This window comes from Acinetobacter sp. V116_7, assembly GCF_056735735.1.
Window position 1 is genome coordinate 1 of record NZ_JBWZIF010000015.1, and the last position, 57,671, is coordinate 57,671.

A 57,671-nucleotide genomic window follows, 5' to 3' on the forward strand; every position below is an offset into this window, starting at 1 on the left:
GTTTCCCATGTGAGAGTAAGTCATCGCCAGCTCATTATTCTAACACCCCCAACTTAACAGTTGGGGGTGTTTTTTTACATGCGGGTAATAAATATTGAGGGGTTTTAACTAAAAAAATTCATATTATTTTGATATTTGCTTATGATTTAAATAATTAAAATAGAGTTTCTGCCTATGCAGTTTAAAATCATCGCAGCTCATGACCTAAATAAGCAACAACAGCAACAAATTGCTGAGCTGTGTTTTGCTGCTTTTGATGAAGATCCCTGGAGTCAATATACCTTCATGCAAAATTCTGTACATATAATAGGCATATTGGGTGGTAATATTGTGTCACATGCTTTATGGACAGATCGAATTTTCACCTTAAAAGATGGAGTCACTGTAAAAACTGCTTATATAGAATATGTGACTACTGATTTCAATATGCGTGGGAAAGGACTCGCATCTAAATTATTAAGATATTTAACCAATGTTTTAACTACTTTAGGCTATGAACTCGCAGCATTACAGCCTGAAGATGATACATTCTATAAAAAATTAGATTGGATTTCGTGGTGGGGAGATTTATACATCAAACAAGATGCTTCCACTTATCTAACAGATGATTATCAAATTATGTTATTTCCGTTGAGCGCTCAGCTGAAAGAGCGACTAACTCATAATTTAGAAGACGATATTATTTGTGCCGATTGGAGAGAGGGTGAGCTTTGGTAACTCGCTATATAAAATTTTGGAAAACCTTACTTTAGTGTGTAACCAGAAAATTAGGGTAGTGTTAATAACGTAATATATGGATGAGAAAATAAACTTATTTAATCTAATAATTTGATTTTTAAAATAATTCTTAATTTTTTGTTTCTTAAAAAGAAATCTATGATAAGAGACACTCCTCATTTAAGAATTCAGGCATTACTTAGCTTTTCTACTTTCCTGTTTATTCTAGAAGCTTATAATGATTCAGAATCATTCCAAATCTAATAAGGATATAACATGTCTACTGATCAGCAATTTCCAACACCCAATAATTTAGGAATAGCAGTTTATCCAAATAATGCAGAAGCTATTGGCAATACTCCTTTAGTTCGCATTAATCGTTTGATTAAAACTGGTGCAACCGTATTAGCAAAAGTGGAAAGCCGTAACCCTGCATTTTCTGTGAAATGTCGTATCGGAGCGGCACTAATTGCCGATGCAGAAAAGCGTGGTGTGTTAAAAGAAGGCATGCATATTATTGAACCAACCAGTGGTAATACGGGTATTGCATTGGCTTTTGTTGCAGCTGCTAAGGGTTATCCAATTACTTTAACTATGCCTGCAAGTATGAGTCTTGAGCGTAGAAAAGTATTAAAAGCACTTGGTGCCAATTTAGTTTTAACTGAACCAGCGAAAGGGATGAAAGGTGCAGTTGATGAAGCCATACGATTAGCAGCTGAACAGCCAGATGTTTATTTCTTACCTCAGCAATTTGAAAATCCAGCGAATCCTCAAATTCATGTAGACACAACCGGTCCTGAAATTTGGCAAGCTACAGGTGGACAAGTTGATATTTTGGTTGCTGGCGTAGGTACTGGTGGCACAATTACTGGTATTTCTTGTTATTTCGAACAAGTTCAAAATAAACCTTTGTATTCTGTAGCCGTTGAACCTGCTGAGTCTCCAATTATTACTCAAACTAGAAATGGAGAGAACATTACACCTGCGCCGCATAAAATTCAGGGAATTGGTGCGAACTTTATTCCAAAGAATCTTGATTTGGATCTTGTGGATGAAGTCTTACCAGTGACTAGCGAAGAAGCAATTCAGTGGGCAAGAAACTGTGCAACCCAAGAAGGTATTTTAGTGGGTATTTCAAGTGGCGCAGCTTTGGCTGCGGCGGCAAAAATTGCAGAACGCCCTGAAAATGCTGGTAAAACTATTGTTGTTATTCTGCCAGATAGTGGGGAGCGTTATTTATCTTCTGTTCTGTTTGACGGTTTATTTGACGAATAAAATTAACTGTATAAAAAAGCCCATCTATTGATGGGCTTTTATTTAATCTTATTTATAAAGCACTTTTTAAAGCTTTTTGATGACGTTTAACAGATCGAGCATATTTTTTCGCTTTGTGACGGGTCCAGAAGCTTCGCTCATATCCAGTTGGTCCTACATTATAATAGGCCGTGGCTTTGAACCAACTATCCGCGGATTGATAATAATGATTTAAGATATAAGCACCACATTGAATATTTGTAGATTCATCATACAAATTACCAGCACAAGTTTGTTGCCAATAGCTGGGAATAATTTGAGTTAAACCTACTGCACCCGTAGGCGAGAGGGCATTAGTATTGTAACTTGATTCTTGTCTTATGACTGCGGCAAGTAAAAGAGGGGGCACGTTATATTGGTCAGCACTTTGAATAATTATTGGAGATAACCGATTCGCTGTGCTTTGTGGAACAGAATAAGCTTTTTGTAGACCAGACGAGAGCTTATTTGAACGCCATGAAAATGAACCACTATTCGGGCCTAAGCTGGTACACCCCGTCATTATTGTCATTAAAGCAATTACAAAAAATTTGAGACTCAAAATGTTTATTTGAGTTGGTTTAAAATAATTGTTAGATAAAGATGAGGTAAGCAAAATACAAAACCAATAATCAAATTTCAAATGAAATCATGGTATTCAGCTGTAACTACTCGATCAATATAAGTTCTGTTGCTCAGCACAAGCAAATAGTGAGAATTTTGTACAATTAAAATGAAAAAACCCCGACATCCTGTCGGGGTTTTTTCGTATTCAGCTTATGTAGCTAACTCCTGTCAACTACCGCTTCCTGCGTTCTTATTCTTCTTCAATGAGACATCCTGTCTCTCTATGTTTGATATATTATGAAAAAATACTAAAGATGAATATCCGCAAATCACCGCAAGTTTTGTACGTTTTAACTTACAGATCAACTTACTTAAATACGATGTCGACAAGTTTCTGGGCTATCGGCGCACAAATCAATACACTTAGAAAAGCCAATATCCATGCAATAATCCAAGCCGATACCCACAATGAAAGGAAATGATGATTTAGTCCCACTACTTTAAAAGTTGAAATACCTGAAACTATAAAAGACATCATTCCTGATAAAATTAAGAGAAATAAAAGCCTCTGTGCTTTCATGGTCTTATATTCCTTGATAAGCATTTAAGGTCAATGCAAAATTTTCTCCAAATTGTTGGGCAGTTTTAATATCTCCTTCATCAAACCTATCGGCATTACTGCCATGTTCAGCCTGAGCCATTAAGCCTGACCATGAGCCTAGACGATTGGCTGCTTGAGTATAAGGAATACCTTGGTGTTGCTCAGGCATAATCGGGTTGCCGACCCATAACATGCCGTGTTGCATACAAAAGGTAAAAATCGAAATTAATGTCGATTGTTTATCACCAGCGGGAAGAGAGGAAGCGGTAAAGCCAGCTGATAGCTTTCCTTTAAAGCTCTGTTTTTTCCATAATGGACCCGTTGCATCCATAAGTTGTTTTAACTTGGAAGATACACCACCTAAATAAGTAGGAGATCCCCAAATTAACCCGTCATATTGAATTAGAGTTTCTGGGCTTTCGACAAGATGTTCAGCATTGAGTAAATCTACTTCGATATTTTCTTGGCTCAAAATACCAGTTTGAATTTGCTGAGCAATAAATTGGGTGTGGCCTTGGTGGCTATGATAAATAATGGCAACGGTTTTCATGGGTAGTTTCCTCTTTATTTAAAGTTGAAATAGTTTTGCAGTGAGATATAAGCCACAACCAAAAACACTATGGTTCATCAAACTTTTTAGACAGTTCAGAAAAGGATGCGGGGTTTTTGACGAAGCAAAGCCACTACCCATCGCAGGTTGCATAATAAAAAAAGGAATGAGAACGGTGACTACACCAAACAGAAGTGCTGAATAAAACTGAGGATGGCTAAGCCAAGTTGAGCCAACAATTAAAAGAAAGCTAAATGAAAAGATTAGCCCGACACTATAGTGAGCAACCCAACCTAATAAATATTCACCCTTAATTTTAGGGCTTTGAGCTATAGATTGATGGATGATTTTTCCGTGGAATACCCAGCCGACCCAGCGACCGAGAAAGGCGAAATTTAAGGTTGGAATTTTGAATATCTTTAATGTTAACAGCCAGATATCCATCATAATTGTTGCGCCAATGCCGAGACATAAAGCCTGAAAGAACAATGTGGAGAGATTCATTTTGAAACCTTGCTTTTATACGTCTGAAACGTGATAAATTTATTGTGCAAGTTAAAGTTCACTTGAAGTCAAGAGGTTGTTATGGATATTGGTAAAGTCGCTAAAAGGGCAAAAGTCACAACAGCAACACTACGTTTTTATGAAGAGAAAGGATTAATTAAATCGATAGGACGGCAAGGTTTACGTCGGCAGTATGGTAAGCAGGTGCTTGATCAGCTAGCACTCATTGCTTTAGGTCGTGCCGCAGGTTTTTCTTTAAATGAAATCGCAACAATGTTTGGACAAGATGGTAAGCCAGAACTTGATCGGCAAAAACTAAAAGATAAAGCTGAACAGCTAGAACACATGGCAAAGCGATTACATTTTATCAGCCAAGGATTAGAGCATGCTGCTGTATGTCCTGCTGAAAATCATATGGAATGTTCAACCTTCCAGAACTTTTTAAAAGCAGCAATTGCTGGAGAATTTCAGCCAACGAAACTTTAATTCTTTTTGATGAAGTTATTTAGTTTGTGTTTGTATTGAACAGAGGAGTTTGTCATATTTTCGCCATAAAGATTTCATCTTTTTGAAGTAAAAACTTCATATAAGCTTGATTAAATTTGCTTAATTTTTTACCAACTGTATAAAACTATGAGCAAAAAAACATTAGTGGCATTATTATGCTGTGCCAGTTTAGGATTGACGGCATGTAATGATGATAACGATCAAGAACAAACTTCACCTACTGAAAAAGTTACCGAACCGACCTTAATTTCTTTTGCCAAATTACCTGTAGAAACTTATGCGGCTGGCCCAGACTCTGGGGCATATGTGAAAGGTGCAAATGGTATTTATCCTCCATTTAAAGGGCAACCTGTACAAGGCTTTTCTGCTGCATTAAAAAATGAAGATGGCAGCTATATGGCAATGGCCGATAACGGTTTTGGAACTCAAGATAATTCAGCAGACTTTTTACTTCGTATTTATAAATTAAAGCCTGATTTCAAAACTAAAGTTAAAGGCACTAGTCAAGTGACTGTGCAAAGCTTTATCCAGCTGCGTGATCCGAACAAATTAATTCCTTTTAATATCGTGAATGGTGATACAGCTGAGCGTTTATTAACGGGCGCTGATTTTGATCCAGAGTCTATGCAACGTACTAATGACGGGACTTACTGGATTGGCGATGAATTTGGACCTTATTTACTTCATTTTTCAGCGGATGGTGTATTACTAGATGCACCAATCGCTTTACCAAATCCATTAAATCCGACTCAAGAATTACGTTCACCACAAAATCAGTTTAATAAAGCGCAAATTAATTTTGTAGAGCCTTTGGTTCAGCAAAGTGGTGGTTTTGAAGGAATGGCAATTTCACCGGATGGGCAGTTTCTTTACCCTCTTATAGAAAAGCCAATTAAATCAATTCGAGAAACGGAACGACAATTATTGATTTCTCAATTTGATGTGAAGAAAAAAGCTTACACAGGAAAATATTATTGGTTCCAATTAGACAGTAAAGCAACCAATATTGGTGACTTCCAACTCTTTAATGATAAAGAAGGCATTATTATTGAGCGTGATGCGACCCAGAATAATTTAGGCGGCTATAAAAAATTAATTCGTATTAAATTAAATGAGTCAGGTCAACTTGTTAGCCGTGAAGATTTAGTCGATTTAATTAAAATTGCTAACCCAAATATGTTGTATGGCACAGCTAGAGCAGGGGATATTGGTACGGGACAGGTTTTTGCTTTCCCATTTGAAACCATTGAAGATGTGATTATTGAAAATGGTACAACACTTACCGTTTTCAATGATAATAATTTCCCTGGTTCGACAGGACGTAATGCAAAATTAGCTGACGATAACGAGATTATTCAGATTCGTTTGCCAAAAGCTTTGTTCTAAGCTCTATAAATAAAAAATTAAAACTGCGGCGGATTTTGTTCCGCCGTATTTATTCCAAGAATAAAATTTTGAGTAAAGTTTAATCAAATTAATTTCTATATTGTTGTTTTCGCATGTTTTATAAACAGGGAAAATGAATGAAATTCATGTTAAAATGATCGGCTTTCATCTTTAGATGTCTCTCCTCCATCTGCTAGCCGAGATTCGCAACCCATGTCTACTGCCTACACCATGCAAACTGCGCCCAAAGCGCTGTTTGATTACGACAAATATTGGGCGTCGTGTTTTGAACCCGCACCATTTTTGCCGATGTCACGAGAAGAAATGGACCAACTCGGCTGGGATGCATGTGACTTTATTTTAGTCTGTGGCGATGCTTATATTGATCATCCATCGTTTGTATCAGGTGTCATTGGGCGTGTTCTTGAAGCACAAGGTTTCCGTGTTGGAATTATTGCGCAGCCAGACTGGACCAATGTTGAAAGCTTCCGCGTTTTAGGTAAGCCAACAATTGCTTGGGGTGTGACCGCAGGTAATATGGATTCGATGATTAACCGTTATACGGCAGATCGTAAAATCCGTTCTGATGATGCATATTCACCAAACAATGAACCAAATAAACGTCCTGACCGTGCAGCAACAGTATATTGTCAACGTTGTCGTGAAGCTTTCCCAGATGTACCAGTGTTATTAGGTGGTATTGAAGGTAGTTTACGTCGTATTGCTCACTACGATTATTGGTCAGATAAAGTCCGTCGTTCGATTTTGATGGATTCAAAAGCCGATTTGCTCATGTATGGTAATGGTGAGCGTGCCATTATTGATGTGATGCATCGTTTGGCGAAAGGTGAAAAAATCCACGAGATTACTGATGTTCGTGGTACAGCATTTATTATTAATAAACATAACAAAGCATCAAAAGCAAAGTTTGTTGAAGTTGCGAGTAATGATGTAGATACGATTGGGCGTGTTGATCCAATTATTAACCCATATGTCATGACTGAAGATATTGATGGCTGTGAGGTTGAAAAAGAAAAAGGCAACTCATTAGCTCAGTATCAAGATTTCCAGAAAGAGATTGTTGCAAACCCGATTGTGCGTGAAGGCGACAAACTAGATGACGACACTCAAATCGTTCAATTAAAGCCGACACCGTCAAAAGCAATTAAACACAAGTTACCTCCACGCGAGTTAGCGGTAATTCGTTTACCTTCTTTTGAAGAAGTGTCAAATGATCACGTACTTTACGCGCATGCAAACCGTATTTTGCACCTTGAAACTAATCCGGGTAATGCCCGTGCTTTGGTTCAACGCCATGGTGAACGTGATGTTTGGATCAATCCTCCACCAATTCCTCTAACCACTGAGGAAATGGATTATGTGTTTGATCTTCCATATGCGCGTTTGCCCCATCCTACTTATGGCGATGCTCGTTTCCCTGCATTTGATATGATCAAATTCTCGGTCAACATTATGCGTGGCTGTTTTGGTGGCTGTACATTCTGTTCGATTACAGAGCATGAAGGTCGTATTATTCAAAACCGTTCGGAAGATTCGATCTTACGTGAAATTGAAAAAATCCGTGATACAGCGCCAAACTTCACCGGCATTATTTCAGATTTAGGTGGTCCAACGGCAAACATGTACCGTTTGCACTGTAAAGACCCAGAAATTGAGAAGAACTGTCGTAAACCTTCTTGTGTTTATCCGGGTGTTTGTCAAAACTTGCATACCGATCATGCACCTTTAGTACAGCTTTATCGTAAAGCACGTGCGATTAAAGGTGTGAAGAAGATTCTGATTGGTTCAGGTTTACGTTATGACCTTGCCGTACTCAACCCTGAATATGTAAAAGAACTAGTACAACACCACGTTGGCGGTTATTTAAAAATTGCTCCTGAACATACCGAAAATGGTCCTTTATCTAAGATGATGAAACCGGGAATTGGTACGTATGATCGTTTCAAGCAAATGTTTGACCGTTTCAGTAAAGAAGCAGGAAAAGAGCAATATTTAATTCCTTACTTTATTGCAGCACATCCGGGTACTTCAGATTATGACATGATGCACCTTGCAATTTGGTTGAAAAAGAATGGTTTCCGTGCTGATCAGGTACAGACGTTCTATCCATCACCAATGGCAACTGCAACAACCATGTATTATTCGGGCAAAAACCCGCTTGCTAAAGTCGCTCGTTATACTGAAAAAGTTGATATTGTAAAAGGTGAAAAACGCCGTCGTCTGCATAAAGCATTCCTACGTTACCATGATCCAAATAACTGGCCATTACTTCGTGAAGCTTTAAAAGAAATGGGCCGTGCCGATTTGATTGGTAATTCAAAGCAGCACTTGATCCCGACCTATCAGCCACAAGGCACTGCGGAAGGTGAATATAAGTCGGCACGTAAGAAGAACTCTTCTGTAGCGGGTGATTCAGCAAAACGTGGTCAGGGGCAATCTCGTTCAGCAGCAGGGCAAAAACGTCCACAAAAAGGACAGGTTTTAACCCAGCACACTGGTTTGCCTCCTCGTGAAACAGGTGAGAAAAGACCATTTGGTGGAAAAAGTAAACCTAAAAGCAAGGTTCGTGGATAGTGATAAAACAGGCTCTTAAATAGAGCCTGTTTTGTTCTTAAAGTATTTATTTAAATCGTATAGTGAGATTTTTGAAGATTAAAAGTACAAAAAACGTAACGAATAATGATAAATAGCAAAAATCTGACGAGCTGCACTTGATTGTTGTAGACTCTATGATTATAAATAATGTGAGGGTGGCTAAATTTAAGCCAAGCTTGATAACTACAAGTGAAATTACTAAGTGAACCTTTTAAAAAACGGCTGTGTCGTTATCAATTAAAACAAAGTGTGATCTAGCAAAATCATTATAAAAAACCTAAAGGATTGGACCCATGTACTATTTAATCACGATCTTATTATTATTTTTGGCTGTTGTAATGGCAGTGAAAAGTCTTTCGCGAAGGCATCAACATGATAGTGCCTTGAAGCGCCGTGCAGTATTAACTAGCCATGAGCAAATGACATTAACCAGACTACAAACAGTTTTACCTAAATTTACCGTGTTGGCACATGTATCCTTTGATGCCTTATTAACTACAAAATATGCGCATACACGTCGAAAATATCAAAATATGGCAGCTGATTTTGTTGTACTTGATCAAAATTATCAGGTTGTTGTCATTGTGGTTCTTGGCGAAAATGGTTTACGCCGTGCGCATCAACAATATGAACGTCGTCTATTACAATTGGCCGGCTATCGTGTACTGCATTACAGTGAGGTGCCTGATTATCACGATCTAAGAAGGGACTTATTGACACCAGAAACAGAGATGGCAACTTTACATGCAACGCCGCAACTAGAAAGAATGTCAAATGCGTTTGTGAAGTCTTAAAAATTAGAGATTATAGCAATTGATTAGAGAACTCATTAAAGAAGATCTTAATAACATGCTGACATTAAAAATGTTAAAACTACTAAAAAATTGAGCAATATAACTAGGGATATTGCTCAATTTAGTGTCATTTTATATTTATAAAAATTATGGAAGTACTGCAACAACCGTCATTTCTACAAGCACGTCCGGCGCATAAAGTTTAGATTCTACACAAGTACGTGCTGGTGGATGTCCTTCACTAATCCATGCATCCCAAACAGCATTCATTGCTGCATAATCTTTGTCGATATCTTTTAGAAAAATCATAACAGAAAGAATATGGGTTTTATCTGTTCCAGCTTCTGCCAATAGACGATCAATATTATCTAAAGTTTGTTGAGTCTGTGCTGTAACATCTACGCTTGTATCATCTGCGAGTTGGCCAGCTAAATGTACCAAATTACCTGAAATCGCAACTTCGCAGTAGCGTGAAGTCACGTGTAAACGCTTTACCGTCATAAAAATGCTCTAGGGTGGTTTTATTTAATAGTTTTGATTTTATGAAGAGTTACTGGGTTGGTGCAAGCAAGCAGAAAGGAATTTCAGTAGATTATTGTGATGAAGGGATATCTAAGCCATGTATCAGAAGAGCCCTGTAATATTCGGATTTGGTCGTCACGCCAATCACAGGACGATATGCCGAAAGTAAAGGTTGCTTTGGCATGTTGCAAATACATGGGTAATGAATATGCGTTGATTAGGTTACTCTAAAGTCTCAGTAAAAGGGAGTCTATTTTGTTTAAAAGTTGCTCTTTTGGGTGAAAATTAATCAATCACCAAAGGTTAAGTTGGAAGTCATCCGCTTGGGTCTGTAATTGATAAACTCCTATACCAATTAAGCGGAACTGAAAATGTTCAGGAATCTGCATTTCATTTAATAATAAAAATAAAACTTGGATTAAGTCCTGTAGCGACTGGATCGGTCTTTTAAAGCTTTTACTATGTTGTAAAGTCTGAAAATTCTTGAGTTTAAGCTTAATATTCACACCACGTGCATTGAGCTGTTTTTTCTCTAAGCTTTGCCAGACTTTCTCGGCTAGTCCCTGCCAATAGGGCTGACATTGAACCAAAGTAAAGTCACTATCGAAAGTTGTCTCTTTCGAAATTTGTTGGCGAGCTCTTTCAGCTTGAACAGGTCTATGGTCAATTCCTTGTGCATATAGATAGAGCTGTTGCCCATATTTACCAAAGTGGTGAACTAAAACAGCCTCTTCAATTTTCTGTAAATCGCCCAAAGTATGTAGTTGAAGTTGCTGTAATTTTTCCTGAGTGACTTTACCGACGCCAGGAATTTTTTTAAGGGGCAGGTCTTGAATAAAACTAGCGACTTGCGAAGGTTTGATTACACATAAACCATTAGGTTTGTTCCAGTCCGAAGCAATTTTTGCCAAAAATTTATTGGGGGCTACACCTGCTGATGCAGTCAGTCCAGTTAACCTAAAAATATCTTCCCGAATATGCATCGCAACCTCGGTTGCACTCGCAATCTGTTTTAGATTTTCTGTGACATCCAAATAGGCTTCATCGAGCGATAAAGGCTCAATAAGCAGAGTATATTGCTGAAAAATAGAGTGAATTTGAGCGGAAACTGTGCGGTATTTTTCAAAATTTGGCTCAATAATAACGACTTGAGGGCATAGTTTTCTTGCCTGAGTCATCGACATGGCTGAACGCAGACCAAATTCACGGGCAGGATAGGATGCAGCAGCAATGACAGCTCGCGGATGATGCGAAGAAATAACCACAGGGAGATGCTTTAGATCAGGACGCTCTCGCAATTCGACTGATGCATAAAAGGCATCCATATCGATATGAATGATTTTGCGCATATTATTGTGCTTTTACGATGCCTTGCTGCTGTAAGAATTGGTGCCATTCTTTGACTGAACCCTCATAAACATTTAAGTCTACGGGCTTTGTTATCCCTTCAATTTTACCCTGATTACTATGCTGCCAAAAGAGCCATTTTCTCTTGTCTTTAAGTTCAGGTTTTCCTTCATAATCACGAACCCAAAGTGGTGTATTAGGAAAGCTACCGATTAACACAATGTGATAAAAAGTTTTAGAAATATAAAAGATAGGCTGTTTGCCATAATGCTGTTTTAGGCGATCATGCATGATGCCTATTTCTTTAAGTAATTGTTCTTTGGTATGCGAATTAATACAGTTGCTGTCGTATTCCAGATCAATGACAGGGGGGAGCGTATCTGCTTTTTTTGGAACTGTTGCAATAAAATTATCTGCTTGTGTTTTACCATCACGACATAGACGATAAAAGTGGTAAGCCCCTACATGAAGCCCATGTTCACGAGCTTTGAGCCAGTTTTCTTGAAATTTTGAATCTTTGTAATCACCACCTTCGGTTGCTTTCAAATAAACGAATTGGAATTTTTCCGGCGATATTTTTTTCCAGTCAATATCACCTTGATGATGAGAAATATCAAAGCCTTGAACTGGATAATCTTGAGCAATTGCTTTTTGTTGGTAAAACAGACCAAAGTAAGTGAGAACCCCCATAACACAAGCTAGAACAATCCCGATTAGGGTGTTATAGCGTGGTGCAGAAAAGGTTTTAGCCAGTTTGGTCATGCAAAACTCATTACAGATTTGAAGCCGACATCATAACGTGATTCAAGAGGGAGAAACCACGCTAAAAATGCAACGGCTTATACGGGGGTATTTTTTGGAATTTGCCAGAAAATAAGCGCTGTAATGACATTTATGCACCCGAGGCAAATTAAAGTGACATGGAATGCAGTGGTCACATGGTCAGCTCCATAATAATTAGTAAAGATATTAATGAGCGTGCCAGCGAGTGCCACGCCAATACTCATTGATAGCATCATGATCATCGATAAGAAACTATTACCGCTGCTTGCATCTTGTTGAGGCAGATCTTTTAAGGTCAATGTGTTCATACCCACAAATTGCAGTGAGTTTAATGTGCCAAATAAGAAAAAGTGCAAGGCTCTAAACCAAGTTGGAGTGTCAACTGTCATGATGGCGAAAGAGGCGATACATAACCCGACCAGCGTTGTGTTGATGAGTAAAAAACGTCGATAGCCAATCTTTTGAATAATGGGTCTGACAATTGGCTTTGAAAATAATGAGCCTAGGACCAAAGGAATCATCATTAAACCGGCAATAAAGGGTTCAAAGCCAAAAGCGACTTGTAGCATGAGCGGTAAAACAAAAGGTAAGGCATTACCACCAAAGCGAGCAAAGAAATTACCTAAAATACCAATCGCATAAATTTTGTTTCTAAAAAGTCGGCTACGGAACAACGCATTTTGATGAGTATGAGAGTGATAGGCATACCAAAGCGTTGCAATTATGCCGACGACTAAAAGTGAAATGCTGAACCATTTTGAATATTCAGGTGAGGCTAAATGTTCGATACCCAAAGACCATCCAATCATGGCCACCACTAATAAGATGAAGCCGCCTAAATCAAATGTTTTGACTGAAGGTTCTTTTAAATTAGGCATGACTTTTAATGTCATTAAGATGCCTAAGATACCCATGGGAATATTGATGAGGAAAATCCAGTGCCAAGTTGCAACTTCAACTAACCAGCCACCTAAAGTTGGACCAGCCAACGGCCCGAGTAAACCTGCAAGACTCATTAAGCTCATTGCAGCTAAGAACTGAGTTCGTGGAATAATCTTTAAAAGTGATAGTCGACCAACAGGAAGTAGTAAGGCTCCACCTACGCCTTGGATGACTCGGAAAAATAAGAGTTCATTGAGACTCTGAGAAAGACCACAACCTAAAGAGGCTAAAGTAAAAATAACGATTGCCGATAAGAAAATATTTCTAACACCAAAGCGGTCTGCTAACCATCCACTTAAAGGAATGCATGCAGCTACTGATAAAACATAGGCCACAACTACGCTATGCATGCGTAGAGGGTCTTCATTTAAATGGTGAGCCATTGCAGGAATAGCTGTATTTACAATTGTTGTGTCCAAAGCCTGCATAAAAAAGCCAATGGAAACCAAAAGTACGAGTAAGCGATATTCAGGTTGCAAGGCTTGGTGAGTCGGCGTGGCATTCATAACATTTGAAAGTTAACGTTTTGGTCTAGTGTAAAACAAATTGAAAGTAAAAAAAGTAAGACAATGTTGATTACCCCTTTAATAAATCTAAGTGCTTTTGAAGGTAGCGGTGAAAATAGTTAAAACAAAAAAAGCGGCAGAACCGCTTTTTTATGGAGAGTAGGTGAGTAACTAAACAACAAATCTTTTCGGCATTTTTAAATTTTTAATGACGTTATAAATTTGATCGACATCATCACATACAATTAATTTAGCTCGGTGCTGAAGGGGAAGAAAACCTTCTTGAACCGCATGGTCTAGTTGGGCAATCAATGCATTATAAAAGCCATTTACGTTATACAAAATCATGGGTTTTTGGTGTTGGTTAAGTTGGCCCCAAGTGGCTATTTCCAATATTTCTTCGAATGTTCCTAAACCGCCGGGTAATGCAATAAATGCACTTGCACGCTCTGCCATCATGGCTTTGCGCTCGTGCATGGTTTCTACGATATGTAATTCGGTTAAGCCAGCATGGGCTACTTCATAGTCGAGCATAAATTCAGGAATGACACCGACAGCTTCTCCGCCGTTTGCGAGAACGCTTTCAGCAACTTGTCCCATTAAACCAATACTGGCACCACCGTAGACTAAACCGAAACCTTGGTCAGCAATTCCATGAGCGAGTTCAATCGCCTTTTCTCGGTAGATCGGGTTATTTCCCGCACGTGAACCACAATATAATGCAATAAGAGGTTGTTTTGTTTTTACAGCTGTTATTGGTGAATCATTTACTGCCATTGTTAATACGCTATTCATTGTTTTATTTTCACCTTATCACGTTCATATTTCTTGTCTACACTAAGCAAAAAATATGACAACTTTATAAGCAGATTTATAGTAAAGACTAACGTTTTGTATGGGTTTAGTGAATGCCTGTCATGAACAAATAAAAATGATGAATTTATGTTAAATCTTGCCTATACTAAAAATTCGTTTAACAACATATGAACAAATATGGGTAGTGGTTGTAGTCGCTCCGTTTTAATTTCTTGTCCTAAAAAAACATTTTCCCTCTTTTGTATGGGCATGCCTGCTGTGTTGCCAAATAAAGATAAAATCCAATCAGCACAGGAGCAGGATCGATGATCTTTGAATGGATGTCTGATCCATCTGCTTGGGTGGGCTTAGCAACTTTAATCGTTCTTGAAATTGTATTGGGGATCGATAACCTCGTTTTCATCGCTATTTTGGCCGAAAAACTGCCGCCAGAGCAGCGAGCTAAAGCACGTATAATTGGTTTAATACTCGCCTTAGGAATGCGGCTAATACTTTTAGCCTCGATTGCTTGGGTCGTGACACTGACAGAACCACTCTTCCATATTTTTAATCACCCATTCTCTGGCCGTGATTTGATCTTGTTGTTCGGTGGTGTGTTCTTGCTCTTTAAAGGCACCATGGAATTGCATGAGCGCATGGAAGGTAATCAACTTCATAAAGAAGATAACCCTGTTCATGCTGCGTTCTGGATGGTTATTGTTCAGATTGTTGTGCTTGATGCTGTGTTCTCGTTAGATAGTGTGATTACCGCTGTAGGTATGGTGAAAGAGCTGTCAATCATGATGGTTGCAGTTGTAATTGCTGTCGGAATCATGTTGTGGGCATCGAAACCGCTCATGGACTTTGTGAATAAGCATCCAACGGTCGTTATTCTGTGTCTTGGTTTCTTGATGATGATTGGTTTCTCTTTGGTGGTGGAAGGTTTTGGTTTCCATATTCCGAAGGGCTACTTATATGCTGCAATTGGCTTCTCGGTTTTGGTGGAAATTATCAACCAAAGCATGCGTCGCAATCAGGAAAAACTGGTTACAACCACCGACTTACGTTATCGCACTGCTTCAGCCGTGTTACGTATGCTAGGAAGTAAAAGCAGTGGTTCTAGCTCAGATACGCAATCTTCTGATAAAGAAGACGTATTGGCTACACAAGCTTTTGCAGATGAAGTATTTGATGAAGAAAATGGCGCTTATCATAGTGTGCTTGTGCAAGGTGTTCTTAGTTTATCAGAACGTCCTGTAAAGTCTGTTATGACTCCACGACCTGAACTTGAGTGGATTGATTTAGACGACGAGCCAGAAGTTTTAAAAGAACGTTTAATGTCAATGACACACTCTCGTTTGATTGTTGCACGTGGTGAGCTTGATAATATTGAAGGTATTGCACTTACTCATAAAGTTCTAAATGGCTTTATTGAAACAGGTGTGGTCGATTTCCAAAAGCATTTACGTGAACCTGTCATTGTGCATGAAAATGCTCAAGTACTTATGGTGATGGAGCAATTACGTCAAGCACCGTTACAAATGGCAATCGTTTTAAATGAATATGGTTCAATTGAAGGTATTGCAACGCCAATTGATATTTTAGAAGCCATTGCGGGTGAATTCCCTGATGAAGATGAGCTAGATGCAGCAGCTGAGAGCTTGGCAGATGGTTCATTAATACTTGAAGGTTCAACGGACATTCGTCACGTATCGCTTTTATTAGGCCGTGATTTGGTTGATGAGAGTGAACAGTATTCAACTTTGTCGGGTTACTTGCTATTCCATTTAGGCCGTTTACCAGAAAATGGTGAAGCTGTTGAAGCAGATGGTTATCGCTTTGAAGTGATTACGATGGAAGGTCATAAAATTGAGAAAGTTCATATTGTTTCTATCGAACAAGATGAATCAAAAGATTAAATGACATTTTAAGTCTAGAAACATCATAAAATAGCTCAACTCTGAGCTATTTTTTTATTTGAGAAACACATAATGACTCAACACACTTGTCCATGTGGAAAAGGCAGCTATGCAGAATGTTGTGAGCCTTTACATTTAGGCACAGCAAAGGCCCTGACAGCAGAGCAGCTGATGCGTTCGCGTTATAGTGCTTTTGCATTACAGCAAATTGATTATATTGTTCAAACAACCGCTTTAGGCCAGCAAACTGCACTTGATAAAGATGCCATTGCAGACTGGAGTAAACAAAATCAATGGTTGGGTTTAGAGGTCGTTAACACCAAAGAAAAACTCGATAAAACCCATGCACAGGTTGAATTCAAGGCACATTATCATGATGGACAAAAAGCTCAGGTTCACCATGAGGTTTCACATTTTGTATATCATCAACAACAATGGTTTTTTCTTGATCCCACGGTAGATATGCATGTCACCATGAAACAGCCTTGTATATGTGGCTCTGGAAAAAAATTTAAACAATGCTGTGCACAATTCCTATAACTTTATCTTAAAATACGCGCACCGTTTGGCCTGAGGGAAAGGGCAATGTTACTCACCGTTATTTATATTATTGCGATTACTGCCGAAGCCATGACAGGCGCACTGTCTGCTGGGCGACGGAGTATGGACTGGTTCGGTGTCGTACTGATTGCCTGTGTGACTGCTTTAGGTGGTGGGTCTGTACGTGATGTATTACTTGGTCACTATCCTTTAACTTGGGTAAAACATCCTGAATATTTAGTTCTGACTTGTTGTGCTGCATTTGTCACAATCATTATTGCCAAATGGATGCGTCACTTACATAACATCTTTTTGGTGCTCGATGCTTTAGGTCTAATTGGATTTACCATTATTGGTTGTCAGATTGCCTTACAAATGGGGCATGGTTTTGTCGTATCGGCAGTAGCAGGGGTATTAACTGGAGTTTCTGGCGGTATTTTGCGTGACATTTTATGTAACGATGTTCCGTTCGTTTTCCGTCGTGAACTTTATGCGAGTATTTCTTTTGTAGCAGTCATTTGCTATTGGGTATGCTTAGATTTGGGATTCAGTTTAGAGTTAACTGTTATTTCAACCTTAATTTTCGGTTTTACTCTGCGTTTGATTGCGATCTATTTCGGCTTAGAAATGCCTAAGTTTATTTATAAAGATGACGATGCAGAATCAGCTTCATCAACCGATGAACATTAATCATGCAAAATACGATGTGAGCATGCTATAACAATTAAATATTGTATTGCTCACTTATTCTTTCCAGTAGAGTTTTCTTATGGATCTGGTTTCACGTATACAAAATCTTCCAATTGGCAAATTCCACTACACTTTATTGTGGGTAGTTGGTTTAGGTTGGATGTTTGATGCGATGGACACCGGTATCATTGCTTTTATCATGACAACGCTTGTTAAAGACTGGGCATTAACACCAGCCGAAAGCGGTTGGATTGTCAGTATTGGCTTTGTAGGAATGGCGATTGGAGCAGTTTGCTCGGGAGCTTTAGCCGATCGTTTTGGTCGAAAGACAATATTTGCCACAACCATGGCAATTTACAGTATTGCGACTGCCTTATGTGCTTTTGCTCCAGATTTAAAATGGTTACTGATTTTCCGTTTTATTGTTGGCCTTGGACTTGGCGGGCAGCTACCTGTTGCGGTGACATTGGTGAGTGAATATATACCCTCACATGTGCGTGGTCGTTTTATTGTATTACTTGAAAGTTTTTGGGGTTTAGGCTGGTTAGTTGCAGCGTTAATTTCTTATTTTATTATTCCTAAATTTGGCTGGCACATCGCATTTCTGATGGGCGGCCTACCACTAATTTATATTTTAGTAATTTGGAAAAAACTCCCCGAGTCGATACCGTACCTGATTAACCGTGGACGTATCGAAGAAGCGCATGCTTTAGTACAAAAACTAGAAGCTCAGGCGGGTGTTCAAATTGTTCATCACATTGAAGTTGTGCCTGTCGCCATACAACAAAAAGTCTCTTTTAAACAACTTTGGAGTGGCCCTTTTGCACGCCGTAGTTTAATGCTTTGGCTCATTTGGTTTGGAATCGTCTATTCCTACTACGGTATCTTTACGTGGTTGCCAAGTTTATTGGTAAAACAGGGCTATGACATTGTTAAATCTTTTGAATATGTTTTGCTGATGATTTTGGCGCAACTGCCGGGGTACTTGGCGGCGGCGTGGTTTGTAGAACGATTGGGTAGAAAAATTACTCTTGCTTCATTTATCGGGTTTTGTGCACTGTCTGCATATTTCTTTGGACAAGCCGATAGCGTAAATAGCATTATGTTTTGGGGCTGCCTCATGTCGTTCTTCAATTTAGGGGCATGGGGCGTGTTATACACCTATACGCCAGAACAATATCCAGCCAATATTAGGGCTTTCGGTTCGGGCTGGGCATCGGCAATGGGGCGATTAGGCGGAATTTTGGCGCCGATTGTGGTTACCCATATGATGGTTGCAAAGCATGGGTTTAGCCATGTTTTTATGATGTTTACCGTTGTTTTACTTTTGGTCGCGGCTGTAATTTTAATATTAGGTGAAGAAACCCAAGGGAAAAGACTAGAGTCGATAGGCCTGTAGTTTTGCCTAACTTTATAGCAAGTAACTAAAAATATAGAGAGATGAGACATAATTTGACGCTCAGGTGACAGACTCCCTCTTGTGTCTGTAACATAGCCCACTTAGCATAAGACTCATTTAAAATAACGACTGATTTGGAAGATAAGCTGACTATGACCAGCCTTGCGCATCAAGCGACAGAAAACCGCTCTGTAGCCGAATTTACTGAACAGGCTTACTTGAATTATGCCATGTACGTCATTATGGACCGTGCATTGCCGCATATCAGTGATGGCTTAAAGCCTGTACAGCGCCGTATTGTCTATGCCATGAGCGAGCTAGGCTTAAAAAATAGCGGCAAGCCAAAAAAATCAGCGCGTACAGTAGGTGATGTGCTCGGTAAATACCATCCTCATGGTGACTCGGCATGTTATGAAGCGATGGTATTGATGGCTCAGCCATTTAGTTATCGTTATCCTTTAATTGAAGGACAAGGTAACTGGGGGGCGCCAGATGATCCTAAGTCATTTGCTGCGATGCGTTATACCGAAGCAAAGCTTTCTGCTTACAGTGAGTTATTGTTAAATGAGTTAGGTCAGGGTACAACTGACTGGCAAGATAACTTTGATGGTTCATTAAAAGAACCTATTACGTTGCCAGCGCGTATTCCTAATATTCTACTCAACGGCACAACCGGTATTGCCGTTGGTATGGCGACGGATATTCCTCCACATAATTTACGTGAAGTGATTAAAGGAACGATTGCATTAATTCGTAACCCGCAAACTTCAGATGAAAAATTGGCTGAATATATTCCAGGGCCAGATTTACCAACAAAAGCTGAAATTATTACTCCGCCAGAAGAATTACTAAAAATCCAGACCACTGGTCGTGGCAGTTACCGCATGCGAGCGGTTTATACCATCGAAAAAAATGAAATCGTGATTACTGAACTGCCTTATCAAGTATCGGGCTCTAAGGTGATTACTCAAATTGCCGACCAAATGCAGGCCAAAAAGCTGCCATTAGTCGTTGATATTCGTGACGAGTCGGATCATGCAAACCCAACACGATTAGTGATTGTACTTCGCTCTAACCGTATTGATGCAGAAGCGGTAATGAGCCACTTATTTGCAACCACCGATCTAGAGTCGAGCTACCGTGTTAATTTAAATATGATTGGTGAGGATGGTCGTCCTCAGGTTAAATCGATTCGTCGTATCTTGCTTGAATGGATTGAGATCCGTAAAAAAACGGTAACTCGCCGTTTAGAATATCATTTAAACCGAATTGAGAAACGCCTGCATATTTTGGCAGGTCTTTTAATTGCTTATCTTGATATTGATACAGTGATTCGTATTATTCGTGAAGAAGATCAGCCTAAACCTGTATTGATGGAACATTTCAATATTGATGAGATACAGGCAGAAGCAATTTTAGAACTCAAGTTGCGTCATTTAGCAAAACTTGAAGAGATGGAAATCCGTCATGAACAAGATGAGCTTGCTGCAAAGGCTGCCATTATTCGTGAGCAATTAGAAAATCCAGAATCTTTAAAAAATCTGATTATTGGTGAGTTAAAAGAAGACGCGAAAAAGTTTGGTGACGAACGCCGTTCTCCAATCGTGGTGCGTGCTGAAGCTGTTCAGATTAAAGAACAGGATTTAATGCCAGCTGAAGCAGTAACGGTGGTTTTATCTGAAGCGGGATGGATTCGTGCTGCAAAAGGTGCGGATGTTGATGCAGAGAATTTAAACTATCGTGCGGGTGACCAATATTTAAGCCATGCTGTGGGTAAAACCAATCAACGGATCTATTTCCTTGATGAGACAGGGCGTAGTTATGCCTTGCCTATTAGCAGTTTGCCATCAGCAAGAGGTTTGGGCGAACCTTTAAGTTCTAAACTTGCTCCTGCAAGTGGCGTGTCATTTATTCAGGTTTATCTAGAAGATGAAGAGTCTGAACTTATCGCTGCGAGTACTTCTGGTTACGGGTTTAAAACTCAAACCAAACAGTTAGATACTAATGCCAAGGCAGGTAAGACATTCTTGTCTGTTCCTGAAAAATCAAAAGCTTTACCATTGATATCTGCTCAAAATATGACGCACTTAGCGGTGCTCAGCTCAGCAGGTCGACTCTTGATTATTGATTTGGCAGAACTACCAAATCTAAATAAGGGTAAAGGTAATAAGTTGATACAACTTGATGCGAAAGAGCAAATTTTATCCATGACAACCCTGAACTTAGATGAAATAATTCAGGTGGTTGCAGGTCAGCAACATCTAAAATTAAAAGGTGATGATCTACAAAAATATATGGGTAAACGAGCTTCAAAAGGTCAGCTCTTACCACGTGGATATCAAAAAGCAAATAAACTGTTGATTCAGAGATAAAGCTAGCGTCTGGCAACATAAATACGCTATATATGGCAACATGTTCAAGCAATGAACTGAACTTGTTGGTATTGAATAACGATTAAAAGGACAGCAATTTGGAGTACGTAATTTGTACTCCATGCAAAAAATTTGGCAGGGTTAAATTGTCAAAACTTCTGTCTCATAATCTTGTTCGAAGTGTCATGAATGTGCCAATAAGTTTTAAATATGTTCTGGCACCAAGAAGCTAAAGAATAGCTGGGGCATTGAATAACAGTTATTACTAAGGATTACGAATCGGAGATAATGGCATTATGGAAAAAATTTGGTTTGCAGAATACCAAAAAACAGGGATTCCAGAAACAGTAGCATTGCCTGCGGAAAATACCTCACTTGTTGATATTTTTGAGAGTAATTTCCAAAAATTTGGTTCTCGCGATGCCTTTATCTTTATGGATAAAGCGATGTCATTTAATGAGTTAGAACTTGCAAGCCGTAAGTTCGCGACCTATTTGCAAAATTTGGGGTTAGCAAAAGGAACTCGTGTGGCAGTGATGATGCCGAATGTATTGCAGTATCCTGTAGTTGCATTAGCTGTGTTACGTGCAGGTTTAGTGTTAGTAAACGTTAACCCACTTTATACTGCGCGTGAACTTGAGCATCAATTAAATGACTCAGGTGCAGAAGTACTCGTGATTATCGAAAACTTTGCCAGTGTTTACCAAAGCATTTTGGGTAAAACTCCAGTAAAGCATGTTGTAGTTGCATCAGTCGGAGATATGCTCGGTACACTCAAAGGTACTCTGGTGAATTTTGTATTACGTAAAGTACGTAAACAAATTCCAGCTTGGAATATTCCAGGACACGTTAAATTTAACTCAGCATTAAATAAAGAAAATGCGAGTAATTATAAGCGTCCGACTTTAACTTTAAGTGACACGGCTGTACTTCAATACACTGGTGGTACAACAGGCGTTTCAAAAGGTGCAGAGCTTACTCATCGTAATCTTGTAGCAAACCTACTTCAGTGTGACGGTATCTTCCAAAGTAAATTTGGAGCAAACGATGGCGCTAAAGGCGACCGTATTGTTTGTGCATTACCGCTTTATCATATTTTTGCGTTCATGGTTTGCGCGATGTACGGTATGTATAAAGGTCAGGCAAATATCTTGATTCCGAACCCTCGTGATTTACCAGCTGTTATTAACGAATTACGTAAATATCAACCATCATTCTTCCCAGCAGTAAACACATTGTTTAATGCTTTAGTGAACAATGAAGAATTCAAACAACTTGACCATAGCAATTTAAAAATGGCGATGGGCGGTGGTATGGCCGTTTTACCTTCTACAGCAGAAGCGTGGAAGAAAATTACTGGTACAACCATTATTGAAGGCTATGGTTTGTCAGAAACTTCACCGGTAGCAACTGCAAATCCACCTGCTTCTACTGAATTTAGCGGCACTATTGGTATTCCGTTACCTTTAACTGAAGTTGCTATTTTAGATGATGACGGTAAAGAAGTTGCTTTAGGTGAGCAAGGCGAAATCTCGATTCGTGGTCCTCAAGTGATGAAGGGTTACTGGAACCGCCCTGATGAGACAGCTAAAGTCATGACAGCAGATGGTTTCTTCCGTACGGGCGACATCGGCGTGATGGATAGCCGTGGATATACAAAAATTGTAGATCGTAAAAAAGATATGATTTTGGTTTCTGGCTTTAATGTTTACCCAAGTGAAATCGAAGAAGTTATTGCTAAACATCCAAAAGTATTGGAAGTTGCAGCGATTGGTGTTCCAGATGAAAAATCAGGTGAAGTGCCAAAACTCTTTATCGTGAAAAAAGATCAAAGCTTAACGACTGAAGAAGTTTTGAGCTTTGCTAAAGAGAACTTAACAGGCTATAAGCGCCCTCGTTATGTTGAGTTTATGGATGAATTACCAAAATCAAATGTAGGCAAAATTTTACGTAAAGACTTACGTAAACCAGCTTAATCGGTTAATAAAAAAGCGCCTTAGGGCGCTTTTTTTATTTTAGTTTTTATGGCTTTTTATAAACCAGCGGTCTATATAAGGACGTCCAATTCCAACCATCCCCACAAAAACAAGCATTGTGCCGAGTTGCAGGCGTAGGTGAGTTAAATCAAGCTGACCATAACTTAAATAATTATCTGCTAAGCAATATAGTGTAATCACAATGAGCCAGTGCCACAAAGGAAGACGTTTAATACCGACTGCAACAAAGGTAATTGTTAAAATAACAAAGGTGCCAAGTGTAGATTGCCAATTCAAATTTGCACAAATCACACTCAGTAAAAAAGCGACAATAGGGAGTACGATCTTTAATATGCGATCTATCTGAAGTTGATTCTGTTTTTGCTTATCCAAGACTTCAAACAGTTCTTTTTGATCAGGTTGTTGCATACATGGCCCTATTCATCAGTGTTGACAAGTGATTGCATAAAATTTCAGGTAAAAACGCAATGTTATGATAGCATGATCAACAGTATTTTCAGTGATGGATGGCACTATGCAGGGCATCAGCGGCATTATCTATATTATTTTAGTGGCATGTTTACTGCCATACGCATTTACCGCAATTGCAAAAATTACAGGTGGTTTTCAGCCTGCCGATAATCAAAACCCGAGAGCTTTTTTTGCCAAAACAACTGGTCTGGCTGCTCGCGCTAATGCCGTACAACAAAATAGTTTTGAAAGCTTACCTTTATTCTTAACGGCTATTTTAATGGCCGAATATATGGTTGTTCCAGAATATTTTATTCTTAGATTAGGTTGGGCATATATTATTTTAAGAGTTATTTATGGGATCTGCTATTTAAGTAATTGGGCAACTTTACGCTCGATTGTCTGGTTCTTATCTATATTGTGCCCAATCTTCTTATTAGTGGTCACGATTAAACTGACTTGAGTGTCATTCTGTCATCATTCATATCAACTTTCGCGTGTGCGCATTGTATAATCGGCATCATTTTGATGATATCCACGCTATAATCGAGTGGATTTTACATCTGACTTCATAACGAAAGAGTATTGATATGAGTTACAGCAATATCCCAGCAGGTAAAGATGCCCCAAATGACATCTATGTCATCATTGAAATTCCTGCAAATGCAGCACCAATTAAATATGAAATCGACAAAGATTCTGATGCATTGTTTGTAGACCGTTTCATGGGCACAGCAATGTTCTATCCAGCGAACTATGGTTATGTTCCAAATACTTTGTCTGAAGATGGTGACCCGTTAGACGTACTTGTTGTAACTCCACATCCTGTTGCTGCTGGTTCAGTCATTCGTTGCCGTCCAGTGGGCAAATTAAAAATGGAAGATGATGGTGGTATCGATGCGAAATTAATCGCTGTTCCACACGAAAAATTGTCTCCATTATATAAAGACGTTAAGGAATATACAGATCTTCCTCCGTTATTAATTAGCCAAATTGAGCATTTCTTCAGTCACTATAAAGATTTAGAACCAGGTAAGTGGGTAAAAATCAGTGGTTGGGAAGGTGCTGATGTTGCTAAAGCTGAAGTATTAAAAGCAATTGAAGCTGCTAAATAAGCTTTAATTGATAAGGCTCAGAATACCTCAATTGATATTCTGAGCTTAATAAAAAACCTACATCTGTTGCCAGACGTAGGTTTTTTTATGCTCGATAAGTTTGTGAATTAGAATAATTTCACAGGAATATCAAGGAAGATACGCCATTCATTAGTGTCACCAATGTAAGCACCTTGGTATGAGTCACTTGCACGATAGTACGAGTTACGAATACGAAGGCTTGCATCTTTAGCAAAACCGCTTTGAACTGTATATTTCACTTGGTTAAAGAACTCACGTTCTTGAGCACTGTCAGTTACATTTCTAACTTTGATGTCCCAACCATATACAAATGCAGTTGTCCAGTTTAGACCTGGCAATACGCCTAACTTACCGAAATCAACGTTGTACTGAATTTGTGCAGATTTTTCATCGTTACCGATGAAGTCAGACATGTAAGAGTTCGGTAAATAGATACTTTGGAAACCATCAGCATTTTGACCATAGTCATAACCAACATTACCACTGTTTTGTTGGTATGCTAACATCACACTATGTGGGCCAGTTGCATAAGTTCCTGAAATCGCCCAAATATTATTTGTCTTTTCTTCGCCTGCGATACCATCATTACCATAATTTGGTGCTACAGCCCCAGTTGCTGAGTAAGTATGTGCACTTGCATCGAATTTAGTGTGATAACCACTAAAATCGTAAGTTAATGAACTGTCATTAGCCAAAGGCTGTTTAAAGTTTACATTTACATAATGGCGTTCAAGAGCATTTTTGCTGTCTAAGCCATAATAAGATGCATTTAAATTATCATCAAACTTGTATTTCGCACCCCAAACAATGGCACGATCAAGACCTCTGCCAGAAGCATCAGCATCGGTATTAATTTGATCAGACATTTGGTCTTTAGTAAATTTACCAGCAACCAATTCAAGGTTCTTGATTTCATGGCTAGTTAATAAAGTACCTGTAAAGTATTCAGGAACCATACGTCCAGTATTACTTGCAAGAACAGGTAAATCGAGTACTTGAGTACCGTAACGTACTGTTGTATTCGAGAAACGTGCTTTAACGCTACCGCCACCACGAGCCCAGTGATCGTAAGCCGAACCGTCATTATGCTTAGGAATCATTTGGTTTCCGGCATTTTTATTTTCACCGATCTTAAATGAACCATCGCCAACAACGCCAACACCGAAGCCAACAATACCAGGGGTAAAGCCTGAATCGATACTTACAATTGCTGATTGAGCAAATGAGCTAGTATCTTTTGCGCCCTGTTTTTTATCACGGCTGATGTAACCTGTACGGAAGAGAATAGAACCGTTCGCATCTTCAACAAATCCTTTTGCCTCACTTTGCTCGCTTGCCTGAGCTGAGGAAATTATTGCCGCAGAAATGAGAACTGCTAATGTAAGTTTTTGTGCATTTAGCATATTTAAAGAACCTCATAAAAACGATAAATCCTGTGCCTTGTTATTGTTCAGGGCCTAGGATTTGAATCAATTGTATAAGTAATCTATAAAAAAGATATATTTTTGTTGATTTTATTTTATATATGCTATGCAGAAATTGATTAATGTGCTACTGCTTGTTGACTAAATTTACTATTAACCTTTTATACTTAATGTATTGTTTAAAATAAAAAAAGTAATTTATTTTTTAGTGTATTTTTACCATTTATTTTATATTCCAAGCTCAAAAAATAGTTGATTCTTCTGTTTGTTTTTTGATCTTTTTTGGTGGATATGTTTACTTTTTGATCTTATCTTGAGTTGATTTTTTCGACGATTTATTTTTTAATATTTTTTAAAGTGTTACTTTATAACATTATTTTAAAGAGTGATGTGCAAAAATAGATCACTGTAGAAGACCAATAGAATTTAGTTTAATTGGTCAAATTTAGTGCGATATTCTGCGTAAATTTTGTGCATTACTCTTTTTACTCATATTACTGATTAAAAAAGACCCAAAATGGTTCATAAGTTTAAAAATAGAAAAAATAAAGAAATCTAATTAAATGAAATGCCCATTTACAGACCATTAAAAGTCCAGCTTTAAGAAATTTACGTAATTTTTATATTTCCTAATCAAGGTTAAATAGAAAGTTTACATTGAGTAAATGAATACTTCCCATCTCGGTTACTAGTTTCCGATAAGGGGTTTTCATATGTTTATTATTTCTAAATGCACAAGAGTTTTATTTTATTTTATTGTTTTTTATGAATTTATATTTATACAAAACAAGCAGGGGTTTCAGTATAAAACAAGTTTGATCTCAAAATTAATGAAGTGCGTTGATAGCAAATATGGAATTGGCACAGCAATTGCTAAAGCTTAAGTAACACAATGTGTTTTATATACATAAATCGTGCATTCATTATGGGGGAGATCAGAATGATGAAATTTGCACTTAAGGCCTTAGGTCTTGGTATCTTTGCAGCAGGTTCAACCATGGCTATGGCTGAAGATGCACCATCTTTTTATGGTATCACCGCAACAGGGAGCGTCGCAGCAACCACAGACTACCGCTTCCGCGGAGTTACCCAATCATCAAATAATCCAGCCATTCAAGGTGGTTTTACTTTTTCTCATAAGTCGGGTGCTTATGTTGCGCTTTGGGGTTCAAGCGTTGACTTTAATACACCAGGTGTTTCAACTGAAACTGATATCTCATTAGGTTATACCAATACCTTAAAACTGTCAGATAAGCTGGCACCAACCTATGACGTGGGTGTAATTCATTACGGCTATATTGGTTCTGACTCAAAATTTACTAACCCATACAATGGGGATACTGGTTTTGACTTTAACGAATTTTACGGAAAATTAACTTTTGCTGATTCTTTATTTAAAGGTGATGCACTTAGTGTGGGCGTAAGCTACTCAGATGATTATTGGGGCCACTCTGACGAGTTCTGGTACTTCAACGTCGGCTATTCAGCGCCAATTGCAGATACAGGATTTACAGGCCTTGCTTCAGTTGGTTATAACAAGCTCAAAAATAAAGACTCTTTACTTGTAGTTGCGGGTGGACCAGGTGAAGATGATAGCTATATCGATTATAAAGTCGGCGTAAACTATAACATCTTGGGTATTGTTGCTGAGCTAGATGTTGTTGGTACAGACATTAGTACTTCTGGCATGACTGATGCTCAGAAAAAACCTTATGACACAGGTTTAGTATTTAGTTTAACTAAAACATTCTAAGTTTATGCTGTAAAAAAGCGGGTTTATTGACCCGCTTTTTTATTAGTTTTCTATTTCAGAAAGTAGCTGTTTTAACTGGTTAAGCTCAATATCTGTGGCTTTGAACAGTGGCTTACGTGGTGAACCCGCAGCAACACCTTTTAGCTGCAAACCTGCTTTAATCGTTTTGGGTAAACCACCAGTTACGATAAAGCGTAGTAGAGGAAGTTGCTGATAAAATGATTTCTGGGCCTGTTCTAATTCACCATTTTTTACATGTTCGATAAGTTGTTGAGGTTGTTGACCTAACAGATTTGGTGCAGCTGTACACCAACCACTTGCTCCAGCACATAAAGCTTCTAACGCTAGAGGGTTGCAGCCGTTATAAAACGGAAGTTCTCCTTTTGAGAGCTCATAAATTTTATGCATGCGCTGAATATCACCGCTACTTTCTTTTACCATCGTGATGTTTGCAATGTTGTTAAACATGCGCACGATTAATTCTGGAGACATATCAACACCGCTAGTTGCAGGGTTGTTATAAATCATAATCGGTAAAGTCGTTGCTTGTGCAATCGATTGATAATATTCAAAAATCTCTTGATCTGTTAGCTTCCAATAAGATACAGGAATCACCATAAGTGCATCTGCACCATAGCTTTGAGCGATCTGCGCTTTTTTGATGGCTTGATCCGTCGTGAGTTCTGAAATCCCAATAATGACAGGTAAGCGTTTATTAATGCTTTCAATTGAAGTTTTAGCGACTAAACACCATTCATCCCATTCAAGATAAGCACTTTCACCAGTACTACCCAAAGGTGCAATCGCATCACAGCCATTTTCAATAAGCAAATCCAGCATCTGTTTTAAAACAGGAAGATTAATGGTGTTGTCATCAGAAAAAGGAGTAACAGGGTAGCCAATAATGCCGTTTAGTTTCATGGTCGAGATCTCTTTTTAAATACAGTCAGAATGTTTTTTCAAAGCTTTACGTGCGTAGTAAGCAAAGTTCACCTTGTTGCGTTTATCGGTAGATACCCAGTCATGAGCTTCTGTAGCTAAATCGTGTGGGATCGGCTGAATTTGCCCGGCCGACATGGCTAAAAGTTGGAGTTGAGCTGCGCGTTCAATTAAAAGCGCCAAGTTGCAGGCTTCTTCAATGGTTTTTCCTGTGACCAGTTGACCATGGTGAGATAACAAAACAGCACGGTTTTTACCCAAAGCAGAAGAGATCAAAATACCTTCTTCATTGCCCACAGGAACACCTGGCCAATGGCCTACAAATGAGCAATCTTCGTAGAGTGCGCAGACATCCATTTGAGAAATCATGAGCGGAATTTGAAGCATGGAAAGAGCCGCTACATGAGTCGGATGCGTATGGATAATGCAGTTCACCTCTGGGTGTTCTTTATAAATCCATGTATGAAAACGGTTGGCTGGGTTTGCCATACCTTCTTGATTAATGGGTTCTAGGTCTTGATTCACCTCAAGCAAGTTTGAGGCAGTAATTTCATCAAAACCTAAACCAAAACGTTGGGTAATAAAGGATTCTTTACTTTCACTACGACAAGTAATTTGGCCTGCTAAACCAGCATCATGGCCATGATCAAATAAAATACGACAAGTGAGTGCAAGCTTTTGGCGGTCAGTTAAATCTGAGTCACTAATCCAATTTTGCATGTCTTGGTGTGCATGTTGCATCAGGTCTTGTTTGTTTACAGAAGCAGTCTTCATCTCTTCTCCAGTCCAGTTGACCAAATTAAGTAGGTGAAGGCAGAATAGAAAACAACTGGATGAATCAATACATCCAGTTTTAATAAGTTATATGGTCCAGATGGGGCAAATATGCTAAGACCTTGGCAAGTACATTTTCGTATCGATGAAAGAGAAGAAAAGACGGTTTTTCTAAAACTGACCAACTTGATTAGTCAGGAAATTTTAAGTGGCCGATTGGCTCAAGGGACTATGTTGCCGGGGTCTCGTAGCCTATCAAAAGAATTAGGAGTTAATCGGAAAACGGTACAAGCGGTTTATGAAGAATTAGAAGCACAAGGATGGCTTGTGACTCGTCCACGAAAAGGCACATTTGTGGCAGATGTTTTGCCAGAAAAACAACTCCAAATAGAGTCGATATCTGAGCGAAAAGTGAATGAGAAGCCAATTATTCAAGAAGTTGCTTTATATCCACATAACGATGGTGTACCAGATCCGAGGCTTATTCCCTACGAACTATTTTCACGCGCCTATCGGCATGCACTGATTAAAATTACTCAAAACCAGTACATGGGATATGGTGACCCACGAGGTATGATTGAGTTAAGACAAGCCTTACAACAAATGTTGTCGATGGAACGTTTTATGAATGTTGCCGAAGATGAAATTTGTATTGTACGTGGTAGCCAGATGGGCATTTTTCTTGCATCTCGGGCATTACCTAATCGGCAGGGTGTTATCGTTGTTGAAGAGCTTTACTATCCATCTGCTTTTAAAGCGTTCCAATCAAATGGTTTTCAGGTCGTTTCTGCCAAATTAGATGAACAAGGTATTGTCATTGAAGATTTAGAACGGATTTTAAAAGAACATTCGGTTGCTGCCATTTATACAACTCCGCATCATCAATATCCCACAACTGTCACGATGCCAATGAGTCGCCGTCTTCAACTCTTAGAGCTTTCAAAAAAATGGGGCTTTTATATTATTGAAGATGACTATGATCATGAATTCCATTATGACAGTCGGCCTATGCCACCCTTAGCGAGTTTGCCTCATTCTGAATTGGTTATTCATGTTGGCTCATTGTCTAAAGTTTTTGCACCAGGGATCCGTTTAGGCTACATCGTGGCATCACCATCAATCATTCAATCGATTACTGAAGATATTTTACTGATTGATCGTCAAGGTAATAATATTACTGAACTTGCCTTAGCAGATTTAATGCAACGGGGTGAAATTAAAAGGCACATCCGTAAAATGAAAAAAATATATCAACTACGCCGCGACCATGCGTTAGCTGAGTTCCACCGAATTTTTGCAGAGCATGTTCATATACAACCACCCGCGGGTGGAATGGCGTTATGGGTGAAATTCAAGAAATCATTTACTCGAGATCAGCTTATAAAATTAAAAGAACTCAACATTGATACAGAGCATAAGTTTAAACAAAACGAGTCTTCTAATCGTTGTATTCGCTTGGGTTTTGCTGCTTTATCAGAGAAAGAAATTACTTCTTTAATCGAGACCTTAAATCAAGTTCTTAACTAAAGAACAGCGGACTCATCATCCGCTGCTTCATTTTAAGAATGATTGCCTCGATAGGAGAGTGCTTCTGTAAGATGAATGCTTTGAATCATCTCACTTTGAGCCAAATCGGCAATGGTCCGCGCTACTCGTAAAACACGATGATAAGCACGAGCCGATAGATTTAAACGTTGCTGTGCCATTTCAATCATTCGCTGGGAAGTACTATCAAGGACAGCATATTGTTCTAGTTGCTTCGGCGAAAGCGCTTGATTTAAACAATTTTGTCTTTGCATTTGTTGTTCATAAGCAGAAATCACGCGCTGTCTTACAGCCGTAGAACCTTCAACAGGTGTTGAATCTTGCAGTTCCTGAGCTTTTAAAGGCGGTACATCAATATGTAAATCGATACGGTCAAGTAAAGGTCCTGATATACGGTTTTGATAGCGCTTAATGCTCTCAGGTGAACATTGGCAACGGCTGTCTTGATTAAACGCATAACCACATGGGCAGGGATTCATCGCAGCAATCAGTTGAAAGTTAGCCGGATAAGTAATTTGCCGAGCTGCTCGTGAAATAATGATTTCTTTTGACTCAAGCGGCTGACGTAAAACTTCTAGCACCTTTCTATCAAACTCTGGAAGTTCATCTAAAAAGAGCACACCTAAGTGAGATAAGGTTATTTCACCCGGTTTAGGGTGGGATCCGCCCCCAACGAGTGCAATGGCAGATGCCGTATGGTGGGGTGCACGAAAAGGACGCTGTCCAAACGTATGCGGTGTATTGGAAATTGAATAAATACTCGCAACTTCAAGTGTTTCTTGATTAGAAAGAGGTGGCAAAATTGAAGGAAGACGTGAAGCGAGTAAAGTCTTACCTGTGCCCGGTGGTCCTTTAAAGAGCAGAGAATGTCCGCCTGCTGCGGCTATTTCTAGTGCACGACGTGGGCGTAGCTGACCTTTTACATCTGCCAAATCAAATTTATAAGGCATTTGATTTGATGTTGTTGAAGGTTCAATCGAAGATAGAGATTTCGTGCCCAGAAAGTGTTCACAGACTTCTTTTAAATGGCTCACCGGATAACACTCAAGGTCCGGTAAATGGTTAATATCTTGACTATTATCGAGAGGTAAAAGCATTTTATGCTTGGCCTGTTGACACGGCATGGCCAAAGTTAAAGTACCTGACACTGATCTTACATGCCCATCCAGCGCTAATTCACCAATTAATTCAAAATCTTCGGCACAGTTTTCGGGAAGCTGACCAGAGGCAATTAAAATGCCTACAGCAATTGGTAAATCCAGACGTGACCCATCTTTGGGCAAATCTGCTGGTGCAAGATTAATGGTCAGCCGTTTAGTTGGAAATTGAAATCCACTATTAATAATGGCTGAGCGAACTCGGTCTTTACTTTCTCTTACTGCCGCTTCTGCTAGTCCGACAATAGTAAGAGAAGGTAAGCCTTGACTCACATGTACCTCAACTTCAATTAGAGGTGCATGTAAACCCAAAAGTCCCCGTGTATAAATTTTAGAAAAAGACATCTTATTGTTCCATTATGGTGCTTCATTTTTAATCGTTGTAAAGTATAAGTGCGCTACGTTGGTGCTTATTTTTTATTCTTTAAAGTTTCTTCTAACAGACTTACTTGTTTTTGTAGCTCTTCTAAACGTTGAGTGGCCGATTGAAGTGCAGTCTTTTGACGGTCAATTTCTTGTTTGGACACAAGATCCAACTTTTCGACTGCTTCATTTAATAATGCACGTAAATTTTTTTCCAAATCTTTTTTAGGCTCATCAATTTGTTCCAAAATGGCCTGTAGTAATGTTTCTAGCATAAAATATCCAAAGTGTTGTATTACCTTATGGTTTACAGTTTAACACTGCTTGAACTTGGGATATAGGTTTCAATTCTTTTAGTACAAATAGAACATTAAATAAGCACTCAACGATACTTAAAATTCATTTTATTTTTAATAGCTCATCTACATCTTGATCACTAAATAGGTTATAAAGAAAGTTCATGCAATAGATTCATTTCCCTCAACCTTTGAAATATTGGCATGAAAATTGAACATAAAACCTTACTGGTGAAAAGAAGCCGAAGGAAACAAACATGAAGCTTGTAACTGCAATTGTAAAACCGTTTAAATTGGATGATGTGCGTGAAGCGCTCTCTGACATTGGTGTACAAGGGATTACCGTAACTGAAGTTAAAGGTTTTGGTCGTCAAAAAGGACATACAGAACTCTACCGTGGCGCAGAGTATGTGGTTGATTTCTTACCTAAAGTAAAAATCGAAATTGCGATTAGTGATGAAATGGTTGATGCGGTAATTGAATCAATTACTCGTGTAGCAAGCACTGGAAAAATCGGCGATGGTAAGATTTTTGTGACTAACCTGGAACAAGTTATCCGTATCCGTACGGGTGAAACTGGACCAGATGCTGTCTAATTGGCACAAAGCTTGCTGAGTAGAAAATAACTCGCAAATGAGGTTGGGGGACACGAATGAAAAAAATGCTTATGGCGCTGAGTCTATCAGGCGCTCTTTTGGGTGGTACTGCCGTTTGGGCAGAAGATGCTGTAACAACGCCTACATCGGAAGTTGCAGCTACATCAACATCTCCAGCTACTGCAACCACTGCAGAAGCACCAGTTGCTGAAACTCCAGCAGCTCCAGCACCAACACCAAAACTTGATACAGGCGATACATCTTGGATTTTAGTTTCAACAGCTTTGGTTCTATTAATGACCATTCCTGGTTTGGCACTATTCTACGGCGGTATGGTACGTAAGAAAAATGTATTAAGTACTATGATGTTCAGCCTTTCTGCTGCAATTTTAGTAAGTTTGCTGTGGGTGATTGCAGGGTATTCAATCGCGTTCTCTGGCACAGGTGCATTTTTTGGTGATTTGTCTAAAGCCATGCTCAACGGAGTCGCGTTTGATGCATTGAGCGGGACAATTCCTGAAAGTCTCTTTGTTATTTTCCAAATGACTTTTGCCATCATTACAGTTGCAATCCTGAGTGGTTCTATTGCAGACCGTATGAAATATTCAGCTTTCATGGCATTCATTGCAATTTGGGTACTTGTTGTTTATGCACCAATTACTCACTGGGTTTGGGCAACAGATGGCTGGTTATTTAAAGCAGGCGCATTAGATTTTGCTGGTGGTACAGTTGTACACATCAACTCAGGTGTTGCAGGTCTCGTTGCTGCTTACATGCTTGGAAAACGTATTGGCCTTGGCCGTGAATCTATGGCTCCTCATAACCTGACTCTAACTGTTGTTGGTGCAAGCTTACTTTGGGTGGGTTGGTTCGGCTTCAACGGTGGTAGTGCCTTAGGCGCGGGTGCTCGTGCAAGTATGGCAATTTTAGTGACTCAAGTTGCTGCCGCTGCTGCTGCATTCTCTTGGTTAGTTGTTGAACGTATGATCCGTGGCAAAGCATCTGTATTAGGTGGTGCTTCTGGTGCTGTAGCTGGTTTGGTTGTGATTACACCAGCAGCAGGTTTTGTCGGTGTAGGCGGTGCTTTAGTCATGGGCCTTATCGGTGGCGTAGTGTGCTTCTGGGGTATTACTGCACTTAAACGCTTACTTAAAGCAGATGATGCTTTGGATGCGTTTGGTTTACATGCTGTAGGTGGTATTGTCGGTGCGATTTTAACTGGCGTATTCTACAGTGACGAAATTATTAAAGCAGCTAACGTTACCTTAGCTCCAACATTCGCTGGCCAATTATGGGTACAAGTTGAAGGCGTATTGGCAACCATGGTTTACAGTGGTATCGCGACTTTCGTTATTCTTAAAGTGATTGATCTTGTAATCGGTATCCGTGTGAACGCTGATGATGAGCGCATGGGTCTGGATTTAAGCCAACATGGCGAACGTATTGAATAATCATCATTAATATATCTGCTGTCTTAAAAGAACAGTCTTGCGCTGTGATCAAAGCGATGCTTTGATCTTGCTCAGGGCTGTTTTTTTGTCTTATAGAATGCTGGTTCTGTAAGTGTAGAAATTTTGCTACACTAGGTCAAAGTAATCGACCCTATAAATCCGCTATGCATTGTCCATTTTGCAACGCCGCAGATAGTAAAGTCATCGATTCACGTTTAGCCGCCGAAGGCTGTCAGATTCGTCGACGTCGTGAGTGTGTAAGTTGCGGTGAACGTTTTACCACTTTTGAAAGCTATGAAGTGGTAATGCCCCGTGTGATCAAATCGAATGGAAAAAATGAACCTTTCGATGAGGCCAAATTACGTCGTTCGTTAATGCATGCTCTGCAAAAACGTCCGGTCACACAAGAGCAGATCGAAACAGTTTTAAGTGATATTCAGTTACAGATTCGCCGTTTAGGTGAGCGTGACGTAAAATCTAGAACAATTGGTGAAATCGTCATGCAATCTCTATTTGCCCTTGACCATGTCGCTTATGTCCGATTTGCTTCTGTATATCAAGATTTTCAGGATGTTGAGGCGTTTCGTCGTCAAATTGAGCAAATGCAACAACGTGAACAATAACTATTTGAGATTTTTATGTCTGAGTTGAAACAAGATCAATATTGGATGCAGCAAGCCATTGAACTTGCCAAACGAGGTCTATATTCGACTAAGCCTAATCCAAATGTTGGTTGTGTCATTGTCAAAGATGATCAGTTAATTGGTGAAGGCTTCCATCCTAAAGCGGGTCAACCACACGCAGAAGTCTTTGCTTTACGTCAGGCAGCTGAACAAGCACAAGGTGCAACAGCCTATGTCACACTTGAGCCATGTGCGCATTATGGAAGAACTCCTCCTTGTGCTGAAGCACTGGTTAAGGCACAGGTTAAAAGGGTGGTTGTGGCATGTTCTGATCCAAATCCTCTCGTTGCAGGTAAGGGCGTTCAGATTTTGAAAAATGCCGGAATTGAAGTAGACGTTGGCATTTGTGAAGATTTAGCAGAAAAATTAAATCAAGGTTTCTTAAAGGCGATGTCTACGGGCATGCCTTATGTACGCTTAAAAGTAGCTTCAAGTCTAGATGGACGTACGGCAATGGCATCTGGTGAATCGAAGTGGATTACTGGTTCTGCTGCCCGTCAAGATGTCCAGCATTGGCGTGCCATTTCAGGAGCGGTGATTACAGGTATTGAAACTGTGATTGCAGATGATTGTCAGCTTAATGTGCGTTCACTCGGTCATATTGATATTGAGACAGTTGCTCAACCAAAACGGGTTGTTTTAGATCGTCAGGGGCGTTTGCCACTTAATGCTAAAATTTTAGAAAACCCTGAAACTGTGCTGGTGATGGGGCCATATCGTCAAGAACTTGCCGATTTAGGCGTGATACAATTAGAAATTCAGCCTTTAAAAATACTGTTACAGACCCTATCTAAGCAACATCAAATTTATGATGTATTGGTGGAAGCCGGTGCGACATTATCTACTGCCTTTTTACAAGAAGGGTTGGTAGATGAGTTGATCAGTTATATTGCCCCAACATTTTTGGGGAAAAGTGCAAGAGCCATGTTCAATGCAGAGTTTGAATATATGGCACAACAACTTCGTTTTACACTTCTTGATGTGACACAACTTGATCAAGATATACGCTTAAGGTTAATCCCTACGCAAGAGAAAGTATGAATTCAGAGCCTTCGGTTTATCACAAACGTCGTCATGCGGCCCGCACGACAGACGAATATCTTTTCCATCAGCTTGTTCCTTACCTAGGTAACAAGCGCCGATTGCTCCATCTAATTTTAGAAGCCCTTGAAATTACAGGGACACTGAATAGCAAGAAAAAGAATCCTCCGATTTTTGCCGATTTCTTTGCCGGCAGTGGTGTCGTGTCTCGTTTAGCACGTCAAAATGGTTACCGTGTGATTGCAAATGACTGGGAACCTTATAGCCATGCTTTAAATCATGCGATTTTAGCTTGTACCGATGCACCTGCATTTAAAGAGTTGGGTGGCTATCAGAAGGCAATCGACTATTTAAATCGCTTACCTGAAGTTAAAGGTTGGGTAACGCATAACCTTTGCCCACGTAACGATGATGTATACGATCCAACTCGTGACCGTTTATTCTTTAAACGCCGTAATGGTATGCGTATTGATGCGATTCGCCAGCAGATTGCAACATGGCAGGCACAAGGTGCAATTAATGATGTAGAGATGAGTGCTTTGCTAGCACCATTACTCTATTCAGCAAGTTTTGTGAGTAACACCAGCGGCGTATTTAAAAGCTTTCACCAAGGGTGGGGCGGACGTACACAAACTGCATTGGAACGAATTGAGTCATTGCTTTGGTTAACACCAAGCCGTTTTTGCGAGATTGGTGACCGTAAGCGCCCTGCTGCTGAAATGTGGTGTGTAGATTCACAGCATCTAGCAAATCAAATGAGTGGCTTTGAAGTAGACGTTGCTTATCTCGATCCACCCTATAACCAGCACGCATATAGTAGTAATTATCATGTTTTGAATGCATTAACTTTATGGGATCAGGTCGATTTACCATCACCAGATACTAAAGGTTATAAGAGTGGAATTGATAGAGCTTGGCGTAAAGAGCGTCCAAGTCCATATAACTCTTCTAAATATGCGAAAGATGCGTATGAAAAGTTACTTTCAACCATCAATGCCCGCTATATTCTGACCAGTTATTCAACTGATGGTAATATCGAGCCCAAAGATTTGCTTATGGCTAATCTGGAGCGCGGCAAAGTGACCCTGTTAACACAAGATGTTCCACGCTATCGAGTAAGTAAACAGCGACAGTCTGAGCGTGCACGTGTGCTTGAGTTTATTGTAATTACTGATACTCATGCTAAGTCAGGACCACCATTACGTCAGTTATTAGGCCAGCTTTACCACTTCGCCGAGCTAGGTGGTGTAGATACCTCAGGTAATAGTACACAGCTCGCACTTTGGTAAGCGCTGCAATTTAAGCAGTGTAAAAAGATTTGGAGATTGAGCCATGTTTACAGGCATTATTGAAAGTTTAGGAAAAGTCGAAAGCCTGCAAAGCGTAGGTGGTGATGTGCGTTTACGTATTCAGACTGATCTGGATATGTCCGATGTACATTTGGGAGACTCAATTGCGACCAATGGAATCTGTCTCACTGTGATTGAATGGGGCGATAACTGGTACGCAGCGGATGTTTCTCGTGAAAGCTTGAATCGTACGACTTTAGGTAACTGGAAAGTTGGGCAACGTGTCAATGTTGAAAAGGCAATGTTACCGACAACACGCTTTGGTGGACACATTGTGAGTGGCCATGTTGATGGTGTGGGTGAAATTACTGTAGTACGTGAAGATGCTCGCTCAATCTATTATGAAGTTACAGCACCGACAGAACTTGCTAAATATTTAGCCGAAAAAGGTTCTGTGACTGTTGACGGAATTAGCTTAACGATTAACCACTTACGTGGAAATATTTTAAGTTTAAACTTAATTCCGCATACAGCAGAGCGTACTAACATTGGAACATGGCAAGTTGGTAGCAAAGTAAACCTTGAAGTCGATGTTTTGGCGCGCTATATCGAGCGTTTATTGCTAGGTGACAAGGCTGCTGAACAAAAAACAGAGTCAAATATTAGTATGGCTTTTTTAGCTGAGAATGGTTTTTTAAAATAAAAAGCTGAATTGTTAAAATAAAAAACCGGACACTTGTTCCGGTTTTTTTATTTTGAAAACTTATTGCTTGGTTAGCGTAACCGAGTTTGTGCCGACCCATGGTTTATTATGTTGGGTGCGTGTAATTGAAAATTCGCCTTTTTCTGACTCTCGTGTGAGTAAGATAGATAAAGAGTTAAAGTCGTTATGACTCATATAAAGTTCTTGTGCTGAAAATGTCCATTGTTCACCCTGATTAAGCTGCTCAAGTTGCATTGAAATCTGATGCGGAATGTCCATTTTTACCCTCATTAATTTTCATAAATAACCATGCGGTATTCTAATAATTATTTGAACTAAAAGAATATTGTGCATGACTATTCTGTGACAATTAAATGTCATTTTTATGACAAAGAGAGTCTTAAAAACTTTACTTTTCTATTTTTTCATCAGAAAACTTAGAATTCTTTAAAATGTATTCAATTTCTTCTTGAGCTGCCGAATTTAGCTTGGCTCGGAAAGCTGTTACAGACTGTTCAATTAAGCTCTCAGCTTCAAGTTCTAAACGAATGCGTAAACTTTCAAGCTCAGATAAGATTTGATCATCGGTAATACTAAGTTTTACGCCAGCAGAGTAATTGACTGCTGGTGTTTCAGGGTTTTTCTGATAACGCGCAGTTTGCTCTGCAACCTCTTGTTCTAAATGGCTACGTAATGTGTGTAATGTTTCAGTCTGTTCATTAAATTTACGAATTTCGTCTGCTTGCAACTCCGCAGCATAAGCAGCTTCTGATGCACGTTTGTCAGCAAGCGATTTTTCTAAAGCGAGTTGACGACGAATACGTGCTTGCTCAATCAGCTCTGCTTTAAGATCTGCGTAGGCTTGTTCAATTTTTTGCTGTGATTCTAACTGCGCTTTTTCATCATTTAAAACCCAAAGCTGAATAGGCGTTTGAGGCTCTAGTAAGTCACAAATACGTGCCAGATCCTGTTGATAGGTATGACGGACAGCTTCAGGCGCATTTAACCATCTTTTTTTAAAATCTTGCCCGACATTTAATGCCACCATGTTTCTCCTTGATCAACAGTATTTACATTTTAGCGCGTTATAATTTAAAGGTCCGCGGTTCTATACCCAAACGGCGATACATTTTAAATTTTTCTCGACCAATTTGCTTGGCTGTTTCATTATTTTCAACAATTTCTATAATGTGGCTAAAATGATCAACTTGTTCAAGTGCATGATTGTTAAAATTAAATACTAACAGGCCTTGTTCAAGTGGTTGTTTAGCCGAAATACATACAGCAGCATCAGTTTGGTCAATGCCATGCGCAATGAAACTGACAGGGTCGAAATCCCATAATCTTTCATCGAGCATCTGTTGTAGCTGCACATCTGGGCAATACCACCAGATTTTAGGATGCTTCTGTAATATTTTTCGACATAAACGGCAAGCACTATCGACTTGCCGTTCTTCGCTGGTTTCAAACAAATAAAAACTAACTTTAGCCATTCGTATTTACACGATTCGCTAGAAATTGCATGAGTAATGGTACTGGACGACCCGTTGCACCTTTAGCTGGACCAGATAACCATGCTGTTCCTGCTACATCTAAATGAGCCCAACGATATTCACGTGTAAAGCGCTCAAGGAAGCACGCAGCTGTAATCGCGCCGCCATATGGTCCACCGATGTTTGCAATATCTGCAAATGGTGAATCAAGTAATTCTTGATAATCATCAATCACTGGCATACGCCATACACGGTCAAATGATTGTTCGCCAGCTTGTTGGAGCTCTGCTGCCAAAGCATCATCTGGTGAGAATAACCCACTGAGTACTTTGCCTAAAGCAACTACACACGCACCTGTTAAGGTCGCAATATCAACCACGACTGCTGGATTAAAGCGTTTAATATAGGTCAATGTGTCACAGAGTACTAAACGGCCTTCAGCATCTGTATTTAGAATTTCAACAGTTTGACCGCTCATGGTGGTCACAATGTCACCTGGACGAGTTGCTTTACCAGAAGGCATATTTTCTGCTGCTGCAATTGCACCAACTACATGAATAGGAAGTTTTGCTTCGCATAGGGCACGAATGGTACCAAGTACAGATGCTGCACCGCACATATCGAATTTCATTTCATCCATGCCAAGGCCTGGTTTTAATGAAATACCACCTGTATCAAAAGTTACGCCTTTACCAACGAGAACAACCGGAGCTTGATCAATTTGTGCTTGATATTCGAGCGTTACAATACGGCCCGGACGTTCAGATCCTTTACTGACTGCAAGAAAAGCATACATGCCTAAATCAGCCATTTGTTGCTCATTTAAAACAGTTACTTTAAGTAAGTCAGGGAATTCTGCGGCTAAAGCTAGAGCTTGTTCTGCCAAATATTCTGGGAAACAAATATTACCCGGACGGTTGCCAAGATCACGTGCATAAGACTGACCAGACTGTACTGCATGTACTAAAGCCAGTTGTTTTTCATCTAGGCTAGTTGTTGAACTAATTAAATCAACCTGTTGTAACACAAATTCATTTTTTTTCGATTTAAACTCATCATAACCATAAGCTGCTTGAGTTAAGCTTAAAGCAAATAAATAATGGTGCTCGACAGGTAAAGCAGCAATATCAATTGCGATATGCTTAAATTTATTTTGTGTCGATTTGATAATCGTTTGGGCAAGTTTAGCGAGCTTGACTGCCTGAAGTTCAGCTGTTTTTCCTAAGCCAAGTAATTGGCTGTGAGGCTGATTTGAAATCTGACCAAATAAAGGCAGAGTTTCATTGAAGTTGCCTTTAAATTGGGTAGCGTTCAGAACGCTTTCTAGGTTATTGATTTGATATGTGTTGACGTTGCTTTGTAGCTGTTCTGAATCAACTAAAACCCACAAAGATTCATTAGATGTCTGTTCGGGAAAAGTTGTATAAGTTGTAAATTTCATGGCTGTCGTGATTGCCTATAGAAAGTTATGATGAATTAAAACATTGAAACACTTTCAAGCATAGCGTTGCAATGTGCGGTTTTATATTTTTAACATTCGGGTAAACTAGCAGTCGTCCCGATTAGCCTTTTGGAAGTATTACTTTGATTATTCGGCGTTATCTCGTCAAGCAAGTTGTCTCTACCTCATTGGTGGTCATTTCTTTATTGACCTTAATCATGATGGGTGGTCGTCTGATCAAATACTTTGGTGTGGCGGCGCAGGGGCGTTTAGATGCCAGTATCTTATTTAGCATCATTGGATATCGGTTACCTGAATTTCTAACACTCATTTTACCACTGGGTTTTTTCATTGGTTTAATGTTGGTGTTTGGTCGTTTATATGTTGACCATGAAATGGCAGTACTGAACGGTAGTGGTGTGAGCCGTCATCAATTAGCACGATTACTCATTCCAATGACGCTTGTTTATATGGTTTGTCAGTCTGTGCTTATGCTCTGGATGACGCCGTGGGGACTGCGTGAGTTTGAAAAATTAACCACCACCCAAGCGGTTCGGACAGGCTTCGATTTGGTTCGCCCAAGAGAATTTATTTCTTCTGGACCCTATACGATTTATGCAGGTTCCTTGTCAGAAGACCGAAAGAATTTGAAGGATATTTTCTTTTATCAACGTGCGACCAAAGAAGATAAGCCAGATGTCATGATCTTGGCAAAAGAAGCGACTCGTGTAGAAGTTGCAAATGACACAGCCAATGTCGTTGATCTGGTGCAAGGCCGTCGTTATGAAATATTTCCGGGACAACCAAAATATACACAAGCAGAGTTTCAGTCTTATCGTCTACGTTTAGAAAATGATAAAGATGTTAAGTTTGAGAGTGGTGATGTAGAAGCCTTATCAACGACTAAACTCTTTTCAAAAACAAATGATCCAGTCATAAGAAGTGAGTTGGGATGGCGTTTGTTTGGACCATTCACCATTATGATTGCTTTAATGCTTTCTGTGGCATTGTCTGAGGTGAGTCCACGACAAGGTCGTTATTACCGTCTTATTCCGGCGATTTTTATTTTTTCCAGTCTGATCGTATTAATGATTGCAATCAAGACTCGTATTAGTAAAGAAGAACTCGATATTTGGGCTTATCCTGCCGTTTTGGTAGTTTATGGCGTTGCAGCAGCCTTATTTTCACGTAAACAGAAGTTGGCACCAAAAATCAAGAAACAGATCAAGCGAGTGAAATTATAATGTTAGCACGTCGAATAGTCGCCAAATATGTGACGAAAACCACTGCGCTTGCGATGTTTGGCACCACAGTTGTTTTGTCTATTTTACAGATCCTATTTACGTACCTTGGTGAGTTAGGTGAGCTCAAACCCGACTATAACGCATGGCAAGCTCTCATCTATGTGCTGTGGGGGGCGCCTCGTTATCTATATGAAATTTTACCTATTTCTGCCTTGATTGGTGCTGTAATCGGTTTAGGTTCACTAGCGACCAGCAGTGAACTTATTGTTATGCGCTCTGCTGGTATTAGCTTATGGCGTATTGTTGGTTGGGTGATGCGCTCAGCTTTACTGCTTATTATTTTGTCTTTCGCTTTAAGTGAATGGGTTATTCCATATACAAATGAAAAAGCAGAAAGTGTTAAAAGCCACCGCTCTGTAGCTGCTTTAGGCGAAGTGAAAGGTTATTGGTCACGTGAAGGGCAGAGATTTATCTATATCGACTATGCTAACTCTCAGGGCAATTTAAAAGATATTCAAGTGGTCGATTTTGATCAGAACTATTACTTGCAATCATTAATCAATGCTCAGCAAGGACAGTTCGTAAAAGATGGTCAATGGGCTTTGAAGAAAGCACAACAAATGGATATTTTGGCGGCAGGAAATGCCATCAAAACCGACCATGACGAACAATCACTTTCTTTGGCATTACAGCCTAAATATGTGCACATGGTGACTTTAGATCCTGAAGATTTATCTCCAAGCCAGCTCATTAGTTTCATGCGCTATATGGATGAATATAGTCAGGTTCCAAAGACCTATCAATTGGCTTTCTGGCAAAAAGTTGCCTCGCCATTTTCGTTGATTGCTCTGGTTCTCGTGGCATGTTCATTTATTTTTGGACCATTACGCCAACAATCGATGGGTTTCCGTTTGGTAATCGCATTGTTTATTGGTTTGAGTTTTTATTATTTGCAAGATTTCTTGGGCTATGCCAGCTTGGTTTATGCCCCATCTCCTGCATGGTTCGTACTCGTACCTATCTTGTTAATGTTTGGCGCCGGAAGTTATTTGCTTTACCGCGCTCGCTAGTAATAATTGATATTTATGGTTTTCATCAATCGTAGATATTGGTGAAAGCCATAGGAAAAAATAGAGTCTTGACCGAAAATTCGGTAAGATATTGTGACGAAATTGTAGACAAAAGAGAAATAGATTATGACGGATGCAACTGCTGGCAAGATCCCTCACGTTCTGGTCATTATGGATGGTGTTGGTCACCGTGAAGCGATTGAAGATAATGCTTTTCTTGCAGCAAAAACACCGAATTTGGCGGCAATGACCGCAAAGCATCCAAATAGTCTAATTTCTGGTTCTGGTGAAGATGTTGGTTTACCTGATGGACAAATGGGTAACTCTGAAGTTGGCCATATGAACCTTGGCGCAGGTCGTGTGTTATATCAAGACTTTACCCGTATTACTAAAGATATTCGTACTGGCGACTTTTTTAAACATGAAGTGTTGATCGACGCTGTTGAAAAAGCCAAAGCTGCTAATGGTGCTGTTCATATTATGGGCTTGCTCTCAGAAGGTGGCGTCCATTCACATGAAGACCATATTGTGGCAATGTGTGAGCTTGCATTAAAACGTGGTGCAAAAGTTTATTTACATGCTTTCCTTGATGGCCGTGATACACCTCCACGTAGTGCTCAGCCATCTTTAGAAAAATTAGATGCATTATTTGCTCAATATCCAGGTCAAGGCCGTATCGCAACTATGATTGGCCGCTACTTTGCAATGGACCGCGATAACCGTTGGGATCGTGTTGAGCAAGCTTATCGCTTGTTAACTGAAGGCGAGGCACTTCGTACTGCGCAAACAGCAGTGGAAGGGTTAGAGTTAGCTTATGCAGCCAATGAAAACGATGAGTTTGTAAAAGCGACTCGTATTGGTGATGTTGCTAAAGTGCAAGACGGTGATAGCGTTGTATTTATGAATTTCCGTGCTGACCGAGCTCGTGAAATTACTCGTGCATTTGTAGAAAAAGACTTTGCAGGTTTTGAGCGTAAAGTTGTACCAAACCTTTCTAAATTTGTCATGCTAACCCGTTATCAAGCTAGCATTGATGCGCCAGTTGCATACATGCCAGAAGCATTAAAAAATTCATTGGGTGAATATTTATCTTCTCTTGGAAAGACTCAGTTACGTATTGCCGAAACTGAAAAATATGCTCATGTAACGTTCTTCTTTAGTGGCGGGCGTGAAGATGAATATCCGGGCGAAAAGCGTATTTTGATTCCATCTCCAAACGTTGCAACGTATGACCTTAAGCCTGAAATGAGTGCTTATGAAGTAACTGATGAATTGGTTAAAGCCATTAATTCTGGCGAATACGATTTATTGGTTGTGAACTATGCCAATGGTGATATGGTAGGTCATACAGGTATTTTTAATGCTGCTGTTAAAGCAGTTGAAGCGGTTGATACTTGTTTAGGTCGTGTCTATGAGGCAGTTATGGCGAAAAAAGGCCATATGCTCATTACTGCTGACCATGGTAACGTTGAACAGATGCAAGACTACGAGAGTGGTCAAGTTCATACTCAACATACAACGGAACTTGTACCGTTTATCTATGTTGGCCCAACACAAGCAACAATTGCAGAAGGTGGTGTGCTTGCCGATGTAGCACCAACAATTCTCAATTTAATGCAGATTCCTGTTCCTGCTGAAATGCAAGGACGTAACCTGATTACATTATCTGCATAAACCAAAGGTGATTGGATGCTGCAACACATTAAATATAAAAAACTTATTGTAAGTATGTTGCTGTGTTGCAGCCAATTTGCTTTTGCGGCACCAGTTGTAAAAGAGAAATTATCACCTTTGCATTCTGATTCGGAAGAACCAGAACATAGTTATGCAGAGGTGCCGATCGAGTCTATCCAACAGTTTGTTCAAATCTATGGAATCGTTCGAGATAACTATGTCGATGTGAAGTCTGACGATGCCTTATTTCAACAAGCCATTAAAGGGCTAGTGAGTGGGCTAGATCGTTATTCGCGTTATTTGTCGGCAGAAGAATATCGTCAATTGATTCAATATACCGAAGGTGACCTTGCCTCGGTTGATTTTGCTTTAAGCCCTGAATTGCATGTCCATAAATGGATGATTCGTGATCTTAAAACTGGCTCAGACTCATACAAATTAGGTTTGAGAAATGGTCAAGCGATTCTCAAGATTGATAATCAAGACTTAAAAAATTTAAACCAAGATCAGGTGTTTGGGCTGCTTTATGGCTCTATCGGAAGTACGCTTCAAGTACAAGCAGAAGATTTAAATGGAAACATCAACTTAGTTCGTAATAAAAAAATAGAAACCGATATAGAACCTGTAATGCTACATAATCAGGTTTTGGTGCTAAAAATTAGAGTATTCCAGCAAGACACGGCAAATGAAATTAAACGGTTAATTGAAGAAAATAGTTCACCACGTTTAAAAGCCGTTTTAATCGATTTACGAAACAATCCGGGTGGGTTGTTATCGGCAGCAGTCGAGTCGGCAGATTTATTTCTAAATAGTGGGATTATCGTCTCAACTAAAAGCCGTTCGGAAGGTAATCAGCAATTTCAGGCTCTGCCAGGCAATGAATTTCAGAATATAAAATTAGGTATATTGATTAATCATCGTTCTGCATCGGCAGCCGAGGTTTTTACTGCGGCCATGAAAGAACACCAGCGTGCATGGGTAATCGGTGAAAAAAGTTATGGGAAAGGCGTAGTGCAGAAACTATTTCCTTTGCCAAGTGGTGCGGCACTACAAATGACAGTCTCACACTATTACACGCCAAATGGCAATATGATTGAAGGGCAAGGTATTCAGCCTAACCAGACCTATCCTTTGCCCCCAGAAATGAAAGAAGACGTATATTTAGATCGCGTTGCAGACTTATTTCTAAAGAAAAAATAGTCTTTTATACTTCCTCTCCCAATTCGGTATCTAAGCCAAACTTTTTCAGTCGATAGCGTAAAGAGCGGAAGGTCATTCCTAGCTTTTTAGCTGCTAAGGTCCGGTTCCAATGTGTCATGTCCAATGCGTTCAGTAGAATATCTTTTTCAATATTTTCTAAGTAGCGTTCTAAGCCTTCCATTGGTAATTTTGGCCGAGTCTGAGTAATCGCAGTTGATGTGTCATTCACTTGTTTAGTTGCGATTTGCGAGTTAACGCTACTGCCTCTGAGAGGAGGTGCTAAGTGTGTTAAATCAATACATTCATCATCACTTAAGGTAATAGCTCGTTCAATCATATTTCTTAATTCACGAACATTACCTGGAAAATCTTGCTGCAATAAATAAGTTTCAGCAGTAGTAGTTAATTGTTTGCTTGAAATTCCCCATTCCATACAAACCTTTTGAATAAAATGATTGGCTAATAACAAAATATCTCCACCGCGCTCACGCAGTGGCGGCAACATGATATCCATAACATGAATACGGAAAAATAAGTCCTGACGGAATTTGCCTTGTCGGACTAATAACTCTAAATCTTGGTGGCTGGCGCTAATCACTCGAAAATCAACATCGATTTCCTGATCGGAACCTACTGGACGAATTTTTTTCTCTTGTACTGCCCGAAGTAATTTGACTTGCATACTTAAAGGCAATTCGGCAATTTCATCTAAAAATAAGCTGCCGCCATGAGCGGATAAAATAAGGCCTTGTTTGTCTTGGGTAGCTCCAGTAAAACTGCCTTTTTTATGTCCAAAAAGTTCACTTTCCATGAGCTCAGTTGGAATTGCTCCACAGTTAATCGCAATAAACGGACCTTCGCTGCGATTACTCAAGCGGTGAATAAGATTAGCAACAACCTCTTTACCTGTACCAGACTCGCCTGTAACAAACACTGGAGCTTGAGAGCGGGCTATTTTTTTAATAGCTGTTCGTAAGTTTTGTATCGGTGGAGAACGTCCGATTAATAGGTCATTTTCCAAAGTTATTTCACCGAACTCATGCTCTGGTTTTGGCTGATTTAACGCTTTTTTTAATAACTGATCTAAATGAATTTGGTTAATAGGTTTACTTACAAAGTCAAAAGCTCCTGCCTTTAACGCTGCAATTGCAATATCCATATTGCCGTATGCAGTTAAAACTGCAATTGGTGTGTGTGGGTAAGTTTGAGAAACGTGTTTAACCAATTCTAAACCGCTACCGTCGGGTAGGTTCAAATCGGTTAAACATGCATCGTAATGAAACTGAGTAAAGAGTTGTTTGGCCTGTTCAACCCGATAAGCAAGATGTGTTTTAATCCCCATTCGCGCAAGAGTCATTTGCATTAAAAGGCACAAATCTTCTTCATCGTCTACAAGCAAAACTAGTGGTTGCTGTTCTGCCATTTCCCCAAAAACCTAATAAAAAAATCAATATATTATTGAGCATTCCATTCGGAAGCATGCCCCTTGTTTTTGCTCTACATACGTGAGCTTTGCATGGTTTGCCTCACAAAAACTATGAGACAAATATAATCCTAAACCAGTTCCATTAATTTCGGTACTAAAAAATGGTTTAAATAATTGAGATATATCACGTTTTGAAACACCTTCGCCGTAATCGATCACATCAATATAAATTTTATTTGTTTGTGAGTGAATGTTGATCAGAACATGGGGTGAATCCGGGGCATTATGTCGTAAAGCATTCCTGACAAGATTAATCAGCACTTGTCTTAGCTGTTTCTCGTCAAATAATAATTTTAAGGATGAATCAGAGATTTTAAGCTGTATAGAATGTTTAACATCCGATAGATCTTCGTCTAATAACGTCTTTATGAAGTCGTTTAATTCAATCTGGATTGGATGAGTTCTTTCGCTGCTGGCAAGTCCTAAGGTGTCTTGAACAATACTATCAATACGTTTTGTTTGCTTACCAATCATACGGCGTAAAGTATTTTGCTGTTCTAAATCACTATCTTTAAGTAATTCATTTGCTTGAACAATTGCTGCCAGAGGATTACGGATTTCATGTGCAATACTGGCTGAAAGTTGCCCTAAAGCAGCAAGTTTGAGTTGTTGAGCTTGCTGATTGATCTGCTGTGCATCTTGTAAGATGAGTAGCGTCAATGCTTGTTGCGGCACCACAAGATGTTGCACTTTAATGTTAATAGAATATGCCGATAGTCGAGACTCAAAAATAAATCGATCACCTTCTTGTAGGTTATCAAACTTAAGAATTTCAAATAAATCGGGGTGCCATTTAGCTAAAGGATATTTTTCACTGGCAAATTGTGGCGGAATGCCTAACAGAGAGCAGGCAGCCGGATTACTTAGAACAATGTCATAGTTTTCATCTAGAACAAGATAGCCTTCTTCAATTTGTTCCAGAATATAGCGGTTAATATTTTGTAGTTGATAGAGTTCTATTGATTGGTGGAAGGTAAGTGCTTCAAGTAATTTAAAGCGCTGAACCGCAATTTGTCCGATCCCATGCACCACAAAAAATAAGAAGGCTAATAAGGCACTATTACCAATTGTATTTAGATTATTGTAGTCAAATAAACTACCGACAAAGCGTTGGTAAATAACGGCAATGACCGCAAGTAATGTAATGAGTAAAGACATTCTTGCGCTGAGTAAAATTGCCGAGGTAAATATAGCAATAACATACAGCAAGCTGAGTTGTAGATTTGGTTCACCTACAGAAAATGTAAGTAAACTCAGACAGATAACATCAACTACAAAAAATAAAATAAGCTGTTTGGTTGCCTGAGTTGCAACAAACTTAAAACACAAAAGCTGAAGAAGGCTTAATATGGAATAGCCGAGCAGGGTATAAGAATATAAAGCGGGTTGTTGTAGACTATTGTCGATTTGAGCATCGGTTAAAACCAAAATAATATTGAGGCTAACCGCAATAATAAGACGATATAAACCATACCACGTGCCCAAACGAAAAATCGTATGGGACAACGATGAGTTTAAGGGAAATTGCATATAAGTTTAATTATGGCTTGATCAAACCATAACGGATTGCAAGATGAGTGAGTTTAACGTCGCTATCGATAGCGAGTTTTTCAAAAATACGGTAGCGGTAAGTATTAACTGTTTTTACACTTACAAAAAGTTTGTCCGCAATTTCCTGAGCGCTAATACAATTTACAACCATCATTGCAACTTGCATTTCTCGTTCGGATAAAGCGTCAAAAGGCGATTGTTGCGTGTCAGATAGATAGGAACTCGCCAACTGCTCAGCAATATCGGCACTGAAGTATTTGCCGCCTTGCATGACTTTGTTGATTGCCCGAACCATTTCAGTAATTGGAGCACCTTTAGTGATATAACCTTTAGCCCCTGCTTTAAGCAGAAGAGAAGGGTACGGTTCTTCTGATAAACCACTTACAGCAATAACTTTTGTGTCTGGTGCGGTTTGTAGTAAACGACGTGTCGTTTCTACGCCCCCGATGCCTGGCATGTTGACATCAAGCAACACAACTTGAGGATGTTTCTGACGAACAATAGCAATTGCTTCTTCACCCGATTCGGCTTGTCCAATGACCTCTACATCGGCATGATCTTCTAACATACGGCAAATGCCTGTACGTACAAGTTCATGGTCATCCACAACTAAAACTGTAATCAAGAAGACCTCCTTTCTTTCAAAAAACAAGTTTTTTGTTACATAAAGCAAAATTAGCTTGCAATGGAATGACAAAATTAGCAATCCTATTCTTATATAGTGAGCGAATAGTTGTGCACAATTGTGTCGGTAAAAGCGTTATACCTTATACCTCAAATGTAAGGCATAATTATAGTAAGCGCAAATGTGTATCACCCTGAGTCGAGTATTGTGCCGTGAAAAATTCTAAAAAGTCTTTAATACATGTGCTAAGCATGTCTATTTTGCTTAGTTTGAGTTCAACAAGCTTTGCAGAACTCGTCAATAACCCGTCCTCAGGGAGTACTGGGACTGCAAATTTAAATTGGTCTTCAGCTGACGTTAGTCAACTGTTGAATGATGAAGATGATGAGCCGACTATTCAAGGATCAACATCTGTAACTACAACTTTACGTGGTAGTAATGCACCTAAAGTTATAGCATCTGCTCCTAAGCTTGCTCCAATTCGTGATACGAGTGGTTACAATGCTCAGCCGAGCGTAAGTGCTCGAGCTGCGTTAGTGATGGATGCGCAAACGGGTGAAGTGCTGTTTAGTAAAAACACCAATGCTTCTGTGCCAATTGCGTCTATTACCAAGTTGATGACAGCAGTGGTAACGGCAGATGCTCGTTTGAACATGTCAGAAGAAATTATGCTTGAGCAAATTGATTTTGCTGGGGCAAACGGTAAAAATTCAAGTTCAACACTTCGTGTTGGCGACAAAATGAACCGTGCAGAAGTATTGTTGTTTGCTTTGATGAAGTCTGAAAATCCCGCAGCGGCAGCTTTAGCGCGTACTTATCCGGGTGGTCGTCCTGCATTCGTAGCGGCAATGAACGCTAAAGCACGTGCTTTAGGTATGAATGCAACTCATTATTATGAGTCAACTGGTTTAGATCCACGCAATGTATCTTCTGCGCGTGACTTAGGGATTTTAGCGAGTACAGCTTCTCAATATGGTTTGATTCGCCAATTCTCAACTACACCGACCTATGACTTTAACTTGGGCTATCGTGTGTTGAAATCTAACAATACGAATGCTTTAGTACGTAATGGTGGTTGGAATATTAACTTGTCTAAAACAGGTTATATTAATGAAGCAGGTCGCTGTGTTGTCATGCATACGACTGTAAACTCGCGTCCAGCAGTGATTGTATTACTTGGCGAGCCAAGTACGCAGGCACGTAATAACGATGCAACTAACCTATTAGGTTGGTTAAGTAATTTACCAAAACGTATTTAATTTAAATATTCTAAAAACGCTTCTATCAAGAAGCGTTTTTTTATGGCTATAAAAAAGACATAAAAAACGGCTGTGTTGAACAGCCGTTTTTTGAAAACTCAGATTTTACATATTAGATAAAATCGAATCTTTTACTTGGCTCATTGTCGCATCAATTGACAACATCACTGCATCAGCACATTGTTTGATTGCAGTGTCAGGATCTTTCAAGCCGTTACCAGTTACTGTACATACAATTACAGAACCTTCAGCAATCTTACCTGCTTTAATATCGCGAATCGCACCGCCAATAGAAGCAGCAGATGCTGGCTCAACAAATACACCTTCATACATAGAAAGTAAGCGTTGAGCTTCTAAAATTTCGCTGTCTTGAAGTTCATCGAACCAGCCTTTAGAGTCACGTACTACAGCTTTTGCATGGTTCCAGCTTTGTGGATTACCAATACGAATTGCAGTTGCAACTGTTTCAGGGCTTTCAACTGGAGCACCACGTAAGAATGGAGCTGCGCCAGAAGCTTGGTAACCAACCATTGTTGGTAAACCTTCAGGTTTTGGACCAGTGAATTGATCAGTAGCTGCATCATAAATCACTTGTTCAAACTGATCAGCAGGTTGGTTTGCTACAGCTTCGGTATAACCCATCCAGTGAGCTGTGATGTTACCTGCATTACCAACAGGTAAGCAGTGATAATCAGGTGCGCGGCCTAAAGCTTCAACGATTTCATAAGCAATAGTTTTTTGACCTTGCAAACGGTAAGGGTTGATTGAGTTTACAATTGTTACAGGTGCTTGATCAGCAACTTCTTTTACAAGACGCATACCATCATCGAAGTTACCACGAATTTGCATAGTGATTGCACCATACATCATCGCTTGCGCCATTTTACCCATTGCAATTTTGCCTTCTGGAATCAAAACGAATGCTTTGATACCTGCGCGTGCAGCATAAGCAGCAGCAGCAGCAGAAGTGTTACCAGTAGATGCACAGATAATCGCTTTAGAGCCTTCTTCAACCGCTTTGGTTACAGCCATGGTCATACCACGGTCTTTAAATGAACCAGTTGGGTTTAAGCCCTCATATTTCACATAAATTTCAACATCTTTGCCAATAATACGTGGAATATTCTCAAGTTTAATGAGTGGGGTGTTGCCTTCACCCAAAGAGATAGCACGAGTAGTTGCCGAAACTGGCAAACGGTCACGATAACGATCTACAAGACCAGTATAACGATTGGCATTAGACATGATGGTGTTCCAATTAGAGGTGAAGCGGGAGAGGGAATCTTTCCCTCAACCTGATTAACTATCGAGCGATTCTAAACGAATTCTTACGATTTCGCCACGAATAGCAGGTAATGCTTGGATTTGTGCAAGAGCCTCATCCATTTTAGATTCAACGATTGGATCGGTCAGAATCACGATTGGAATAAGGTCTTTTAAACGGGATTGTTGCATGATGGCATCAATACTAATTCCAGCGCGGCTTAAGATGGTAGTAACATCTGCAAGTACGCCAGTTTGATCTTCTGCATTTAAGCGGATGTAATAACCAGTGGTCATTTCTTCACGGCTTAAAATTGGCACATTTGTTAATGCTTCAAAAGCCAACTGAGGAATTGTTCCTGCACCGTCTTCGGTATAAGAGATGTCACGAACAATATCAATTACATCGGCAACAACAGCAGAAGCTGTTGGACCAGCACCCGCACCAGCACCGTAATAGAGCGTTGGGCCTACAGCATGCGCTTGAACTAAAACAGCATTTTTAACGCCGTTTACATTCGCAATAAGCTGTTCATCTGGAATGAGCGTTGGGTGAACACGTAGTTCAATACCCTTTTCAGCGCGACGTGCAATTCCTAGGTGTTTAATGCGGAAACCAAGTTCTTCTGCATATTTCACATCTTGTGCAGTGATTTTACTAATACCTTCGGTATAGACCTTATCAAACTGAAGAGGAATACCAAACGCACAAGACGCTAAAATTGTAAGCTTGTGCGCAGCATCAATACCTTCAACGTCAAAAGTTGGGTCTGCTTCTGCATAACCGAGTTCTTGAGCTTCTTTTAATACATCATCAAATGCACGGCCTTTCTCACGCATTTCAGTGAGAATAAAGTTACCTGTACCATTAATGATGCCTGCCAACCATTCAATATGGTTTGCAGCAAGACCTTCGCGGATGACTTTAATAATTGGAATACCGCCAGCAACTGCTGCTTCATAAGCAATTTGCACAGCATTGTCTTCTGCTGCTTTAAATAATTCATTGCCATGTTCAGCGAGTAACGCTTTATTTGCAGTCACGACTTGTTTGCCGTGTTTGATCGCTTCCATGATAACTTCGTAAGCAGGGTGGATCCCACCCATAACTTCTACAACTACATCAACGTCTGGTTGACGAACGATGTCAAGTAAATCGGCGCTTTGTTTAATCCCTTCCAATTCAAGATCTGGACGAGGGCGGCGTGTTCCAACGTGGGTAATTTGAATTTCTCGACCGGTGCGACGTTTAATTTCAGCGGCATTTTCTTGTAGTAGTTTAAGGGCTCCTCCACCTACGGTTCCTAGACCGAGTATTGCCAGGCGAACTGGTTTCACGTCACACTCCATTCATCATTTAATCATTTAGTTGAAGCTAGATCATAGCTAAAAAAAACGCCAGACTCTAGCGCTTTTAGTGCCTGTTCAATGAATTAGAGTGCGATGTTTGGAAAAGAAGAGTAGATCAGTCTTTAAACACAGGTAGTTAAAGCATTATTTATTGAAAAAACAAAGCGCTGCAATGAGAGCAGCGCTTTTTGTAAGATATAGATGATTAATCATTCATCAACTTTAAGTAGATTATTTATCCAGACGTTTAATTAATTCATCTGGTGTTAGATATCCACCTAAGTACTCGCCATCAACACTATAAATAGCAGGTGTACCATTTACACCCATGTTTAAGCCAAGTTGATATTGTTCACGAACAGGGTTTTTACATTGAGCAGGCGGAATATTGACACCTTGTACAGCTTGGCTAAAGGCAGCTTTACGATCTGCACTACACCATACAGCTTCCATGGTCGGCATAAATTGCTCACCACGTGGCCAAGCGATATAGCGTACTTCAATACCCTTTTCATTAATTTCAGGAATGTGCTCATGTAGTTTATGGCAATAAGGACAACTTGCATCGGTAAACACATAAATCACATGTTTAGCCTTACCCTTTGCAGGGTAGACAATCAAATCTTCATTTTTTAAAGCAGCAAGATGCTTTTTATTTTCTGAAGCTTGGAGATTATCACCGATATTATGAAGCTCTTTGGCTCCTAGTCGGATTACATCACCCTGAATTAAATATTTTCCATCACTGGTTGTATAAATCGATGTCATCCCTTCGAGATTCACCCAATACAAATTAGGAACTTCAGTCGGCTTGATATCTAAAATTTTGGCGTTGATATTTGCATTCTTAAATTGTTTCTGCAAAGTTTCGATCAAACGCTGCTTATCATTACGTTCGATAATGGTTGAAGCTTCCCCAGTAGCAGGTGCAGTCGCTGTGAGCGCATCTTCTTTTTGTGGTTTGTTTTCTTTAGAACAAGCACTGAACAAAAGGCTAGATGCCAGCGTGCAGGCAAGAAAAATTTGAGAGCGGGTAAAAGACATAGATAACCCTTATTTCATCAGTATTTATAGTCAGAAGCTGCTAAGCATAACAAAAAATCTAATGTGTATTGTTAAAACTTTCTTAACCTTTGTGAACGAAATCAAACGATTGATATGAAATATTTACTTTGAGCTTCACAGCTTTATTATCCTCTAGGATGATGTTTTTCATGTAATTGTTGCATTCGTACTTGTGCAACATGTGTATAGATTTGTGTTGTAGATAAATCGCTATGACCCAGTAACATTTGTACTACGCGTAAATCAGCGCCGTGATTGAGCAAGTGTGTCGCAAAGGCGTGACGTAAGGTGTGAGGTGAGAGTTCAGCTTGAATATTGGCTTGAAGCGCGTAGCGTTTAATGGCATACCAAAAGTTCTGCCGACTCATAATTCCGCCATGTTGGGTCAAGAAAAGATAGTCAGTCGAGCTTTTGTAGAGCTGAGGCCGAGCATTATGCAAATAGCGTTCTACCCATTCACAAGCGAATTGTCCTAATGGAACTAAACGTTCTTTATTGCCTTTACCTGTAACACGTAAATAGCCTTGCTTTAAATTAATGAGCTCTAATCGCAAGTTAAGTAGTTCTGAAACACGTAAACCGCAGGCGTAAAGTACTTCAAACATTGCTCGATCACGTAAGCCAAGTGCTGTATTAATATCGGGTGCTTGGATCAGTGCTTCAACATCTTCTTCAGATAAATCTTTGGGTAAGGCCCGTCCAATTTTTGGAGAATGGTGAGTTGCCACAGGATTATCGCTTCGTAATTTCTGTTCACGTAAAAATTTGTAAAACTGGCGTAGAGCAGATAAGCAGCGAGCAATCGAGCGGGGACTTTTCCCTGCTTTTGTCAGTTCAATTAGAACATCAGCGATATCATCACTTGTCCACTCTGGAAGAGCTGTTTTTTTATGAAGTTCACTGCATTGAATGAGGTCAGATAAATAAGCATTTCGTGTATGTGGACTCACTGTCTGTGCAACTAAGTAGTCGCGAAAACCTTGTAAAAAGCTTAAATGTTCAGGAATTTGAACTGGGCTTGGAATACGCGGTTTTTTATTCAACATACACTAGATCCTCTAAACTACTGTACTTTAAAAGAAACTTTAAGGTTTGTCGATTAAACTTAATAAGAAGTGAAATTTAACCTTATTTGGTAATTATTCTCATTTATATGTATACTAGAAAAAAAGGTTTAGGATCGGATGCGGTGCGTTTATCAGCTTTAAAAGTGAAGCAAGCGGCGACCATCACCAAAGTGAATCGGATAGAAGTAGAGTCCGAGCAGCAAGATTTGGTCGCAATTCGTTTGGAAAGTCTGGGCTTTGTACCAGGCACACGAGTGGAAGTGATTACCAAGGGTATTTTTGGTGGTGATCCGATCTTGATCCAAATTGGCTTTACTCGTTTCGCTTTACGTAAAGCAGAAGCGGAAAAAATTGAAATTCTAGTAGAAGAAGGAGTACCCGCATGAGTGATGCGTTACGTATTGCCCTTGTGGGAAACCCTAACTGTGGTAAAACCTCTCTTTTCAACCACTTAACTGGAACTCGACAAAAAGTTGCAAACTATGCGGGCGTAACTGTTGAGCGTAAAGTAGGTCATTTTCAGTTACCGTCAGGTCGAGCAGTGCGTGTACTCGATTTACCGGGTACATATAGTCTAAATGCAACTAGTCCTGATGAAGTTATTACCCGTGACGTTTGTTTGGGTAAGATTGCAGAAGAAGGGCAGCAAGATGCGTTTTTGTGTGTGGTTGATGCCACTAACTTAAAATTGCATTTAGGACTGGTGCTCGAAATGATCGGGCTAGGCCGCCCGATTTTACTTGTACTGAATATGATGGATGAAGCGCGTCGTCGTGGCATCCAAATTAATACTCAAAAGTTATCTCAACGTTTGGGTGTACCTGTTGTTGAAACAGTTGCTGTTCGTAATGCGGGTATTGAAAATTTATTACATGCCCTTGATCAAGAAAAATACAGTGTGCCACAGACCGAATTGAGTGGTTTAACTGGAACTCA

The 57,671-nt window shown here is 39.6% G+C and carries 55 protein-coding genes and 1 pseudogene (1 of these 56 running past the window's edge); 30 read left to right on the top strand and 26 right to left on the bottom strand.

Features of this window, described 5'->3' with window-relative positions:
- The first annotated feature begins 174 nt into the window (after positions 1-174).
- Together AC1PJP_RS06840 and cysK are read left to right on the top strand one after the other, a co-directional pair.
- Positions 175-717: a GNAT family N-acetyltransferase gene (locus AC1PJP_RS06840; protein WP_479766721.1), complete on the top strand. Its 543-nt coding sequence runs from the start codon at positions 175-177 to the stop codon at positions 715-717.
- 276 nt (positions 718-993) lie between these two features.
- On the top strand, positions 994-1,992 hold the full coding sequence (gene cysK / locus AC1PJP_RS06845; RefSeq protein WP_479766722.1) for a cysteine synthase A: 999 nt from the start codon (positions 994-996) through the stop codon (positions 1,990-1,992).
- A gap of 52 nt (positions 1,993-2,044) precedes the next feature.
- On the opposite strand, the gene AC1PJP_RS06850 is transcribed toward cysK, so the two are convergent.
- From AC1PJP_RS06850 to AC1PJP_RS06865, 4 genes are all read right to left on the bottom strand, one after another.
- Positions 2,045-2,653, bottom strand: a complete 609-nt coding sequence (locus AC1PJP_RS06850; RefSeq protein ID WP_128825346.1) for a lytic transglycosylase domain-containing protein — start codon at positions 2,651-2,653, stop codon at positions 2,045-2,047.
- A 291-nt stretch (positions 2,654-2,944) separates the two neighbouring features.
- Positions 2,945-3,157 carry a DUF2798 domain-containing protein gene (locus tag AC1PJP_RS06855; RefSeq protein ID WP_479766723.1) on the bottom strand — a complete coding sequence of 71 codons (213 nt, stop codon included), beginning with the start codon at positions 3,155-3,157 and terminating at the stop codon, positions 2,945-2,947.
- 4 nt (positions 3,158-3,161) lie between these two features.
- Positions 3,162-3,728, bottom strand: a complete 567-nt coding sequence (locus tag AC1PJP_RS06860; RefSeq protein ID WP_479766724.1) for a flavodoxin family protein — start codon at positions 3,726-3,728, stop codon at positions 3,162-3,164.
- Positions 3,729-3,746: 18 nt separating this feature from the next.
- Positions 3,747-4,232 carry a DUF2938 domain-containing protein gene (locus AC1PJP_RS06865; protein WP_479766725.1) on the bottom strand — a complete coding sequence of 162 codons (486 nt, stop codon included), beginning with the start codon at positions 4,230-4,232 and terminating at the stop codon, positions 3,747-3,749.
- Between the two features lie 81 nt (positions 4,233-4,313).
- Here AC1PJP_RS06865 and AC1PJP_RS06870 point away from each other — a divergent pair, with 81 nt between their 5' ends.
- From AC1PJP_RS06870 to AC1PJP_RS06885, 4 genes are all read left to right on the top strand, one after another.
- Positions 4,314-4,718 (top strand): helix-turn-helix domain-containing protein, encoded by a 405-nt coding sequence (locus AC1PJP_RS06870; RefSeq protein WP_151827869.1) that lies wholly within the window; start codon positions 4,314-4,316, stop codon positions 4,716-4,718.
- A gap of 147 nt (positions 4,719-4,865) precedes the next feature.
- A complete protein-coding gene (locus tag AC1PJP_RS06875; RefSeq protein ID WP_479766726.1) occupies positions 4,866-6,125 on the top strand; it encodes an esterase-like activity of phytase family protein in 1,260 nt (419 codons plus the stop codon).
- A 213-nt stretch (positions 6,126-6,338) separates the two neighbouring features.
- Positions 6,339-8,720, top strand: coding sequence for a YgiQ family radical SAM protein (locus tag AC1PJP_RS06880; RefSeq protein ID WP_192835098.1), 2,382 nt, complete (start codon positions 6,339-6,341; stop codon positions 8,718-8,720).
- A 314-nt stretch (positions 8,721-9,034) separates the two neighbouring features.
- Positions 9,035-9,535, top strand: coding sequence for a DUF2726 domain-containing protein (locus AC1PJP_RS06885; RefSeq protein ID WP_013199159.1), 501 nt, complete (start codon positions 9,035-9,037; stop codon positions 9,533-9,535).
- A 147-nt stretch (positions 9,536-9,682) separates the two neighbouring features.
- Here AC1PJP_RS06885 and AC1PJP_RS06890 read toward each other — a convergent pair whose 3' ends face one another.
- Complete coding sequence (locus AC1PJP_RS06890; RefSeq protein ID WP_004795237.1) at positions 9,683-10,036, bottom strand: RidA family protein; 354 nt, start codon at positions 10,034-10,036, stop codon at positions 9,683-9,685.
- A 193-nt stretch (positions 10,037-10,229) separates the two neighbouring features.
- On the opposite strand from AC1PJP_RS06890, the pseudogene AC1PJP_RS06895 reads away from it, so the two are divergent.
- Positions 10,230-10,346: pseudogene (locus tag AC1PJP_RS06895) on the top strand (hypothetical protein).
- Positions 10,347-10,350: 4 nt separating this feature from the next.
- On the opposite strand, the gene dinB reads toward AC1PJP_RS06895, so the two are convergent.
- From dinB to AC1PJP_RS06915, 4 genes are all read right to left on the bottom strand, one after another.
- Positions 10,351-11,406, bottom strand: a complete 1,056-nt coding sequence (dinB, locus tag AC1PJP_RS06900; protein ID WP_107882386.1) for a DNA polymerase IV — start codon at positions 11,404-11,406, stop codon at positions 10,351-10,353.
- A gap of 1 nt (position 11,407) precedes the next feature.
- A complete protein-coding gene (locus AC1PJP_RS06905; RefSeq protein ID WP_479766727.1) occupies positions 11,408-12,166 on the bottom strand; it encodes a glycoside hydrolase family 25 protein in 759 nt (252 codons plus the stop codon).
- A gap of 77 nt (positions 12,167-12,243) precedes the next feature.
- A complete protein-coding gene (gene mdtD, locus AC1PJP_RS06910) occupies positions 12,244-13,635 on the bottom strand; it encodes a multidrug transporter subunit MdtD (RefSeq protein WP_198308283.1) in 1,392 nt (463 codons plus the stop codon).
- Positions 13,636-13,806: 171 nt separating this feature from the next.
- Positions 13,807-14,430: an LOG family protein gene (locus tag AC1PJP_RS06915; RefSeq protein WP_013199154.1), complete on the bottom strand. Its 624-nt coding sequence runs from the start codon at positions 14,428-14,430 to the stop codon at positions 13,807-13,809.
- A 326-nt stretch (positions 14,431-14,756) separates the two neighbouring features.
- On the opposite strand from AC1PJP_RS06915, the gene AC1PJP_RS06920 reads away from it, so the two are divergent.
- The 6 genes from AC1PJP_RS06920 (at position 14,757) to AC1PJP_RS06945 (ending at position 23,326) form a co-directional block, all read left to right on the top strand.
- Complete coding sequence (locus AC1PJP_RS06920; RefSeq protein WP_192455830.1) at positions 14,757-16,349, top strand: TerC family protein; 1,593 nt, start codon at positions 14,757-14,759, stop codon at positions 16,347-16,349.
- Between the two features lie 72 nt (positions 16,350-16,421).
- On the top strand, positions 16,422-16,889 hold the full coding sequence (locus AC1PJP_RS06925; RefSeq protein WP_416703098.1) for a YchJ family protein: 468 nt from the start codon (positions 16,422-16,424) through the stop codon (positions 16,887-16,889).
- A gap of 45 nt (positions 16,890-16,934) precedes the next feature.
- The gene (locus AC1PJP_RS06930) at positions 16,935-17,579 is read left to right on the top strand and encodes a trimeric intracellular cation channel family protein (RefSeq protein WP_004795225.1); all 645 of its coding nucleotides are present in this window, start codon (positions 16,935-16,937) and stop codon (positions 17,577-17,579) included.
- 79 nt (positions 17,580-17,658) lie between these two features.
- Positions 17,659-18,978, top strand: coding sequence for a niacin transporter NiaP (gene niaP / locus AC1PJP_RS06935; protein ID WP_005301502.1), 1,320 nt, complete (start codon positions 17,659-17,661; stop codon positions 18,976-18,978).
- A 152-nt stretch (positions 18,979-19,130) separates the two neighbouring features.
- Positions 19,131-21,350 carry a DNA topoisomerase IV subunit A gene (parC, locus tag AC1PJP_RS06940; protein WP_013199151.1) on the top strand — a complete coding sequence of 740 codons (2,220 nt, stop codon included), beginning with the start codon at positions 19,131-19,133 and terminating at the stop codon, positions 21,348-21,350.
- 296 nt (positions 21,351-21,646) lie between these two features.
- On the top strand, positions 21,647-23,326 hold the full coding sequence (locus tag AC1PJP_RS06945) for a long-chain-fatty-acid--CoA ligase (protein WP_004795215.1): 1,680 nt from the start codon (positions 21,647-21,649) through the stop codon (positions 23,324-23,326).
- Between the two features lie 39 nt (positions 23,327-23,365).
- Here AC1PJP_RS06945 and AC1PJP_RS06950 read toward each other — a convergent pair whose 3' ends face one another.
- A complete protein-coding gene (locus AC1PJP_RS06950) occupies positions 23,366-23,755 on the bottom strand; it encodes a hypothetical protein (RefSeq protein WP_479766728.1) in 390 nt (129 codons plus the stop codon).
- 106 nt (positions 23,756-23,861) lie between these two features.
- On the opposite strand from AC1PJP_RS06950, the gene AC1PJP_RS06955 reads away from it, so the two are divergent.
- Both AC1PJP_RS06955 and ppa read left to right on the top strand, forming a co-directional pair.
- Complete coding sequence (locus tag AC1PJP_RS06955) at positions 23,862-24,260, top strand: MAPEG family protein (RefSeq protein ID WP_003654397.1); 399 nt, start codon at positions 23,862-23,864, stop codon at positions 24,258-24,260.
- A gap of 127 nt (positions 24,261-24,387) precedes the next feature.
- Complete coding sequence (gene ppa, locus AC1PJP_RS06960) at positions 24,388-24,912, top strand: inorganic diphosphatase (RefSeq protein WP_004795210.1); 525 nt, start codon at positions 24,388-24,390, stop codon at positions 24,910-24,912.
- 107 nt (positions 24,913-25,019) lie between these two features.
- Here the strand turns inward: ppa and AC1PJP_RS06965 are convergent, their stop codons facing one another.
- Positions 25,020-26,336 (bottom strand): OprD family outer membrane porin, encoded by a 1,317-nt coding sequence (locus AC1PJP_RS06965; RefSeq protein WP_151822286.1) that lies wholly within the window; start codon positions 26,334-26,336, stop codon positions 25,020-25,022.
- Positions 26,337-27,297: 961 nt separating this feature from the next.
- Here AC1PJP_RS06965 and AC1PJP_RS06970 point away from each other — a divergent pair.
- A complete protein-coding gene (locus tag AC1PJP_RS06970) occupies positions 27,298-28,110 on the top strand; it encodes a TorF family putative porin (protein WP_049838290.1) in 813 nt (270 codons plus the stop codon).
- A 42-nt stretch (positions 28,111-28,152) separates the two neighbouring features.
- Here AC1PJP_RS06970 and AC1PJP_RS06975 read toward each other — a convergent pair whose 3' ends face one another.
- Together AC1PJP_RS06975 and AC1PJP_RS06980 are read right to left on the bottom strand one after the other, a co-directional pair.
- Entirely contained in the window at positions 28,153-29,031 is an 879-nt protein-coding gene (locus AC1PJP_RS06975; protein ID WP_192837145.1) for a dihydrodipicolinate synthase family protein, read from the bottom strand.
- A gap of 15 nt (positions 29,032-29,046) precedes the next feature.
- Positions 29,047-29,823 (bottom strand): aldolase, encoded by a 777-nt coding sequence (locus tag AC1PJP_RS06980; RefSeq protein ID WP_479766729.1) that lies wholly within the window; start codon positions 29,821-29,823, stop codon positions 29,047-29,049.
- A gap of 111 nt (positions 29,824-29,934) precedes the next feature.
- Here AC1PJP_RS06980 and pdxR point away from each other — a divergent pair, with 111 nt between their 5' ends.
- Complete coding sequence (gene pdxR, locus AC1PJP_RS06985; RefSeq protein WP_479766730.1) at positions 29,935-31,350, top strand: MocR-like pyridoxine biosynthesis transcription factor PdxR; 1,416 nt, start codon at positions 29,935-29,937, stop codon at positions 31,348-31,350.
- A gap of 32 nt (positions 31,351-31,382) precedes the next feature.
- Here pdxR and AC1PJP_RS06990 read toward each other — a convergent pair whose 3' ends face one another.
- Both AC1PJP_RS06990 and AC1PJP_RS06995 read right to left on the bottom strand, forming a co-directional pair.
- Entirely contained in the window at positions 31,383-32,870 is a 1,488-nt protein-coding gene (locus AC1PJP_RS06990; RefSeq protein ID WP_479766731.1) for a YifB family Mg chelatase-like AAA ATPase, read from the bottom strand.
- A gap of 65 nt (positions 32,871-32,935) precedes the next feature.
- The gene (locus tag AC1PJP_RS06995; RefSeq protein WP_004795193.1) at positions 32,936-33,163 is read right to left on the bottom strand and encodes an accessory factor UbiK family protein; all 228 of its coding nucleotides are present in this window, start codon (positions 33,161-33,163) and stop codon (positions 32,936-32,938) included.
- 278 nt (positions 33,164-33,441) lie between these two features.
- On the opposite strand from AC1PJP_RS06995, the gene glnK reads away from it, so the two are divergent.
- From glnK to AC1PJP_RS07025, 6 genes are all read left to right on the top strand, one after another.
- Positions 33,442-33,780, top strand: coding sequence for a P-II family nitrogen regulator (gene glnK / locus AC1PJP_RS07000; protein WP_000780326.1), 339 nt, complete (start codon positions 33,442-33,444; stop codon positions 33,778-33,780).
- 56 nt (positions 33,781-33,836) lie between these two features.
- On the top strand, positions 33,837-35,231 hold the full coding sequence (locus tag AC1PJP_RS07005; protein WP_004795189.1) for an ammonium transporter: 1,395 nt from the start codon (positions 33,837-33,839) through the stop codon (positions 35,229-35,231).
- Positions 35,232-35,395: 164 nt separating this feature from the next.
- Entirely contained in the window at positions 35,396-35,854 is a 459-nt protein-coding gene (gene nrdR / locus AC1PJP_RS07010) for a transcriptional regulator NrdR (protein WP_004795187.1), read from the top strand.
- A gap of 15 nt (positions 35,855-35,869) precedes the next feature.
- Positions 35,870-36,955, top strand: a complete 1,086-nt coding sequence (ribD, locus tag AC1PJP_RS07015) for a bifunctional diaminohydroxyphosphoribosylaminopyrimidine deaminase/5-amino-6-(5-phosphoribosylamino)uracil reductase RibD (protein ID WP_479766732.1) — start codon at positions 35,870-35,872, stop codon at positions 36,953-36,955.
- Positions 36,952-38,244 carry a DNA adenine methylase gene (locus tag AC1PJP_RS07020; RefSeq protein WP_005301611.1) on the top strand — a complete coding sequence of 431 codons (1,293 nt, stop codon included), beginning with the start codon at positions 36,952-36,954 and terminating at the stop codon, positions 38,242-38,244. The genes ribD and AC1PJP_RS07020 overlap by 4 nt, the downstream gene beginning before the upstream one ends.
- A gap of 43 nt (positions 38,245-38,287) precedes the next feature.
- Positions 38,288-38,947: a riboflavin synthase gene (locus AC1PJP_RS07025; protein ID WP_002121149.1), complete on the top strand. Its 660-nt coding sequence runs from the start codon at positions 38,288-38,290 to the stop codon at positions 38,945-38,947.
- A gap of 60 nt (positions 38,948-39,007) precedes the next feature.
- Here the strand turns inward: AC1PJP_RS07025 and AC1PJP_RS07030 are convergent, their stop codons facing one another.
- The 4 genes from AC1PJP_RS07030 to AC1PJP_RS07045 all read right to left on the bottom strand — a co-directional run bounded on the left by AC1PJP_RS07030 (position 39,008) and on the right by AC1PJP_RS07045 (position 41,881).
- Positions 39,008-39,226 (bottom strand): hypothetical protein, encoded by a 219-nt coding sequence (locus AC1PJP_RS07030; RefSeq protein WP_005301614.1) that lies wholly within the window; start codon positions 39,224-39,226, stop codon positions 39,008-39,010.
- 130 nt (positions 39,227-39,356) lie between these two features.
- On the bottom strand, positions 39,357-39,995 hold the full coding sequence (gene blhA / locus AC1PJP_RS07035; RefSeq protein ID WP_107882356.1) for a cell division protein BlhA: 639 nt from the start codon (positions 39,993-39,995) through the stop codon (positions 39,357-39,359).
- A gap of 37 nt (positions 39,996-40,032) precedes the next feature.
- A complete protein-coding gene (locus AC1PJP_RS07040; RefSeq protein WP_005301618.1) occupies positions 40,033-40,440 on the bottom strand; it encodes a DNA polymerase III subunit chi in 408 nt (135 codons plus the stop codon).
- Positions 40,433-41,881, bottom strand: a complete 1,449-nt coding sequence (locus AC1PJP_RS07045; protein WP_004795175.1) for a leucyl aminopeptidase — start codon at positions 41,879-41,881, stop codon at positions 40,433-40,435. Before AC1PJP_RS07045 ends, AC1PJP_RS07040 begins: the two co-directional genes overlap by 8 nt.
- Before the next feature lie 143 nt (positions 41,882-42,024).
- On the opposite strand from AC1PJP_RS07045, the gene lptF reads away from it, so the two are divergent.
- The 4 genes from lptF (at position 42,025) to AC1PJP_RS07065 (ending at position 47,069) form a co-directional block, all read left to right on the top strand.
- The gene (gene lptF, locus AC1PJP_RS07050) at positions 42,025-43,125 is read left to right on the top strand and encodes an LPS export ABC transporter permease LptF (protein ID WP_151744797.1); all 1,101 of its coding nucleotides are present in this window, start codon (positions 42,025-42,027) and stop codon (positions 43,123-43,125) included.
- Complete coding sequence (lptG, locus tag AC1PJP_RS07055) at positions 43,125-44,195, top strand: LPS export ABC transporter permease LptG (RefSeq protein WP_151744796.1); 1,071 nt, start codon at positions 43,125-43,127, stop codon at positions 44,193-44,195. The genes lptF and lptG overlap by 1 nt, the downstream gene beginning before the upstream one ends.
- Positions 44,196-44,321: 126 nt before the next feature.
- The gene (gene gpmI / locus AC1PJP_RS07060; RefSeq protein WP_479766733.1) at positions 44,322-45,869 is read left to right on the top strand and encodes a 2,3-bisphosphoglycerate-independent phosphoglycerate mutase; all 1,548 of its coding nucleotides are present in this window, start codon (positions 44,322-44,324) and stop codon (positions 45,867-45,869) included.
- A 15-nt stretch (positions 45,870-45,884) separates the two neighbouring features.
- Positions 45,885-47,069: a S41 family peptidase gene (locus AC1PJP_RS07065; RefSeq protein WP_133748038.1), complete on the top strand. Its 1,185-nt coding sequence runs from the start codon at positions 45,885-45,887 to the stop codon at positions 47,067-47,069.
- A 4-nt stretch (positions 47,070-47,073) separates the two neighbouring features.
- Here the strand turns inward: AC1PJP_RS07065 and AC1PJP_RS07070 are convergent, their stop codons facing one another.
- From AC1PJP_RS07070 to gacA, 3 genes are read right to left on the bottom strand one after another with little or no spacing between them, the layout of a single operon-like run.
- Positions 47,074-48,492, bottom strand: a complete 1,419-nt coding sequence (locus AC1PJP_RS07070) for a sigma-54-dependent transcriptional regulator (RefSeq protein ID WP_419298060.1) — start codon at positions 48,490-48,492, stop codon at positions 47,074-47,076.
- 24 nt (positions 48,493-48,516) lie between these two features.
- The gene (locus AC1PJP_RS07075; RefSeq protein ID WP_479766734.1) at positions 48,517-50,085 is read right to left on the bottom strand and encodes a sensor histidine kinase; all 1,569 of its coding nucleotides are present in this window, start codon (positions 50,083-50,085) and stop codon (positions 48,517-48,519) included.
- A 10-nt stretch (positions 50,086-50,095) separates the two neighbouring features.
- Positions 50,096-50,731, bottom strand: coding sequence for a response regulator transcription factor GacA (gacA, locus tag AC1PJP_RS07080; RefSeq protein WP_003654436.1), 636 nt, complete (start codon positions 50,729-50,731; stop codon positions 50,096-50,098).
- A 212-nt stretch (positions 50,732-50,943) separates the two neighbouring features.
- Between gacA and pbpG the strand changes: the two genes are divergently transcribed.
- Positions 50,944-51,990, top strand: coding sequence for a D-alanyl-D-alanine endopeptidase PBP7/8 (gene pbpG / locus AC1PJP_RS07085; RefSeq protein ID WP_147306163.1), 1,047 nt, complete (start codon positions 50,944-50,946; stop codon positions 51,988-51,990).
- Positions 51,991-52,095: 105 nt separating this feature from the next.
- On the opposite strand, the gene thrC is transcribed toward pbpG, so the two are convergent.
- From thrC to xerD, 4 genes are all read right to left on the bottom strand, one after another.
- Positions 52,096-53,235 carry a threonine synthase gene (gene thrC, locus AC1PJP_RS07090; RefSeq protein ID WP_004795157.1) on the bottom strand — a complete coding sequence of 380 codons (1,140 nt, stop codon included), beginning with the start codon at positions 53,233-53,235 and terminating at the stop codon, positions 52,096-52,098.
- Positions 53,236-53,289: 54 nt separating this feature from the next.
- A complete protein-coding gene (locus tag AC1PJP_RS07095) occupies positions 53,290-54,591 on the bottom strand; it encodes a homoserine dehydrogenase (RefSeq protein WP_005301642.1) in 1,302 nt (433 codons plus the stop codon).
- 243 nt (positions 54,592-54,834) lie between these two features.
- Positions 54,835-55,647: a DsbC family protein gene (locus AC1PJP_RS07100; RefSeq protein WP_479766735.1), complete on the bottom strand. Its 813-nt coding sequence runs from the start codon at positions 55,645-55,647 to the stop codon at positions 54,835-54,837.
- Positions 55,648-55,793: 146 nt separating this feature from the next.
- Complete coding sequence (gene xerD / locus AC1PJP_RS07105) at positions 55,794-56,714, bottom strand: site-specific tyrosine recombinase XerD (RefSeq protein ID WP_049838278.1); 921 nt, start codon at positions 56,712-56,714, stop codon at positions 55,794-55,796.
- 143 nt (positions 56,715-56,857) lie between these two features.
- On the opposite strand from xerD, the gene AC1PJP_RS07110 reads away from it, so the two are divergent.
- Together AC1PJP_RS07110 and feoB are read left to right on the top strand one after the other, a co-directional pair.
- Positions 56,858-57,121 carry a FeoA family protein gene (locus AC1PJP_RS07110; RefSeq protein ID WP_013199126.1) on the top strand — a complete coding sequence of 88 codons (264 nt, stop codon included), beginning with the start codon at positions 56,858-56,860 and terminating at the stop codon, positions 57,119-57,121.
- Positions 57,118-57,671, top strand: partial view of a ferrous iron transporter B gene (feoB, locus tag AC1PJP_RS07115; RefSeq protein ID WP_005301651.1) — the 5' end (the start) only. Its footprint extends 1,300 nt past the window's final position; only the first 554 of its 1,854 coding nucleotides appear in the window; it begins with the start codon at positions 57,118-57,120; its stop codon lies off the right edge, out of view. The genes AC1PJP_RS07110 and feoB overlap by 4 nt, the downstream gene beginning before the upstream one ends.

Bases quoted from the DNA above. Each gene is read 5' to 3' on its own strand.
- AC1PJP_RS06840 (WP_479766721.1), top strand. From the start codon at position 175: ATGCAGTTTAAAATCATCGCAGCTCATGACCTAAATAAGCAACAACAG.
- cysK (WP_479766722.1), top strand. From the start codon at position 994: ATGTCTACTGATCAGCAATTTCCAACACCCAATAATTTAGGAATAGCA.
- AC1PJP_RS06855 (WP_479766723.1), bottom strand. From the start codon at position 3,157: ATGAAAGCACAGAGGCTTTTATTTCTCTTAATTTTATCAGGAATGATG.
- AC1PJP_RS06860 (WP_479766724.1), bottom strand. From the start codon at position 3,728: ATGAAAACCGTTGCCATTATTTATCATAGCCACCAAGGCCACACCCAA.
- AC1PJP_RS06865 (WP_479766725.1), bottom strand. From the start codon at position 4,232: ATGAATCTCTCCACATTGTTCTTTCAGGCTTTATGTCTCGGCATTGGC.
- AC1PJP_RS06870 (WP_151827869.1), top strand. From the start codon at position 4,314: ATGGATATTGGTAAAGTCGCTAAAAGGGCAAAAGTCACAACAGCAACA.
- AC1PJP_RS06875 (WP_479766726.1), top strand. From the start codon at position 4,866: ATGAGCAAAAAAACATTAGTGGCATTATTATGCTGTGCCAGTTTAGGA.
- AC1PJP_RS06880 (WP_192835098.1), top strand. From the start codon at position 6,339: ATGTCTACTGCCTACACCATGCAAACTGCGCCCAAAGCGCTGTTTGAT.
- AC1PJP_RS06885 (WP_013199159.1), top strand. From the start codon at position 9,035: ATGTACTATTTAATCACGATCTTATTATTATTTTTGGCTGTTGTAATG.
- AC1PJP_RS06890 (WP_004795237.1), bottom strand. From the start codon at position 10,036: ATGACGGTAAAGCGTTTACACGTGACTTCACGCTACTGCGAAGTTGCG.
- dinB (WP_107882386.1), bottom strand. From the start codon at position 11,406: ATGCGCAAAATCATTCATATCGATATGGATGCCTTTTATGCATCAGTC.
- AC1PJP_RS06905 (WP_479766727.1), bottom strand. From the start codon at position 12,166: ATGACCAAACTGGCTAAAACCTTTTCTGCACCACGCTATAACACCCTA.
- mdtD (WP_198308283.1), bottom strand. From the start codon at position 13,635: ATGAATGCCACGCCGACTCACCAAGCCTTGCAACCTGAATATCGCTTA.
- AC1PJP_RS06915 (WP_013199154.1), bottom strand. From the start codon at position 14,430: ATGAATAGCGTATTAACAATGGCAGTAAATGATTCACCAATAACAGCT.
- AC1PJP_RS06920 (WP_192455830.1), top strand. From the start codon at position 14,757: ATGATCTTTGAATGGATGTCTGATCCATCTGCTTGGGTGGGCTTAGCA.
- AC1PJP_RS06925 (WP_416703098.1), top strand. From the start codon at position 16,422: ATGACTCAACACACTTGTCCATGTGGAAAAGGCAGCTATGCAGAATGT.
- AC1PJP_RS06930 (WP_004795225.1), top strand. From the start codon at position 16,935: ATGTTACTCACCGTTATTTATATTATTGCGATTACTGCCGAAGCCATG.
- niaP (WP_005301502.1), top strand. From the start codon at position 17,659: ATGGATCTGGTTTCACGTATACAAAATCTTCCAATTGGCAAATTCCAC.
- parC (WP_013199151.1), top strand. From the start codon at position 19,131: ATGACCAGCCTTGCGCATCAAGCGACAGAAAACCGCTCTGTAGCCGAA.
- AC1PJP_RS06945 (WP_004795215.1), top strand. From the start codon at position 21,647: ATGGAAAAAATTTGGTTTGCAGAATACCAAAAAACAGGGATTCCAGAA.
- AC1PJP_RS06950 (WP_479766728.1), bottom strand. From the start codon at position 23,755: ATGCAACAACCTGATCAAAAAGAACTGTTTGAAGTCTTGGATAAGCAA.
- AC1PJP_RS06955 (WP_003654397.1), top strand. From the start codon at position 23,862: ATGCAGGGCATCAGCGGCATTATCTATATTATTTTAGTGGCATGTTTA.
- ppa (WP_004795210.1), top strand. From the start codon at position 24,388: ATGAGTTACAGCAATATCCCAGCAGGTAAAGATGCCCCAAATGACATC.
- AC1PJP_RS06965 (WP_151822286.1), bottom strand. From the start codon at position 26,336: ATGCTAAATGCACAAAAACTTACATTAGCAGTTCTCATTTCTGCGGCA.
- AC1PJP_RS06970 (WP_049838290.1), top strand. From the start codon at position 27,298: ATGATGAAATTTGCACTTAAGGCCTTAGGTCTTGGTATCTTTGCAGCA.
- AC1PJP_RS06975 (WP_192837145.1), bottom strand. From the start codon at position 29,031: ATGAAACTAAACGGCATTATTGGCTACCCTGTTACTCCTTTTTCTGAT.
- AC1PJP_RS06980 (WP_479766729.1), bottom strand. From the start codon at position 29,823: ATGAAGACTGCTTCTGTAAACAAACAAGACCTGATGCAACATGCACAC.
- pdxR (WP_479766730.1), top strand. From the start codon at position 29,935: ATGCTAAGACCTTGGCAAGTACATTTTCGTATCGATGAAAGAGAAGAA.
- AC1PJP_RS06990 (WP_479766731.1), bottom strand. From the start codon at position 32,870: ATGTCTTTTTCTAAAATTTATACACGGGGACTTTTGGGTTTACATGCA.
- AC1PJP_RS06995 (WP_004795193.1), bottom strand. From the start codon at position 33,163: ATGCTAGAAACATTACTACAGGCCATTTTGGAACAAATTGATGAGCCT.
- glnK (WP_000780326.1), top strand. From the start codon at position 33,442: ATGAAGCTTGTAACTGCAATTGTAAAACCGTTTAAATTGGATGATGTG.
- AC1PJP_RS07005 (WP_004795189.1), top strand. From the start codon at position 33,837: ATGAAAAAAATGCTTATGGCGCTGAGTCTATCAGGCGCTCTTTTGGGT.
- nrdR (WP_004795187.1), top strand. From the start codon at position 35,396: ATGCATTGTCCATTTTGCAACGCCGCAGATAGTAAAGTCATCGATTCA.
- ribD (WP_479766732.1), top strand. From the start codon at position 35,870: ATGTCTGAGTTGAAACAAGATCAATATTGGATGCAGCAAGCCATTGAA.
- AC1PJP_RS07020 (WP_005301611.1), top strand. From the start codon at position 36,952: ATGAATTCAGAGCCTTCGGTTTATCACAAACGTCGTCATGCGGCCCGC.
- AC1PJP_RS07025 (WP_002121149.1), top strand. From the start codon at position 38,288: ATGTTTACAGGCATTATTGAAAGTTTAGGAAAAGTCGAAAGCCTGCAA.
- AC1PJP_RS07030 (WP_005301614.1), bottom strand. From the start codon at position 39,226: ATGGACATTCCGCATCAGATTTCAATGCAACTTGAGCAGCTTAATCAG.
- blhA (WP_107882356.1), bottom strand. From the start codon at position 39,995: ATGGTGGCATTAAATGTCGGGCAAGATTTTAAAAAAAGATGGTTAAAT.
- AC1PJP_RS07040 (WP_005301618.1), bottom strand. From the start codon at position 40,440: ATGGCTAAAGTTAGTTTTTATTTGTTTGAAACCAGCGAAGAACGGCAA.
- AC1PJP_RS07045 (WP_004795175.1), bottom strand. From the start codon at position 41,881: ATGAAATTTACAACTTATACAACTTTTCCCGAACAGACATCTAATGAA.
- lptG (WP_151744796.1), top strand. From the start codon at position 43,125: ATGTTAGCACGTCGAATAGTCGCCAAATATGTGACGAAAACCACTGCG.
- gpmI (WP_479766733.1), top strand. From the start codon at position 44,322: ATGACGGATGCAACTGCTGGCAAGATCCCTCACGTTCTGGTCATTATG.
- AC1PJP_RS07065 (WP_133748038.1), top strand. From the start codon at position 45,885: ATGCTGCAACACATTAAATATAAAAAACTTATTGTAAGTATGTTGCTG.
- AC1PJP_RS07070 (WP_419298060.1), bottom strand. From the start codon at position 48,492: ATGGCAGAACAGCAACCACTAGTTTTGCTTGTAGACGATGAAGAAGAT.
- AC1PJP_RS07075 (WP_479766734.1), bottom strand. From the start codon at position 50,085: ATGCAATTTCCCTTAAACTCATCGTTGTCCCATACGATTTTTCGTTTG.
- thrC (WP_004795157.1), bottom strand. From the start codon at position 53,235: ATGTCTAATGCCAATCGTTATACTGGTCTTGTAGATCGTTATCGTGAC.
- AC1PJP_RS07100 (WP_479766735.1), bottom strand. From the start codon at position 55,647: ATGTCTTTTACCCGCTCTCAAATTTTTCTTGCCTGCACGCTGGCATCT.
- xerD (WP_049838278.1), bottom strand. From the start codon at position 56,714: ATGTTGAATAAAAAACCGCGTATTCCAAGCCCAGTTCAAATTCCTGAA.